The organism is Actinoallomurus purpureus, from assembly GCF_024055795.1.
GTDB lineage: Bacteria > Actinomycetota > Actinomycetes > Streptosporangiales > Streptosporangiaceae > Actinoallomurus > Actinoallomurus purpureus.
The window spans coordinates 284816-334421 of the sequence record NZ_JAMXMY010000008.1; the positions used below are offsets into that span (position 1 = coordinate 284816).

Here is a 49606-nt window from a genome sequence, read left to right on the forward strand (position 1 = left end):
ATCAGCTTGTACGCCGACCCGTGCCAGGTCTGGATGTAGGTGGTCTGCGGGCGCTTGGTGGCGCCGCGCGGGAAGCCCTGGTTGTCGACCCAGTACTGGGCGCGTGCCAGCGCCCGGTAGTAGGCCCACGAGCCCCGGCGGACCAGCTTCGCGTCCTTGGGGAAGCCGGTCGGGCTGCCGGCGTACGCCCAGATCGCGGTGTACTTGGCACCGGACCGGCGCAGCTCCTCGTAGATGTACTTCGGGTTGTCGGAGTACTGCTTGCCGAGATGGCTCTCGAAGACGATCGTCCGGCGGCGGATCGGCAGCCGGGTGAACACCTTCGAGTAGAAGTTGACCTTCGTCTTGGGGCTCTGGAAGGAGTCCCGCATGCCCTTCTCCGCCCGCAGCAGCGTCTGCCACCAGCGCCGGCCGTACGGCGTCTTGGCGAGCGCGCTCAGGACGGCGAGGGTCCACCGCGCGGCGAGTTGGCGGGCGACGATGCGGAGGGCCAGTTCGCCGGACTCCGGGACGTAGGCCTGCAGGTGATCACCGGCCAGCCGGGTGAGCCGGGGCCGGACCGGGACCTCCAGGTGGTTGTGCACGGCCTCGTCGGCGGTCAGCCGGATCACCAGTTGGTCGTCGCCGACATGGAGGCGCAGCCGCAGGCTCCAGGTCTGGTCGACGAACCCGAGCGGCCGCAGCTGCCGGATCGGCTGGCTGTCGGCGCGCCAGCGGATCCGGCCGCCGGCGTGCTCGACCTTGGCCGGGATGCCGAAGACGCGGCGAGACCGCCGCCGGTCGCGGAACTCCAGTTCGGCGCGGAGCTTCGTGGCGGAGTCGATGCGACCCAGTGGGTTGACGACGTCACCGGCGACGTGGAGCGTGCTTCCCTTCAGGTCCATCTCGGTGACCCGCCCGGCGAGCGTCAGGCTCTTCAGCGGCATCGAGTGGAACCCGAGATCGGTCACGTCGAGGACGGAGCGGGCGCGTTCGTCGTCGAGGTAGTCCGCGGACCAGAAGACCCGGCCGTCGCGCTCGACGAGCTCTGTCGCGAGCCGCGCCTTGCCGCCCTTCTTGGGCACGTACTCGATCGCCGAGACCGCGCCCTCATAGTCGCCCTTGGCGACCATGAAGCCGATGATCGCCTTGATCTGCTTCGCCTCTTCATAGGCGCGCGGGTCGAGCTCGTTCAGGTAGCCGGCGGCCAGTTCCAGGAACTTGGCGCGGTACTCCGGCTCGCGGCTGCGGAGGGTCCGCACGTAGAGCGGAAGGTCGTAGTTGAGGAACTTGACGTCCCGGCTCAGCTTGAGGTCGTCGGCGCCGTACCGGTCGTACACCTCGCCGATGCGGCGGAAGATCTCCAGCCGGTCGGCGAAGTTGCGCAGGCGGGCCCGCTGGTTGGTGACGGACGGCCGGTCGGAGTTCTCGTAGACCATCCAGTTGTAGACGCGGTGCGGGATCACCGCGATCATCCGCGCCGCGAGGTAGATCTCGGTGCAGAACAGCAGGTCCTCGTAGAACAGCCCGGAGGGGAATCGCAGCTGTTCGCGGTCGAGGAAGTCCCGGCGGTAGAGCTTGTTGGTGCACAGCGTGTCGTACATCAGGTCCGGGCACTCCCGGACCGAGGAGTAGACCGCCCGCTCCCGGTACAGCCGCCGGAACCAGGGGTGCTCCTCCTTCCTCTCCGGGAAGACCCGCCAGCAGCACCCGGACACGAGTTCGGCGCCGGTCTCCTCCGCCGTCGCGACGAGGTTCCGGCAGGCGTGCCGGTCCAGGGTGTCGTCGCTGTCGAGGAACATCAGGTACGTGCTGCGCGTCGCCTCGATGCCGTCGTTGCGCGGCTGTCCCCCGGCACCGGAGTTCTCCGTGCGGTGGATGACCCGCACGCGATCGGGATTCTCCGCGGCCAGCGCGTCGGCGACCTGACGGGTACCGTCGGTGCTCGCGTCATTGACGATGATCACTTCGACGCTTCGATGAGACTGATCGAGCGCGGAGCGCACCGCGTCTGGCAGGCGATCGGCGTCGTTGTAGACGATGACGATCACACTGACGTCTGTCATGCTGCAGAACCCCTCGGGCTTACGGGCGAACGAAACGACTTCTTTGCGTCAACCGACGATCAACTTGGGAGGTTCCTTAGGATCAGAGGTGTGACGCGGGAACGCATCCTGGTGGTGGAGGACGACGCCATCATCGGATCTGAATTGCTGAAGGCATTGTCCGCTGGTGGATACGAGGCGGGTCTGGCTACGAGCGGCGCGGCCGCGTTGGCAGACGTACGCGCGCATCCACCGGATCTTATCCTGCTTGATCTTGGCTTGCCGGACATGGAAGGAGTGGAGCTGTGCCGCCGTCTCCGGGCGGTGCTCCCCCAGACCGTCATCGTCGTGCTGACGGCGCGGACCGAGGAGTTCGAGGTGGTCGTCGCGCTGGACGCCGGTGCCGACGACTACCTGACCAAGCCCTTCCGGCTGACCGAGCTCGTCGCTCGGATCCGCGCCCACCTGCGCCGCCGGGCCATCGAGCCGGGCGACCGGGTGATCAGCGTGGGCCGGCTGCGCCTGGACCTGCCGGCGCGGCGCGCGCACATCGACGGCACCGAGGTGCTGCTGCGCCCGAAGGAGTTCGATCTGCTGGCCGCGCTCGTGACGCGGGCCGGCGAGGTCGTGACCCGCGAGCAGCTCATGGACGAGGTCTGGGACGAGAACTGGTTCGGCCCGACCAAGACCCTCGACGTGCACGTGTCGACGCTGCGCCGCAAGCTGGGGTCGTACGGGCAGATCACGACGCTGCGCGGGCGCGGGTATCGCTACGAGCGCGACGCAGTCGTGGAGGCGTGAGTGAGTCGGCATGGGAATCAACCGGCGCCACGATAGTCACTCGTAGGCAAAAGGAGGCTGAACACCGGGGGTGAGTGCCGCCGCAGTATCAGGCGGCCGCCCTCGGCCTCGGCCAGCGAGCGTGCGAGGACGAGCCCGATTCCGTGCCCGTCCGCGGGACCGCGGAAGACGTCGGCGTCGTCGGGGATCCCGGGCCCCTGGTCGCTGACCTCGATCGCCAGGCCTTGGCCGACGTCGACCGCGGACACCGTGATGGGCATGTTGCCGTGGGTGACCGCGTTGTCGACCAGGACGTTGACGATCTGACGCACGGCCGAGAGCGACGCGCGTACCTCCGGCAGGCTCGGCTCGATCTCCACGGTGACGTCCGTGCGGGCACGGATCTCCGCGAGCAGCGTCGGCATGTCGAGCACCCCCCGGTCGGCCGTGCTGCCGCGCGAGAGGCGCACGAGGTCGTCGATGATCTCCTGGAGGTGTTCGCCCCGTTCGATCGCCGTACGGATGACCGCCCTCGGGTCGTCGCCGGCCAGGCCCGACTCCAGGCCGAGGAGCAGTCCGGTCAGGGGCGTGCGCAGTTGGTGGGACACGTGGGCGCTGAACGCTCGCTCACGATCGAGCACGTCGCCGAGACGCCGGGCGGTCGCCTCCAGGGCACGGCTCGCGGCGTCGGCCTCGCGAACGCCGACGGACCGCGCCCGGATGCTGAAGTCACCGCTGCCGAGCGCCTGGGCGTCCCGCGTCAGGCCTTCGAGGGGGGCGGCCAGCCGGCCCGCCTGCCGCCTGGCCACGACGGCGGCGAGCCCCACGACGAGGATCGCGAGCGCGACCATCAGCAGCCAGGCCCGCTGGACGCGTCCGCTGATGTGCTTGTACGGGGTCGCGACCCGGACGACCGCGACGATGTTCTCGTCCGAGGGCACCGGCGCGGACACGGCCAGCAGGCCGCTCTCCACGGCCTCGTGCACCCGTCCGTCTCCGGCCGCCCCCGCCACCCGCGAGTTCCGGGGCCCGCGCCCGGTGACCCGGGTCCCGTCGAGCTTGTAGATGCCCACGCTCAGGTGCCGCGACATGCCGGTGGGCAGCGGCACCGGCTTCGGACGCCGCGCGATGTTGTCGGGCACCGCCGCCGAGATCCGGGTCGCGTCGCGTTCGAGGGAGACGATCGCCTCATCCCGGTACAACCGCTGCAACGCGATCGCCAGCGGGATCGCGAACAGCACGACCGCGAGAGCGGCCACGCCGACGATCGCCACCAGCACGCGCCGGCGCAGCGGGGGGATACGGCTCATCAGCACATTCTGCCTCGACAACCGCGATGGCCTGGACGGTCACCGGGCTCCCGGCCGGCGGGCCGGGACCGGTTCAGCCGCAGACGTTCTTCAGGGACACCGACCCGTTGGACGCGGTCGCACCGGGCGTCGCACTGGTGCCGGCCGTCGGCGTCTTCTTCTTGTGCTTCTTCGGCGTCGCGCTCGGCGTCCGCGTGGGCGTCGCCGGGTGCCCGCTGTTCGCGATGGCCTTGGCCACCACGTTGCGCATCAGCCTGACGTTCGGCTCGTACGGCTCGAAGCCGGGAATCTTGTCCGGGTTGAACGGCAGGCTCTGGATGTCGGCGCCGTGCTTGACGGTGCTGGACAGCTTGATCAGGGCCGGCAACAACGCCGACGGGATGTTGGTGGCGACCGTGTTCTGCGCCGCCTTGGCCAGCTTCTGGAAGTGGGTGACGACCTGCTCCGGGTTGGCCTGGTCCGCGATGTCCTTCAGCAGGCACTTCTGCCGGTCCATACGGTGGAAGTCGTTGTCGCCGTCACGGGACCGGCCGTACCACAGGGCCTTCTCACCGTTCAGATGGTGCTTGCCGGTTGGGAGATAGCCGGTCGGTGGTTTTACCTGGCGACCATTGACGATCTCACCGCCGATCGGGATCGGCTTCTTCTCGGTGATGTTCACCGTCACGCCGCCGACGGCGTTCACGATGTCCTTGAAGCCGCCGAGGTTGACCAGCACGTAGTAATTGATCTTCAGGCCGGTGAGGTACTCGATCACGCTCTCGATCACGTGCGGGCCGCCCCGGCCCTTCTTGTAACCCGGCGCCAGTTCGGCGTGCTGCTGACCTTGGAGGTAGAGCTCGTTCAGCAGGCCTTCGCTGCCCGGGTGCATCGGGTCCAGAGCGTCGCCGGTGTAGCCGTACGGCCACTTCTTCCGCAGCGGCCCCGCCGGCAGCTGGAACTTCTGCAGGCTGCGGGGCAGGCTGATCAGCACCGAGGTGCCGGTCTTGGTGTCGATGCTGGCCACCGTCATGCTGTCGGTACGGATGCCCTTGCGGTCCTTGCCGCCGTCACCGCCCAGCAGCAGCACGTTCACCCGAGGCATGTTCTTCCACGGGTTCGCCGCGTCCACCTGCTGACCGGAGTGGTCGTCCCCGGGGAAGATCTTCGACAGCGTGTCCTTCAGCACATACGTCGTGTTGGCCGCGTACACGAACGGCGTGCAGATCAACAACGACATCACCACGACCAACGTCGTCGACGCCACCCGCATCGCCGTCGGCAACCCCGGCGGCCGCACCACCTGATACGACCGGATCACGATCGACGCCCACGCCAACGCCAACACCAAGATCCCCACCGTGATGACGTTCAACCACACGCCCTGCACGGCGATCTGCTTCAACTTCTCCTGGAATCCCAGCACTGCCGTCGCGGCCCCCGCGATCAGCAACCCCAAGATACCCATCAGCGTGAACCCCGAGGCCCGCCGGCCGGCCGCCACATGAGCCACACCCCACACGACCGCGGACGCGGCCGTCAGCCCCAGCGCCCGCCACAGACCGGCGACCGGATTGGGCCGGTGCCCTCCCGCCTGACCCCATGCCATGCAGTCTCCTGATGCTCTGGTCGCGGACGCCGCTCGTCCAGGCGTCCGCTCCGCGGCCCCGCGCGGGGGTCGGCGGATTGACGGTGCCGCGTCCGAGCCGAGGCGCACGCCGATCCAGGACCGGTGGCGGGCGTCGGCTCAGCCGCAGACGTTCTTCAGCGAGACCGCACCGCCTGAACCGGTGGGCGTGGCCGTCCCACTGGGTTTGACGCCGACCACCCTCTTTTTGTTCTTCTTCTTGGCGGTGGCGCTGGCGGTCGGGCTGGGGGCGGTCTTCGGGGGGTTGTCGCTCTCGGCGATCGCCTTGGCCGCCGTGCTCCGCATGATCTGGATGTTCGGCTCGTAGACGTGCAAGCCGGGGATCTTGTCCGGGTTGTAGGCGAGGCTGTGGATGTCCGCGCCCTTCTTGACGGTGCCGGACAACTTCACGAGCGCCGGGAGCAGGGCCGACGGGATGTTCGTGGAGATCGTGTTGGTCGCTGCCTTGGCCAGCTTCTCGAAGTGGGTGACGACCTGCTGCGGGTTGGCCTGGTCCGCGATGTCCTTCAGCAGGCACTTCTGCCGGTCCATGCGGTGGAAGTCGTCGTCGGCGTGCCGGCTCCGGCCGTACCAGAGCGCCTTCTCCCCGTCGAGATGGTGAGTGCCGGGGTAGAGGTAGCCGGTCGGCGGTTTGATGACCCGGCCGTCGGGGGTGACATCGCCACCGATCGGCAGCTTCTTCTCGATGTGGACCGTCACGCCGCCCATGGCGTTGACGATGTCCTTGAAGCCGCCGAGGTTGACCAGCACGTAGTAATTGATCTTCAGGCCGGTGAGGTACTCGATCACGCTCTGGATCACGTGCGGGCCGCCCCGGCCCTTCTTGTAACCCGGCGCCAGTTCGGCGTGCTGCTGACCTTGGAGGTAGAGCTCGTTCAGCAGGCCTTCGCTGCCCGGGTGCATGGGGTCCGGAGCGTCGCCGGTGTAGCCGTAGGGCCACTTCCTGCGCAGCGGCCCCGCCGGCAGCTGGAACTTCTGGAGCTGCCGGGGAAGGCTCAGCAGGACCGTGTCGCCGGTCTTCGTGTTGATACTGGCGACCGTAATGCTGTCGGTACGGATGCCGGTGCGGTCCTTGCCGCCGTCACCGCCCAGCAGTAGGACGTTGACCCGCGGCATGTTCTTCCACGGGTTCGCCGCGTCCACCTGCTGACCGGAGTGGTCGTCCCCGGGGAAGATCTTCGACAGAGTGTCCCGCAAGACGTACGTCGTGTTGGCCGCATAGACGAACGGCGTGCAGATCAACAACGACATCACCACGACCAGCGCCGTCGACGCCACCCGCATCGCCGTCGGCAACCCCGGCGGCCGCACCACCTGATACGACCGGATCACGATCGACGCCCACGCCAACGCCAACACCAAGATCCCCACCGTGATGACGTTCAACCACACGCCCTGCACGGCGATCTGCTTCAACTTCTCCTGAAACGCAAGGGCCATCGTCGCCGCGCCACCCAAGAGCAGCGCCAGCACACCCATCAGCGTGAACCCCGCGGCCCGCCGACCGGCCGCCACATGAGCCACACCCCACACGACCGCAGACGCGGCCGTCAGCCCCAGCGCCCGCCACAGACCGGCGACCGGATTGGGCCGGTGCCCTGCGCCCTGACGCCGTGCCATGAAGTCTCCTGATCCTCTGCTCGCGAGCGCAGCTCACTCCTGGCGCATCCCCTTCGGGGACGTGCGGCTGCGTCGACCGGTTTGCAAAGTGATTGAATGGACGCGGTCAGTAACCATTGGCAATGACTGCTGGATCCTACCCGACCGATGAGCCCACCTGGCCCGATAGCACGGTAAGGCACAGGGGCCTCGCTTATCACGGCAATTGGAAGAAGCTCACGAAGGTCGGCGTGAATGGCGTATATCCGTAACGGCTAACCTCCGCAGGCGGCCGACAGCGAGACGGCCTTGTCCTTGGACCGGGTGGAGGGCGACGGGCTGCCGGACGCGTGGCGGCCGGTACGTGGGGTCGCCGAGTCGCCCGGAGACGCCGCGGGTGAGCCGGCGGGAGAGGCCATCGGCCCTCCGGAGGCCGAGCCCGCCGAGGACGCCCCCGCACTCGGCGTCGCCGAGGGGCTGCCGCTCGGCGCGGCGGCCGAGGCACCCGTACCACCGGAGGGTGCGGCGGAGACGCTCGCGCCGCCGGACGCCTCCGGCGAGGCGGTGGCCGAGCGTTCGTCGCTGGCCTCGATCGCGCCTGCCGCCGCACGCCGCATGACGCCGAGGTCCGGCCGGTAGACGTGGAACTCCGGGGGGACGAACATCAGGCTGCTGATCTGCGCTCCGCCCTTCATCGTCTCCGACAGCTTGATGAGGGCGGGCAGCAGTTCGGCCGGGATGTTGGCCGAGATGGTCTTCTTAGCGGCCGCGGCGAGCTGCTGGAAACGGGTCAGCACCCGCTGCGGGTCGGCCTGCTCGGCGATCGCCTTCATCAGGCACTTCTGCCGCCCCATGCGCATGAAGTCGCTGCTGGCGGTGCGCGACCGCCCGTACCAGAGTGCCTCCTTGCCGCTCAGATCCCGGTCACCGGCCTTGAGCACCCCGGTGGGCGCGCTGCCGTCCTCCGGGCCGCCGAACGGAATGTCCTGGGCGATGTGCACCTTGACTCCGCCCATCGCGTCGACGATGTCGGCGAAGCCGAACAGGTTGACCAGGATGTAGTAGTCGATGGGCCGGCCGATGAGGTAGGAGATCTCCTCCCGTACCAGCTCGGGTCCACGACGTCCCTTGTCGAAGCCGGGTACGAGCGAGGGGTCGTCCTCGGCGTCCTGGAACAGCTCGTTGAGCAGTCCCTGGTCGCCCGGCGCGCCGACACCGGTGAACCCGTCGGGCCAGCGGGAACGCAGCCGGGGGATCATCGGGAAGTGCTGCAGGTTCCGGGGCAGGCTGATCAGCACCGTGTCCCCGGTCTTGGTGTCGATGCTCGCGACCGTCATGCTGTCCGTACGGACGCCGACGCGGTCACCGGCCCCGTCCCCGCCGAGCAGGAGGACGTTGACCCGAGGCGTGTCCTTCCACGGGTCCGCCACGTTGACCGGCTGCGGCCGCGCCTGGTCCCCGTGGAAGATCGTGCCGATCGTGTCCCGCAGGGTGTAGGTGCTGCGCGCGGCCCAGACGAGCGGCGAGCAGACCCCGACGGCGAGCACCAGGACCAGGCCGCCGGCGAGGATCCGCGCGGTCCGGGCCATCCCGGTGGGACGGACGACCTGGTAGGAGCGGACGACGATGCCGGCCCAGAACAGCGCGAGGGCCAGGATGCCGCCGGTGATGCCGGCGAGCCAGTCGCGCCGCACCGCGATCTGCTTCAGGTCGTGCTGGTACAGGAGCGCGGCGGCCACTCCCCCGCCGACGAGGAGCGCGAACAGGCCCATCAGGAGGATCCCGACGATACGGCGCCCGGCCCAGATGTGGGCGATGCCCCAGACCACGGCGGAGGCGACCGTCAGCCCGAGAGCGTGCGGCAGACCGCTCCGTGACCTGCCGGTGTCGCCGGACGCCGCCCCACCGTCGCCGTCCCGCTCCTCGCCCTTCGACGCGTCCTCGAGGGCACCGTCATCGGGCGGGGTGGTGTTCTCCGCGCCGGCGTCACCCTCCGCGTCGCCCGCAGGGTCGACGGTCGCCGTGGCGTCGGCCCCGGTGACGCCCGCGCCGGACCGATCGGCGTCCGTACCGTCACCGGCCACGGCATCGGATTCGGCGGCAGCCGCGGCGTGCTTCGGTGCTGCCGCGGCCTGCACGACGGAGACGCCGTCACGGGCCAGCGCGCCGCCCGGCACCCTCTCGCGTTCTGGCGTCACATCCGTCTCGGCGACGGTTCCGTCGTCGTCACTCCCGCCGACGTCGTCGGCAGCCTCGCCCCCAGTAGCGGAACCGCCCTCCGCCCCGGAGCCGCTTCCATCGGCATGACCGCCTGCTCCGGCGGCAGAGCCGCCCCCGCGACCGGCGGCGTCGCCGTCTTCGGCCGGACCGTCACCCCCCGCGTCACCGGCGGCGGCGTCCTCGCTGCCATTCGAGGCGCCATCGCCCGCGCGTCGTCCCATATGCACTCCCGTATCCCAGTTGCCAGCCTAGATCTTTTACCAGGGAGACCCACTGGGCACCCACTCGGTCCGCCGTACGGCCGGTGGATCACGAACGACCGCACGAACGCGGTGCGCACGGTCGCCATCCCGGCAACGAACAACACTGCCAAAGGATCCCTTAATGCCCGAAATATCCCTAATAAAGACGCGGGGCCTTGATGAGAAGTTCACGGGGGTTGCGGATCGCGCGACGAGAGCCCAAGGATCCCAGCGCCGAAGACGCCCGGCGAGCGTCGCCGGACGATCGCCGGTCAGTGTCGCACCAAGGCTCCCCCTGTCACTCACCCGCTCGGCGTCGGGTGGCGCGTCGGCGAGCGTGTACGAGAACGGCGTACGGCCAGGCGGGAACCGATGCTTGCGCAACCCGGTCGGCGGTCACGGCCCTGGCGATCGCGTTCGCCCCGCGCGGTCAGAAGGTCGGCGCACTGAAAGACCGCGTCTCCGCCGCGCCGAGATCACTAATGTGCTGCGTGTCATAGACGATCTTGAAGGAGGTCGGATGAACGATCCTTGGCGATCGCCGCCTGACGGAACGCCGCGATCGCCAACGGACCAGTACGCCGCCTCAGGAGTTCCACGCCTTGGTGAACTCCGCGAGATTGATACGCCCGTCCCCGTCGTCATCGGCATGGGCGAAGATCGAGTCGATCTCGTCGCCACTGACCGCCTCGTGGCGGGCCGTCATGGCGAGCTTGAACTCCATCGCCGTGATGTACCCGTCGCCGTCGTAGTCGATCTCCTTGAAGGTCCGCGCGACCTCGTCGTCCGCCATCCCCAGTACCTCCTGTCGAGCCGTACGTCTTCGGTGTCGGCGACGATCACGTTAACGCCCGGCCCCCGAGTCACGCGAGGCGACCGGCACCGTACGACCGCGCCCTCGGCGACCGGAGAATCGCATCTTTCGTGACCGGCCCGCGGCCGTGCCGCGCGGCTGCGTCGCCGGACCTGACTTCTTGATCAGCGGTTCGCCCCCGAGAAGCCGTCCAGTGCCCGACCCGCCCGCCGAGCCTGGGGATTAGATTGGCTGTTGGGGGGAGGGGGCTGCCATGGCAGGTGCCCACTCGGTGTGCTCGGCGGGGAATCTTCCAGCTGATGTGACCAGTTTCGTGGGTCGCGGGCACGAGATCAGCGCGGTGAAGCGGCTGATCCGGCGTCATCGGCTGGTGACCGTGACCGGTGGGCCGGGGGTCGGCAAGACACGGCTGTCGCAGCGGGTGGCGGGACAGCTGGGGAGCTCGTTCGCCGACGGTGTACGGCTGGTGGAGCTGGCCGCGCTGAAGGACGCGCGGTTCTTGGCCCAGACGGTCGGGGACGCGGTCGGGGTGCCCGGGGAGTCGAGGTCTGCCGCGTGGGAGGTCCTGGCGCGGTTCCTGGCGGAGAAGAATCTTCTGCTGGTGCTGGACAACTGCGAGCACCTGGTGGACTCCTGCGCGCTCCTGGTGGCCGACCTGCTGCAGGCCGCTCCCGAATTGCGGATCTTGGCGACCAGCAGGCAGGCGCTGCACGTGGCCGGCGAGTGGCTGATGGAGCTTCCGCCGTTGCCGGTGCCGCAGGACGAGCAGGCTGCGCCGGCGTGCAGCGAGGCGATGCGGCTGTTCGCCGAGCGTGCGGCGACCGCCCTCCCGGGCTTCGCCATCACCGACGCGAACCGTGCGAGTGTGGCCGAGGTCTGCCGGCGCCTGGACGGTATCCCACTGGCGATCGAGTTGGCCGCCGTACGGGTGCGGGCCATGCCCGTCGAGACGATCATGGCCCGCCTGGGGGAACACTCTTTGCAGGCCCTGGGCGCGGGCGCACAGGTGACCATGCCACGGCTGCAGACGATGCGGTCGGCGATCGACTGGAGCTTCCACCTGTGTTCGAAGGCGGAGCAGCGGTTGTGGGCGCGGGCGTCGGTGTTCAACGGAGGGTTCGACATCGGGGACGCTGAGCAGGTCTGCTCAGGAACCGGGATCGAGGACGCGGAGGTCCTCACGCTCCTGGCCGGTCTGGTCGACAAGTCCGTGCTGACCTCTTCGCTGGTCGGGGAGGCCGCCCGGTACCGGATGCTCGAGCCGATCCGTGAGTACGGCGCCGAGCGCCTGGCTCGTTCCGGTCAGGCCAGGGCGGTGCGGACCCGTCACCGGGACCACTTCGCCGACGTCGCCCGGCAGTCGGAAGGCCACTTCCTGACCTCCGAAGAGCTGCAGGTGTTCAACCGGTTGGGGCGCGACTACGCCAATGTGCGGTCCGCACTGGAGTTCTGCGTCAGCGAACCCGGTCAGGCAGGCGCCGGGCTGCGGATCGCCGGTTCCCTGTGGCACTACTGGACCACGGCGGTCCGCCACCGGGAGGGGCGGTACTGGCTCGATCGGGTCCTGTCCCTCAACCCTGAGCCGAGCCCGGCACGGGCCAAGGCCCTCTGGGTGAACGGATGGCTGGCTCTCCTGCTGGCCGACTGGGAGGTGGCGCGGTCGCTGATCGACCAGTGCGCCGCCCTGGCCGAACGCCTGGGCGACGAGTCGGCCCGGGCCCATGCCACCCTGCTCCGCGGCATGCATGCGTTCTTCTGCGGTGATCTGCGCCGCGCCGTGGCGTTCCTGGAGGACGCCCTCGCCCGGCTGCGGGCGCTCGACGACCGCGGGGGCGTGTGGATGACCCTGCGTCTCCTGACGTACGGCACCGCGCTCCTCGGTGAAGCCGACCGTTCCCGGGTCTTCGGCGAGCAGTGCATCGAGATGGCGGATCGGGCCGGTGCGTCGTTGACGTACGCACGGGCCCTGGGGCTGTGCGGGGTCGCCCGGTGGTTGATCGGTGACCACGAGCGGGCGACCTGCCTGGCCCGGGAAAGGCTCAGGGTCTCCCCCTGCATCGACGGGTGGGGCATCGCTCACTGCTTGGAAGTCCTCGCCTGGGACGCCGCCGGTCATGATCCGGAACGCGCCGCCCGGCTACTCGGCTGCGCCCACGCGATCTGGCGGTTCACCGGGGCGCCCCTGGCCCAGCGGCATCTGGCCGCCGACCACAGGCTCTCTGAGCAGCGCACCCGGGCGGCGCTGGGCGAGGAGACGTTCGGCAAGCTCTCCGACGAGGGCGCCAGGCTCCCCATCGACCAGGCCATCGCCTACGCGCTCGACGACGCGTCGTGGAGCGAAGCCGCTGTCAGGCACCGACTCCGGTAAGCCGCTCGAGCGGCTCGGCGGTGGATCGGGCGGCGGGGAGTCGCTCGCCTCACGGTGAGGATCCGCACACGGCTCCCGCAAACCGGGAAACGCTAGCGGACACCGCACTAGAGACGCACGAGGCCCCGCGTTGCCGGCGGGGCCTCTTGGTCGCTCGTTGATCTATGAGGTTGCTTCGTCTCCCTCGACTACGGCGACTTCTACGCAGTCGCCTCCGTTCGAGGAGTAGGTACTTTTCGTCCAGGTGGCCACTGGTCCTCCAGGGTGGTGCTCGGAGGCAAGAAAGTCCCGCTGGCTCCCCGCAGGAAGTACGGGTCAACGGGCAAGGTGTGGCCAGGCCCGGCCAGCGGGACTGATCGCAGAGTACCCGCCGACGTCCCCATTGTCACAGGGTGGGTAGGTCAGACAATCGGTCCGTAATTAGACGAAACGACTCATAGCGTGGTGGCGCGAGCGATGCCAGGCGCGCGAAACGGGCTTCGGCGTCCCGCACCTCCCGCTCCCGCTCCAGCCACGTGAACCCGGCGCCCGCTTCGACGTATGCGATCGGATCGAAGTCAGTGAACGCGAAGATCCCGAATGCTGCGGTCATCGCGTCGTACGCGCCAGCGCTGAACGGGATGACCCGGACTGTCACTCCCTGCTCGGCGTCCATGACATCGAGGATGTGCTGGAGCTGCTCGGCGAGGATCTGGCGACTGCCGATCTCCCGGTACAGCACGGCCTCGTCGATGATCGCATGGAAGTCCAGACGGCCGAGGGCGTGCTCCTGCCGGGCGAGGCGGAGCGCGACGCGCCGGTCGATGTCCTCGGCGCTGTGCTGGATCGGGTTGCTCGGGTCGGCGATGATCGCGCGGGCGTAGTCGGCGGTCTCCAGCAGCGCCGGGACGTGCACGAGCGCGGTCTGCCGGTAGAGGGTCGCGGATGCTTCCAGCTCGAGGTACGTCGCGTAGTCGCGGCCTGGCCAGGGCGCTCCGCGCAGCAGCGGAGCGAACGGGCCGAGCCACTCATGCTCGGACGCTTCGGCAGCGAGTTGCTCGATCTCGTGGCGTTTGTCGCCGGTCAGGCGGTAGTAGGCCAGCAGGTCCGCCAGGTCGGCGTCTGAGACGGAGAGCTGCGCTGTCTCTATTCGACTGACTTTCGACGTCGACCAGTCGAGTGCGGCGGCTATCTCGCTGTTCTGGATGTGGTGGCGTTCACGCAGGTCGCGGAGTGCATTGCCGAGTCGCCGACGGCTAAGGCTACGCGGCTGAGGTGTATTCATATCTGGGCTTCCCTGCTTTTCGGTCGCGCCCTATCAGGCTTGCAGCCTTCTCTGCACTTGCAGACCCCCGAGCCGGGAGCATCGCACCGCCCAGACGCCACGTGACGCCCCGGTCACAGATTAAGGGGCCGGGAACGCGCGAGGAGGGCGAAGGATGGGCGCCACCAAGACGTATCGGCAGAAACGGTACAGGCTGACCATCGGACCAAAAGGCAGCGCCGGACCGACCAGCCGCCACGCCCTGAAGATCCGGCTTGCTGCACCAACCTGAAGCCGGCTCAGCCGGTGGGGCGAAGTGCTGCCAGGTGTGAGGTGCGCGTGGAGGCGAGGGGCGTATCGGTAAGCCAGGCGTCGATACGCACGAAGTTCATCGCGGCAGCGGTGAGCAGATGCTGCAGGTGCCGGCCCCATCAAGATCGAAGCCCAGGTTGGGGACCGCGTCCCTGGCCTGGGCTTGCATCGTGTTGATCGACGACGTTAGTGCGTGGCCGTACTTCGCTGCTGTACGAGATCGGAAACGGCCGGTTCCTTGATCGGAACCAGTCGGTTGACCCCGATTGGCCCTGGCTCGAACGCCGGCCCACACCGGGGGCGTGGGGGCAGAGCCCCCACATCGGGGGGTCCGGGGGGTCGCCCCCCCGGGTAAACATGACGAAGGACCAGCGGGAGGAAGCTTCGCTTCCGACCACACTGGCCCTAGGTCCGAGGTGGAGCTGAGGGGATTCGAACCCCTGACCCCCTCGATGCGAACGAGGTGCGCTACCGGACTGCGCTACAGCCCCAAGGACGCTGTAAGGCTAGCAAACATTGGGCACTGCTCGCGCATCGGTTACCTGGTGTTGCGGATCACAGCAGGTCATGCTGCGGAGGACCCCCGCTTGGCCGGAGTCAGTCGCCGACGGCGCGCTGGTCGGTGTACTGGTCGTAGACCTCTTCCTCGAGGCGCGCGGGCATGGCGATGACCTCGGCGGACCGCTGGGCCTCGCGGGCCAGGCGTGCCTCCTCCTCCGCGCGGACGCGGCGGTCGGCCTCGATGGCGCGGAGGCGGACCAGGTGGCGTGCGCGGCGGCGTTCGGCGTCCATCTTGACGGCGCTGCGCAGCAGGGTGAGGTGGCCGACGAGCAGGACGGCCGGCGGCAGCGTGAACCACCACGGCGTGACGCCGCTGACGACGGTGGCGACCGATGTCAGCCCCAGGAGAATGAGGCCGACGGTGCGGCGCCGGCGGCGGGCGATGACGGCGGCGCGGCTCGCCCGCCGGCGGGCGGCTCGGCGGGTCTCCCGTGCCGGGACGACGTCGTCCTCGGGCGACGCCTCGTCAGCGCCCTCGGCGGACTCGACGCCCTCGGCGGGCTCGGAAGCCTCGGCGGGCGACTCCGCCAGCGTGTCGGCGTCCTCGTCGACGCGGCGCTGCCGGGTCCGGGAGCCGTCACGGCGGAGCCACATGGGGACCAGAACGATGCCCCAGACGGCTACGATCGCGAGATAGAGGAGTGCGCTGCTCATCAGCCCTCCCCATAGACGCGTCCAGGCCGCAGGCTGACCTCGCAGACGCGCACGCTCACGTCCCGCACGCTAAGACCCACCGTCAGTGGTTGACGAGCATTAGGGGCGGTGTGTCGCGAGATCGGATCGTTCCTGAACCTTTCCTGACCAAAAGTTTCCGGGCAACACGATCATGACGTGCGGCACCCGCATCCCTCGGTATCCGGAGTGGGGCTCCGAAAGAATCGCATTCCGGCATCCGCTGCGCCCTCGCCCGGCTCCGGCGATCGGCCCGTACGGCGTCAGCGGGGGAACGCCTGGCGGGTGCTGGCGCGCCACCGGGCCATCAGGCCGCCGGGGACGTCCTCGGTCGTCAGCGCGTAGCAGATGTGGTCGCGCCAGGCCCCGTCGATGTGCAGGTGACGCCGGCGCACGCCCTCCTCGCGGAAGCCGAGCTTGTCGACGACGCGGCGGCTGGCGGTGTTCTCGGGGCGGATGTTCGCCTCGACGCGGTGCAGGCCGACGTTGAAGAAGGCGTGGTCGACCGCCAGGGCGACGGCGGTCGGCATGACGCCCCGGCCGGCGACGGCCTTGTCGACCCAGTAGCCGATCTGCGCGGACCGCGCGGAGCCCCACACGATGGCGCCGATGGTGAGCTGGCCGGCGAACGCCCCGTCGTACGTGACGACCCACGGCAGGGCCAGGCCGTGCCGTGCCTCGCGGCGCATGGTCTGCACCATGCTGAGGTAGGGGCCCAGGCCGCTGCGGAACAGCGGGGTCTCGGGGTTGGTGGGCTCCCAGGGCCGCAGCCATTCGGCGTTGCGGATCCGTACCTCTCGCCAGGTCGACGCGTCGCGTAGCCGCAAGGGCCGCAGCCCGACCGGCCCCTCGTTCAGGTTGGCCGGCCAACCCCGCATGCGTTCCACACTCCCATGATTCCCCGGCGACGGGTCGAACGCCATCCTCGTTCAGGGGGTGCGTGGATGGTCGCCGCCGCCGATCTGGTCGATGGCGTGTCCGAGCACCTCGCCGAGCACCAGCATGCCGTCGCGCACCCCGCCCGTCGAGCCGGGCAGGTTGACGATGAGAGTACGTCCGGCGACGCCCGCCAGGCCACGGGAGAGGATCGCGGCCGGGACCTTGTCGCGGCCGGTGAGCCGGATGGCCTCGGCGATGCCGGGGATCTCGCGTTCGATGACGCGCCGGGTCATCTCGGGAGTCTGGTCGGTCGGGGTGAGACCGGTGCCGCCGCTGGTGACGACGGCGTCGTAGCCCTGGGCGACGGCGTCGCGCAGGACCTCCTCCACCGGTTCGCCGTCGGGGACGACGACCGGGCCGTCGACCTGGCAGCCCGCCTCTTGCAGCAGGGCGACGAGCACCGGCCCCGAGGTGTCCTCGTAGACGCCGGCGAAGGCGCGGTTCGAGACGGTCACTGCCATGGCCCTGACCATCCTCATGATCTCCGCCAGACGCCGGTCTTGCCACCGGTCTTCTCCTCGACGCGCACGTCGGTGATGACGGCGGCGGGGTCGACCGCCTTGACCATGTCGATGAGGGCGAGGCCGGCGACGGACACGCAGGTCAGCGCCTCCATCTCCACGCCCGTACGGTCCGCGGTGCGCACCTGCGCGGAGATGGCCACGCCGTCGTCGTGGACGGCGAGGTCGACGGTGACGCCGTGGATGGCGATGGGGTGGCACAGCGGGACGAGGTCGGGGGTGCGCTTGGCCGCCTGGATGCCGGCGATGCGGGCGACGGCGAGCGCGTCGCCCTTGGGGACGTTCCCCGCGCGCAGGGCGGCGACGCACTCCGCCGACAGGCGCACGAAGCCGGTGGCGGTGGCCGTACGCGCGGAGACCTCCTTGGCGGAGACGTCCACCATGCGGGCGGCACCGGACTCGTCGAGGTGGGAGAAGCCGCTCACGATAGCTCCAGTACGTCGACGGGGTCGCCCGCCGCGCGTTCGGTGACGTCTTCGGGGACCACGATGAGGGCGTTCGACGACGCGAGCGCGAACACCTGGTGGGAGCCCTGTGCCCCCGCCGGTGTCACCGTGTACTCCCCCTCGTCGAGCGAGACGGCGGCGCGCAGGTAGTGGCGCAGTCCCGCCGGGGAGGTGATCGGCGCGGTGAGGCGGGCCCGTACGGTCCTCGGCGGCGCGGGCGGCAGTCCCTGCAGCGCGCGCAGCGCCGGGCGCACGAAGACCTGGAAGGAGACGTACGCGCTGACCGGGTTGCCGGGCAGCGTGAACACGGGGACGCGGTCGTCGAGCAGGCCGAAGCCCTGCGGTTTGCCGGGCCGCATCGCGACCTTCTCGAACCGCATGGTCCCCACGCCCGACAGCACCTCCTTGACGACGTCGCGGGCGCCCATGCTGACGCCGCCCGAGGTGATGATCAGGTCGGCGTAGGCGAGCTGATCCTCGATGGTGGCGAGCACCTGACGAGGATCGTCGCCGACGGTGCCCTGCCGGAAGCCGACGCCGCCGGCCTCGGTCACCGCGGCGGTCAGCGCGAAGCTGTTGGAGTCCCAGATCTGGCCGGGTCCGACCGGGCGGCCGGGCTCGACGAGCTCGCTGCCGGTCGACAGCACGGCGACACGGGGCCGGGGGCGCACGAGGGCGCGGGCCCGGCCGACCGCGGCGAGCATCCCGATCTGGGCCGGGCCGAGCCGGGTGCCGGCCGGCAGGACCGTCTGCCCGGCGGTGACGTCCTCTCCGGCGCGGCGGATGTAGTGGCCGGGGGCGGCGGACCGGCGGATCGTCACCTTGGCGGTGCCGCCGTCGGTCCACTCGACCGGGACGATGGCGTCCGCGCCGCCGGGCAGCGGTGCACCGGTCATGATGCGGGCGCACAGCCCCGTCGCGATGCCGTACGCGCCCTGGTCGCCGGCGGCGATGTCGCCGACGACCGACAGCGTCACGGGTGATGTCTCGGTCGCGGCCGCGACGTCCGCGGCCAGCACCGCGTATCCGTCCATGGCGGAGTTGTCGAACGGCGGCAGGTCGACGGGCGCGGTGACCGGCTCGACGAGGACGCCGCCGTACGACTCTGGCAGGGCCAGCTCCAGGGGCGGAAGCTCCCGTATCGCCCCCAGGATGTCCGCCAGATGCTCATCTACCGGCTTCATCATGCTTCGCCACGAACTCACGGAGCCAGGGCAGGAACTCGTCGCTCAGCTCGGACCGCTCGGCCGCGAACTGCACCACGGTGCGCAGGTAGTCGAGTTTGTTGCCGGTGTCGTAGCGGCGGCCGCGGAAGAGCACGCCGTGCACCGGGCCGCCCTCGGAGGGGTCCCGCTGGGCCAGGGTGAGCAGCGCGTCGGTGAGCTGGATCTCGCCGCCGCGGCCCGGCGGGGTCTTCTCCAGCACGTCGAACACGGCCGGGTCGCAGACGTAGCGGCCGATGACGATCCACCGGCTCGGGGCCTCGCCCGGCACCGGCTTCTCGACGAGGTCGGTCACGCGGACCACGTCCTCCTCGTCGGTCGGCTGGATCGCGGCGCAGCCGTACAGCGACACCTGCTCGGGCTCGACCTCCATCAGCGCCACGACGCTGCCACCGTACGTCTCCCGGACCTCGAGCATCCGCTGCAGGAGCGGGTCACGCTCGTCGATGAGGTCGTCGCCGAGCAGCACGGCGAACGGCTCGTTACCGACGTGCCGGCGGGCGCAGTGCACGGCGTGCCCGAGCCCCTTGGGCTCGCCCTGGCGGACGTAGTGCACGTCGGCGAGCTCGCTGGACTCCCGGACGGCGGCCAGCCGCTCGGGGTCGTCCTTGGCGCGCAGCGCCTCCTCCAGCTCGTACGCACGGTCGAAATGGTCCTCGATCGGCCGCTTCCCCCGGCCGGTGATCAACAGGATGTCGTCGAGGCCGGCCGTGACGGCCTCCTCGACGACGTACTGGATCGCCGGCTTGTCGACGATGGGAAGCATTTCCTTGGGTGTCGCCTTGGTGGCGGGCAGGAAGCGCGTGCCAAGGCCGGCAGCGGGAACGACCGCCTTGGTTACGGATGCGTGGTCGGCCATGACACGACCCTAACCGCCGATCGCCGCCATTCAGCGGACGGTCCCCCCTGCGGCGCGCATCCTCACGGGAATCTCACACCGTTTTCACGGGACAATGGAGACGTGCGTGACATCACCGAGGACAAGACGGCCCTGCGTTCGGACCTTCTGGCGGCCCGCGCCCGCCTCACCCCGGACGAACGCACCGCCGCCGGGCGGCTGTTGCGCGACACCGTGCTGACGCTGCCCGAGGCGGAGATGGCCGGCACGGTCGCCGCGTACGTCTCGATCGGCGCCGAGCCGGCCACCCAGAGCCTGCTGTTCGCGCTGTGGAAGCGCGGCACGTACGTCCTCGTCCCCCGGCTGCTGGCCGGCGGCGACCTCGACTGGGCCTCCTACGAGGGCCCCGAGTCGCTGCGCCCCGGCCGGTACGACCTGCTGGAGCCCACCGAGCCCGCGCGGGGCCCGGAGGCGGTCCGCAGCGCCGACCTGGTGATCGTCCCCGCGCTGGCGGTGTCGTCCACCGGCGTGCGCCTCGGGCGCGGCGGCGGCTCGTACGACCGGGTTCTGGCCCGCGTCGCACCGCAGATCCTGACGATCGCGCCGGTGTACGACACCGAGCTGGTCGCGTCCCTGCCCGCCGAGCCGCACGACCGGCCCGTACGAGCGGCGGTCACGCCGTCGGGCGGCCTCGTCAGGTTCGCCGTCGCCGGAGCCGGCGCATGAGTGAGCGGAGCGAGCGAATCATAAGCATGGCGCGCCCGGTCACTCCTCCGACGAAGGAGGCCGCATGAGCGGCCGCCGGCGGCTGCTCGCCCTGCCGCCCCTCGGCGCGGACCTGATCCATCACGTCTTCGACCCGCTGGGCGCCGACGTCATCGTGCCCGCCGAGCGGAGCCGTGACGCCCTGCACGCGGAGCTGGCCGACGCGGACCTGGTCATCGGCGACTTCACCGGTGAGCTGGCGATCGACGCCGCCGCCGTGGCCGCCGCCCCGCACCTGGCGTTCGTGCAGATGCCGTCGGTCGGGGTGGACACCGTCGACGTCGACGCGCTGACCGCCGCCGGGGTGCCCGTGGCCAACACCGCCGGCGCGAACGCCCGGTCGGTGGCCGAGTGGGCGCTGGGCGCCGCGCTGGACCTGTCCCGGCAGCTGTCGTGGGCCGACCGGCGCATGCGTGAGGGCGGCTGGCCGCAGCTGGAGACGGCCGCGCGCGGCTCGGACGAGCTGGCGAACCGGCGCGTCGGCGTGCTCGGCATGGGCGCGATCGGCGCCGAGGTGACACGGCTGTTCGAGGCCTTCGGCTGCCAGGTCGCGTACTGGTCGCGACGGCGCCGGGACACCGGTGTCTACCGGGAGCTCGACGATCTGCTGGCCGGCTCCGACATCCTCGTGGTCTGCCTGCCGCGCACGCCGGAGACCGTCGGGCTGCTGGACTCCCCGCGGCTCGCGCTGCTGCCGGAGGGCGCGTTCCTCGTCAACGTCGCACGCGGCGGCATCGCGCCGGACGACGCCGTGCTCGCCGCGCTGGAGAGCGGCCGGCTGGGCGGGGCGGCGCTCGACGTGTACGAGCGGGAGCCGTTGCCCGCCGACCATCCGCTCCGGCGGCACGAGAGCGTCCTGCTGTCCCCGCACGCCGCCGGTTCGACCCGGCAGTCGCAGCTGAACATCATCACGGCCGTCATCGACAACATCCGGGCCGCCGTCGAGGGCCGCCCGGTGGCGAACGTCGTCAACGGCCTCGGCCCGCTGATCCGCCGCCGCTAGTCGCGTCCTCCCGAGACGCCGCCCGGCCCCCCGGGCGGCGGTGCCGTGCTCACCGTACGTGACAGCTTGTGAGAAAGTCCTGATCAAGGGGGTGTGGGTGAAACTCGACCTGTGGCTGCTGCTCGGCTCGGCCGTGGTCATCGCCGCGATCGTGGCGGTACGCCTGGCGCATCGGAGCGGGCTGCCGAGCCTGCTCCTGTACCTCGCGCTCGGCCTGCTGCTCGGCGAGTCGGGATTCGGCATCCGCTTCGACGACATGCTGGTCGCCGAGACGCTGGGCCTGGCGGCGCTGGTCCTCATCCTGGCCGAAGGCGGGCTCACCACCCGCTGGTCGGCCGTACGGGGGTCCGTACCGGCGGCACTCTCGCTGTCCATCGCCGGCACCGCGGTCAGCATCGTGGTGGTCGCGGCGGCGGCGCACTGGCTCGTCGGCATCGACTGGCGCCTGGCCCTGCTGCTGGGCGCGGTCCTCGCCCCGACGGACGCGGCCGCGGTCTTCTCCGTGCTGCGGCGGCTCCCGCTGCCCGAACGCCTGACCGGTGTCCTGGAGGCCGAGTCGGGGTTCAACGACGCGCCGGTCGTCATCCTCGTCGTCGTCCTCAGCGCCGGGCACGCCGCGACGCCGCTGCTCATCGCGGGTCAGCTGGTCTACGAGCTGGCCGTCGGAGCGATGATCGGCCTGGTCGTCGGCAGGTTCGGGGCGTACGCCCTGCGCCGGGCGGCGCTGCCCTCGTCGGGCCTGTACCCGATCGCGGTGCTGTCGCTCACCGTCGGCGCGTACGGCGCGGCGTCGATGGCGCACGCCAGCGGGTTCCTCGCGACGTACCTGTCGGCGCTCGTGCTCGGCAACAGCCCGCTGCCGCACCGCCCGGCCACGCGGGGGTTCGCCGAGGGGCTCGCGTGGCTCGCCCAGATCGGGCTGTTCATCGTGCTCGGCCTGCTGGCCTCGCCGCGGGAGCTGCCCGCGCAGATCGGAGCGGCGTTGATCTCCGGGTTCGTGCTGGTGCTGGTGGCCCGGCCGCTGTCGGTGCTGGTCGCCACGCCGTTCTTCGGGATCGACTGGCGGGAGAAGGCGTTCCTGTCGTGGGCCGGGCTGCGCGGCGCGGTGCCGATCGTGCTGGCCACCATCCCGGTGACGGCGGGGGTGACCGGGGCGCGGGCGCTGTTCGCGCAGGTGTTCATCATCGTGGTCGTCTTCACGCTGCTGCAGGGCCCGACGCTGGCGTCGTTCGCCCGGATCCTCAAGGTGACCATCCCCGAGCGCGCCCGGGAGATCGACATCGAGGCCGCACCGCTGGAGGAGCTGCACGCCGACCTGCTGGAGATCCGGATCCCGCCGGACTCCCGCCTCAACGGCGTGGAGATCTTCGAGCTGCGGCTGCCCGAGGGAGCGGTGATCACCCTCGTCGTACGGGAGGGCGAGAGCTTCGTACCGGGCCCCGACACGGCCCTGCGCGCCGGCGACGAGCTGCTGGTCGTGGCCACGAGCGCCGCCCGCCCGGCGGCCGAACGCCGGTTGCGCGCCGTCAGCAGGCGCGGGAAGCTGGCCGGCTGGTACGGCGAGCGAGGCGATCAGTGAACGTGTGCGGCGGGAATGATTGGACGCCCGGTAGCATTAGCAGTCACTGAGTGAGAGTGCCAGTCCCCGAGGGCTGTGTACAGCTAGGAGGAACTCGTGCCGACGTATCAGTACGCGTGCACCGAATGCGGTGAGCCGCTGGAGGTCGTGCAGAAGTTCAGCGACGACTCGCTGACCGAATGCCCCGCATGCGGCGGGCGTCTGCGCAAGGTGTTCTCCCCGGCCGCGATCGTCTTCCGGGGTTCGGGCTTCTACCGCACCGACAGCCGCAGCGGTTCGACCGCCTCGGCCGGCGGCTCCGCGAAGAAGAGCGAGCCCGCCACGGCCGAGGCGAAGACGGAGTCGACGTCCTCGTCCTCCTCCGACTCGTCATCCGGCTCGTCATCTGGCTCGTCATCTGGCTCGTCGTCCGGCTCCTCATCCGGCTCTTCGAGCGGGTCGTCCGGCGAGAAGGTCGCCTGACCGGGGCGCCGTCGAGCACGTCCTGCGACAGGACGTGCGTGACGGGCTCCCCGCCCGGTCCGCGGGGGGCCCATCCGATGTGATCAGCGAACGGCCCGGGACAACGGCCGTTCGCCCGGCTCGGGCGCCTCGTACCAGGCCAGGCGGCCCGGCCACCAGACCCGCCTGCCGATGTCGTACGTCAGCGTCGGGACCAGCAGCGACCGGATCGGCAGGCTGTCGAGCAGCACACCCGCAGGCGGTCGGCTGGGAGTTGTCCACAGGGTCGGGGGCGGTCTCGCGGCGGGTCGCTACGGCCGACTAGGGTCCGGCTCATGCATGCAGAGATCGGCGTGATCGGCGGGTCCGGCTTCTACTCCCTCCTCGACGACGTCGAGGAGATCGAGGTGGCCACCCCCTACGGCCCGCCCAGCGACTCCATCGCCCTGACGACGGTGGCCGGGCGCCGGGTCGCGTTCCTCCCCCGGCACGGCCGCGACCACCGCTACCCGCCGCACAAGATCCCCTATCGGGCGAACCTCTGGGCACTGCGATCCCTCGGAGTCCGGCAGGTCGTGGCCCCGAGCGCGGTGGGCTCACTGGTCGCCGAGCACGGCCCCGGCACGCTCGCCGTCCCCGACCAGCTCGTCGACCGCACCAGCGGCCGCGCGCAGACCTACTACGACGACGGCGCCGTGCACGTCTCCTTCGCCGACCCCTACTGCCCACGCGGGCGCCGCACCGCGCTGGACACCGCCCGGGAGGCGGGCTGGCGGCCGGTCGACGGCGGCACGCTCGTCATCATCGAGGGGCCGCGCTTCTCGACGCGCGCCGAGTCCCGCTGGTTCGCCGGGCAGGGCTGGACCCTCGTCGGCATGACCGGCCACCCCGAGGCGATCCTCGCCCGCGAGCTCGCCCTCTGCTACGTCCCGGCCTGCCTCGTCACCGACCTCGACGCCGGGGTCGAGGAGGGAGCCGGCGTGACCCACGAGGAGGTGCTCCGCGTCTTCGCCGAGAACGTCGAGCGGCTGCGCGACCTCGTCATCGGCATCGTCGGCGCGCTGCCCGCCGAGCGCGACTGCCCCTGCCCGCACGCCCTCGACGGGCTCGAGGTCCCCATCGAGCTTCCGTGACCGCCCCCGCCCTGCGGCCCGGCCGCCCCCGCGCCGCCGTGAGCCTTCCACCGACCCGCCTCTCCCATGGAGCCGCCGCGGTCCTGGCCTGCGCCCGGTCGGGGAGGCGGCGCCCAGCGGACCTGCGGGCCGGGGCATGCGCGCCGCGACGCCGATGAGGGCGTTGCTGAGCCGGCATCGCCGCCTGCTCGCCGCCGTGCTCGCGGCCGGGGCGGCGGCGTTCGGCCTGGCCGCCGCACGGCCCCACCCGCGCGGATCGCCGGTCCTCGTCGCCGCCCGCGACCTGCCCGGCGGGGCGACGCTGCGCGCCGCCGACGTCGGCACGCGCACCCTGCCCGCCCGCGCCGTGCCCGACGGCGCCGTCCGCCGGGCGGCCGGGCGCACCCTGGCCGGGCCGGTCCGCCGGGGCGAGCCGCTGACCGACGTACGGCTGCGCGGCCGCACACTGCTGGACGACGCGGACCCCGGCACGGTGGCCACCCCGGTGCGGCTCGCCGACGCCGCCGTCGTGCGGCTGCTGCACGCGGGCGACCGCGTCGACGTCCTCGCCGCCCGCGCCGAGGGCCCGGTGCCGGCGCGCACGGTCGCGGCCGGAGTGCCCGTCGTGGCGGTGCCCCGGCCCGGCCCCGAGACCGACGACGGCGCGCTGGTCGTACTGCGCACGGACCGCACCCAGGCGGCGGCCATCGCCCGCGCCGCCGTCGACTCCCGCCTGTCGGTCGCGATCGTCGGTTGACACGAGAATTCGCGACCGCCGGCTCGACGGTTGATCTCGTCAGATGGCGGCGGCCGCCGACAGTGACCTTGCCGCCGGCCTTGACGCGCAAAGGCAGATAAAACAGGCATCGCCCCGTCCACGGCGACGGCAAAGCGGCAACACCGACTCAGTCGCTGGCGTCGGGGGTGTTCTCCTTGGTGTACTCCCAGTGCCAGGGCTCGAAGGGGCTGCTGTAGGCCCACGACGGGTGGAAGAACTCGTACTTCTTCGAGTTGGCCTGGAGCCAGTTGAACTGCGCGGAGCCCTGGCTCTGCACGCCGCCGCACAGGTCGACGGCGGTGCCCCAGCCGTGGTTGCTGTGCCCCGGCACGGCCGCCATGCCGGGCCGGTTGGCGTAGATCCGCTGCTGCTCGGCCAGCGGGCGGTAGGAGTCGGTGAGGCACATCTGGGCACCGAACCGCTGCTTGTAGGCGGTGTTCAGCTTGTAGAAGGCCAGGGCGGCGTCGGCACGGAGCATCCGGCCGCTCTGCGGCAGGGGGCAGAGGTACCGCGCGGGGATGAGCCCGTTGGGGTACTTCCGCGCCTCGGGGACCAGGGTCTTCAGACAGGTGAGCTGCAGGCGGGTGCTGGGGTCCAGCTTCTTGAGGGTGGCGGTCAGCTGGGCGGTGATGCGCGCGGCGCGGTCCTTGAGCGCGTTCATCTCCTGCTGCAGCTTCGCCTCCTCGACGGCGTTGTTCGACTGCAGTTCCTGCGCCGACGCGGCCAGCTGCTCGCGCTCCTTCTGCAGGCGGCCCGCCTTGTCGATGAGGGCCTTCTGGTCGTTGGTGAGCATCGTCAGGTCGGTCGCCGCCGCCAGCGCCTGATCGGGGTCGCTGCCGCCGATCAGGGAGGGCACGCCGGTGATGCCGGGCTGCTTGTACGCGCTTGCGGCCAGCTGGGCCAGCGGCTCACGGATCTTGTTCAGTTCGGCGTTGGCGGCGCCGAGGTCGGCGAGGGTGGCCTTGAGCTTGGCCTCGGAGGCATCGAGCTGCTTCTTGCGGGCCTCCCAGGCCTTGGTGGCCTTGGACAGCTCGTTCTTGGCCTTGTCGGCCTGTTTGCGAAGGGCCTTGACGTTGTCGGCCGACGGTGACTGGGCGGCTGATGACTGATTCGCGGCGCCGGACGTCAGGGAGAGCACGACCGCCGTGATCGCCGCGATCAGAGCCGCTGACCGAGTGCTTGGCACGCGGAGATCCTCCGGGGGACTGGCGAACTATGTGCGGCGGGTCGACGGTACTACAGGTGACGAGGTGCTCCGTGCTGTCATCGTGACCTCAGGGGCGTCCGTGGCCGCCGTGCCGATGTTTGCACAGGTCCCACATCCACGGCCATTTCTTCAGTTCCGGCGGGCACTTGGTGCCCGAGGAGGACGGGATGGGGGTCCGGCGGGGTCGAGAGCTCGTGCTCGGCGTCGCACGGGGGGACGCGGACGCCGTGGCGCCGGACTTCGGGGTGGCCTGGGCACTGTGGGACGCGACGATCTTGCCCCAGGTCCGCTCCGCCCGCTCGACGGTGCCCGAGTCGTGGTCCCGTACCGACGGTGTCGCGGCGACCGCCTGGCTGCGCGGCGGGTCGCCGTTCCCACCACCGCGGACGATGAGGAGACCGCCGACGAGGAGGGCCGGCACGACGATGAGGAGGGCGAGGAGCGTCACACCACGACGGAACGGCAACAGCTCGAACCAACCCCACAGACGGCTGACGACGGTCGCCCGGGGGGTGTCCGTTGCGTCCGCGTTTAGGCCATTCACGGGAGCAGAGTAGCGACACGGGGCGCTCCGAGTAGCCGTAACCGAAGGACCCGCCTCATCCGAGTCCGGATCAGGTCTCTGGCAGACTGACCGGGTGGCAGAGCGCGTGGCCTTCCCCGATCCGGACCGCCTGCTGGGATGCCTGCCGGGGGCGCCATCGGCGACGCGCTCGGCGCGCCGATCGAGGGCCGGCCGACCGCGGAGACCGGTGACGTGCCGATGAGCCGGCACGCCCGCGGCGCCTGGCGACGGGCTTCAGTAATACGGGTTCGGGTCGCACGTGAGGAGTACGCAGTGGGACGGCGACGGTGAGACTCCGGGCGGTCTCGTGACGGGGGCGTGTGTCGACGGCGGCCGCCTGGTCACCGGGGAACCGGGCCGTGTCGACGTCCTCCGGACGTCCGGTGGCCGGTTTCGGTCATTCCGGGGCGGCTTGGCCCGTGGCGCCTTGCTCGACACGGGCGACACGGACGGCGCGGGCGACGCGGACGGGTCGGATGACATGGACGACATCGCGGACGGCGCCGCCCCCGCCCCATCGCCTTTCGGGCCGCCGTCATGACGGAAGAGAATGACCGCACCCGCGATGACCAGGGTAAGAGCGACGAGAAGCCCGCCGCCGAGGAGGATCCCACCGAGATGTGCGCGCGACGCCGATGCCGGCGCTTGCCCAGCGCCGGCCGTACGCGATTTGCGCGCCCCATCCCGATGTCGACCACTCACGCGGGCAGAGTAGCGGGGTTCGGCCCCCCACAAGATCGAATCGGCACATCCCCGGCAGGAACGCCGCCGACGCGTCCGGGGCCCGAAGAGCGCCCCGGCCGTGGCCGTCTCCGCGAGGTTCCCTGCGCCGAGGAGCGGCACGACCGTGCCGCGGAAAAAGTGCACCCCGCGCATAACGGGAGGCACCCGGCATGGCAGTCTTGCCCCGATTCCCTATGAAGAAGGGTCGCGCGATGGCGGAGACGACGCAGAGCCGGACCCCGCAGCCGATGCTGAGTCCGCTGACGACCGCTGCCGTCTTCCTCGTGATCACGGTCGACCCGGGCGGCGAGCCCGTCGCCCGCGAGCTGCTGGCCGACCTGGCGGGGCTGACGCGTTCGGTCGGCTTCCGGGTGCCGGACGGCAGGCTGAGCTGTGTCGCCGGCATCGGGTCGGACGCCTGGGACCGGCTGTTCGGCGGACCGCGCCCGGCCGAACTGCACCCGTTCCGTGAGGTTTCCGGGGCCGTCCACCGCGCGGTGGCCACCCCAGGCGACCTGCTCTTCCACATCCGCGCCGGGAAGCTCGACCTGTGCTTCGAACTGGCCACCCAGATCATGAACCGACTGCGCGGGGCCGTCACGGTGCGGGACGAGGTGCAGGGGTTCATGTACTTCGACCTCCGCGACCTGCTCGGTTTCGTCGACGGCACCGAGAACCCGGTGGGCCCGGCGGCGAGCGCGGCGGTCCTCATCGGGGACGAGGACCCGGACTTCGCCGGCGGCAGCTACGTGATCGTGCAGAAGTACCTGCACGACATGGAGGCGTGGAACGCTCTGCCGGTGGACGCCCAGGAACGGATCGTCGGCCGTACGAAGCTGGAGAACATCGAGCTGGACGACGCCGTCAAGCCGAGCAACTCCCACGTCGCGCTGACGACGATCACCGACCCGGACGGCACCGAGCGCCAGATCCTGCGCGACAACATGCCCTTCGGCAACGTCGGCCGCGGCGAGTTCGGCACCTACTTCATCGGCTACGCCCGGACGCCGGCGGTCACCGAGAAGATGCTGGAGAACATGTTCGTCGGCGACCCGCCGGGCAACCACGACCGGATCCTCGACTTCTCGACGCCGGTGACCGGAACGCTCTTCTTCGTGCCGACCGCCGACTTCCTCGAAGACTCTCCCGCCACCGAACCCGCCGCCGCGACGGACGTCCTCGGGATCGACACCGCCGTGATCGCGGCGGGCACGGCGTCCGACAGAACCACCGCCAAGCCGGAGACCCCGTCCGACGGTTCCCTGGGGATCGGCGGCCTGAACAGGAGCACGCGTTGAACAACCTGCACCGTGAACTCGCGCCCATCTCCGCCGCCGCGTGGGCCGACCTGGAGGACGAGGCGCGGCGGACGTTCGAGCGCCACGTGGCCGGCCGCCGCGTCGTCGACGTCCCGGAGCCCGGCGGGCTCGAGCTGTCCTCGGTCGCGACCGGGCGCCTGGACCCGATCTCCGCCCCCGCCGACGGCATCGTCGCGCACACCCGGCGGTCACAGCCGATCGTCGAGCTGCGGGTGCCGTTCACCGTGGACCGGCGGCAGGTCGACGACGTCGAACGCGGGGCCAGGGACGCCGACTGGCAGCCGGTGAAGGACGCGGCCCGGCGAATGGCGTTCGCCGAGGACCACGCGATCTTCGAGGGCTACACCGCGGGCGGCATCGCCGGCATCCGCGCGAACTCCTCCAACCCGGCGCTGTCCCTGCCGGCCGACGTGCGCGACTATCCCAACGCCGTCAGCCAGGCCGTGACCGCCCTGCGTCTCGCGGGCGTCGGTGGCCCGTACGCGCTGGTGCTGAGCGCCGACGCCTACACCGCCGTGAACGAGACCGCCGACCACGGCTACCCGATCCACGAGCACATCGCCCGCGTGCTGGACGGTGAGATCATCTGGGCCCCGGCGATCGACGGGGCGTTCCTGCTGTCGACCCGCGGCGGCGACTTCGAGCTGCGCATCGGCCAGGATCTGTCCATCGGCTACCTGTCCCACGACGCGGACACGATCCAGCTGTACTTCCAGGAGACCCTCACCTTCCTCGCCTACACCGGCGAGGCGGCGGTGGCGCTGACGGCGTAGGCCGTAGGCGCAGAGGTTCCACGGCCGGCGGCGGGGAGAGGCGTCGAGCCGCCTCCTCGCCGGCGTTCAGCGACGCATGCGCGTCTTGCACTTCTCCGGCGATTTGCGAAGCCCCGGCGGGCAGTCGGAACCGGGCGACGACACGGAGGCGGTGGCCGGCGTCCCGCCGGGGGCGGTGCGCGCCGAGGACGGCTGCCCGCTCGCCGAGGGACCGGCCGCTGTCCGAACGGCCGGAACCGGGGTCTGCTCGCGCAATGAGGACCTGACCCTCGGCGATCCGCTGGAGGCGTATGGTGCGGACGGCTCTCCACCGGCCGCCCGCCCGTTCGACCCGCCGCCCAGGAGGAGGGTGACCGTTCCACCGATGAACAGGGCGAACGCGGCAAGAATCCCGCTGACGAGCACCATTCGCCGGCGCGGAGGGCGCGCTGTCAGCGCCCACAGTCGCCGGTCGGCGACCGTGAGTATTTTGCCCCTTTTATCCCGATGTCGACCACTCACGCGAGCAGGTTAGCGGTGTTTTAATCTCCATAAGACCGGATGAGCGAGGATGACCGGTCATGAACGAGCGACACGGCGGTCACCCCAGGACGTAGGCCACCGAATGAAACGGGTATGGCAGCCCAAGAACGGACGAAAGGAGAGGGGCGATGGGCATCGTGTCGCCGGGGTTTCACGGCCGGCGGCGAGGCGCGGGCGTGAAGCTGCCTCCCGGCCAGTACCTCACCGAGGACTTCCCCGTCCTGTCGGCCGGTCCGACGCCGAGGATCCGGCCGGAGGACTGGGAGTTCACGGTCACGACCGAGACGGGGCAGGAGCACCGCTGGAGTTGGCGGGAGCTGCTGGACCTGCCCGGCGAGACGCCGACGGTCGACATCCACTGCGTCACCAAGTGGTCCAAGCTCGGCACCTCATGGGAGGGCGTGTCGCTCGACACCCTGCTGGCCGACGTCGACACGGCGGCCGACTACGCCCTCGTCCACTCCTACGGCGGCTACACCACCAACCTGCCGCTGGAGGACCTCCTCGACGGCCAGGCGTGGATCGCCTACCGATTCGACGGTGAGGACCTGGCACCCGAGCACGGCGGCCCGGCGCGGCTGCTCGTTCCGCACCTGTACTTCTGGAAGTCCGCCAAGTGGGTGCGCGGCATCCGGCTGATGGACGAGGACGAGCCGGGCTTCTGGGAGACCGCCGGCTACCACGACTACGGAGACCCATGGCGCGAGCAGCGGTACCAGGGCGACTGAGCTGGCGGGTCGCCCGGCTCACCGACACGCGGGCGGAGACGGCGACGGCACGCACCCTGGTCTTCGACGTACCGGGGTGGCCGGGCCACCTGGCCGGTCAGCACGTCGACGTGCGGCTCACCGCCGACGACGGCTACAGCACCCAGCGCAGCTACTCGATCGCCGCGCCGGCGGACGGTGATCGCGTCGAGCTGACCGTGCAGGACGTCCCCGACGGCGAGGTCTCCTCGTACCTGACCGAGGGGCTGTCCGTCGGCGACCCCGTGGAGATCCGCGGGCCCGTCGGCGGGTGGTTCGTCTGGCGGCCCGCCGACACCGCGCCGGTGCTCCTCGTCGCGGGCGGCTCGGGCGTCGTGCCGCTGATGGCGATGGCCCGCGCCCGCCGCCAGGCCGGCAGCCGTACGCCGTTCCGCCTCGTCTACTCGGTGCGGACGCCCGCCGACCGGTACTACGCGGCGGAGCTGCGCCGCCCCGACCCGGGCCTCGACGTCGCCTACGTCTATACCCGGGCGGTGCCCGAGGGCTCGTCCCGCCCGCCCGGTCGGCTCGCCGTCGCGGACCTGAACTCCGGAGGGTGGCCCGCCGACTTCGCGCCGGACTGCTTCGTCTGCGGGCCGACCGGATTCGTCGAGACGGCCGCCGACATCCTCCTGTCCCTCGGCCATGACGCGCGAAAGATCAAGACGGAGCGGTTCGGCCCGACTGGAGGCTGATGTGATCGATGATTACGAGGACGGCAACGCGCTGGCCGGCCCGCTGAGCGAGATCTTCACCTTCGACGTCACGACAGCGGACACCCGCTGCGCGGGCTGCGGGCGTACGGGCCCGGTGGCGGGCCTGCGCGTCTACACCCACGCGCCGGGGCTGGTCGCCCGCTGCCCCGGCTGCGAGGAGGTGGTCCTGCGCGTGGTCCGCACGCCGACGGCCGCCTGGCTCGACCTGCGCGGCAGTGTCGCCCTGCGCATCCCGCTCGCCCCGGCGTGACCCCGGGCGCGGCGACACGCCGTCGCGCCCGGGGTCACCGACCGCGGGGCATGCCGCCGCTCGAAGGCACGACCTCGGGCGCGCGGCACCCTGCCCCGGCGGTGCCGGATAGAGATCACTACCTGGCGATGGCTGTCGGGGAGAACTTGACGGGCAGCGAGATCAGACCCCGGATCTGGAACGACGACCGCCAGGTCAGCTCATCGGGGTACACCGCGAGGGTCGCGTCCGGGATCCGGTCGAGGAGCACCTCCACGGCGGTACGGGCGATCACCTCCGCGAGCTCCGGCGCCGGGTACGGGCATCCGTGGCTGCCGTGCGCGAAGGACAGGTGCGCGTTGTTGGCCGGCGCGCCCGTGGCGGGCCGGACGTACGGGTCGGCGTTCGCCCCGGCCAGGCCGAGGAGGAGGGCGTCACCGGCCCGGATGTGCCGCCCGCCCAGCTCCGTGTCGCGGGTGGCCCAGCGACCGAGGCTGTTCTGCACCGGGATGTTCTCCCACATCACCTCGTTGAGCGCCTGGCTGACGCTCTGGCGGCCGCCGGAGAGGGTGAGGGAGAACCGGTCGTCGGTCAGCATCAGCTGGAGGGTGTTGCCGATCCAGTTGGCCGTCGGTTCCTGAGCCGCCAGCGTCAGGAGGATCACGTCGAACAAGAGCTCTTCGTCGGTGAGGGCCGCCGGGTGGGCCAGCATCCGGGAGGTGACGTCCGGGCCCGGATCCGCGCGCTTCGCCGCCACGAGCGCCCCCATCCTGGCGGCGACTCTCTGGTAGGCCGGAATGGCCTCCTCCCCGCCGTCGAGAGACGTGACCAGGTCCCGTGCGGTGTCCCCGACGTCGGCGATGGGGATGCCGATGATCCCGGCGATGGCCATGACCGGGATCGAGTAGACGTACTGCGTCATGAGCTCGGCCTCGCCGCTGCCGGCGAAGCCGTCGATCAGCGTGTCGGCGATCTCCTCGCACCGGGTTCGCAGCTCGAACTGGTCGACGCCGGAGAGGGCGTCGCTGATGGCGGCGACCCGGCGCTGGTGTTCGGGACCCTCGCCGAACAGCACCGATGGCTGGTAGGCGGTGTACTGGATGAGCGGCCAGTCGGGCGCGATGTTCGGCCACTGGTTCCAGATGCGCGGGTCGCGGGCGAACAGCTGGGGATCGCTGAAGAGCTGGTGCAGCTCCCGGTATCCGATCACCAGCCATGCCGGCACGTCGCCTTCCAGCAGCGCCGGCACGACGGGACCGTACGTCCGCCGCAGCTCCCGATACAGCTGGGCGGGGTTCTCCTGGTAACGCGGACCGTACAGGGGGACCGAGTCCGGAGGGATCGGAGACGGAGGCCCTGCGGGCGAGGGCGTCGCGTCGGCGGTCGGCTCGGTATGGGTCATGGGTGCCTTCCCGGGGCAATGGAGGACGGGTCATCCAGTTCCGGGCGCCGGGCCGGATTCGTCGTTCAAGGCCCGGCGCCGCGCACTGAGGATGCCACGGATCATGAACCGGCGATGGACGCCGGGGAGAACTTCACCGGCAAGGTGAGCAGTCCTCGCATCTGGAAGGACGAGCGCCAGGTCAGTTCGTCGGCAGGCACCGCGAGGGCCACGTCCGGAATGCGGTCGAGGAGCACCTCCACGGCGGTACGGGCGATCACCTCCGCGATCTCGGGGGCCGGATGTGGACACCCGTGACTGCCGTGGGCGAAGGACATGTGCGCGTTGTTGACCGGCGCGCCCGATGCGGGCCGCACGTACGGGTCGGCGTTCGCACCGGCCAGGCCGAGGAGGAGCGCGTCACCGGCCTGGATGCGCCGGCCGCCGAGCTGCGTGTCCCGGGTGGCCCAGCGGCCGAGGCCGGCCTGCACCGGCGCGTTCTCCCACAGCACCTCGTTGAGCGCCTGCCCGACACTGCGGCGTCCGCCGGAGAGGGTGAGGGAGAACCGGTCGTCGGTCAGCATCAGGTGCAGCGTGTTGCCGATCCAGTGCGCCGTCGGTTCCTGTCCGCCCATCGCCACGAGGAGCAGGTCCGCGGCGAGTTCCTCGTCGGTGAGGGCCGCCGGGTGGGCCAGCATCCGGGAGGTGACGTCCGGGCCCGGCTCCGCGCGCTTGGCCGCCAGCAGATTCTGCATCGTGGCGGCGAGCCGCCCGTAGGCCGCCGCGGCTCCCTCGCCGCCATCGAGCGCGGCGACGGCGTCCCGGGCGACGCCATCGATCTCCGACGTCGAGATGCCCATCATCCAGGCGACGGTCATCACCGGGATCGAGTAGACGTACTGCGTCATGAGCTCGGCCGCGCCGCTGCCGGCGAAGCCGTCGATCAGCGCGTCGGCGATCTCCTCGCACCGGGCGCGCAACTCGAACTGGTCCACTTCGGAGAGGGCGCCGCTCATCGCGTCGACCCGGCGCTGATGGTCGGGGCCCTCACCGAACAGGATCGACGGCTGGTAGGCGACGAACGTCATGAGCGGCCAGTCGGGCGGGATGTTGGGCCACTGGTTCCAGATGCGCGAGTCCCGGGCGAACAGCTGCGAATCGCTCATGAGCTCGTGCAGCTCCCGGTATCCGATCACCAGCCACGCGAAAACGTCGCCTTCGAGCAGCACCGGCACGACGGGACCGTGCGTCCGCCGCAACTCACGGAAGATCTCGGCCGGGTTCTCCCGGTAGCGCGGGCCGTACAGCGGGACGGCGTCCGGATGCTCGGCGAGCACCGGCGGCACGGGTTCGGGGTGTTGCTGAGTCATCGGATGCCTTCTCGCGCCGCAGGCGGAAGACACGGGCCGGGAACGCTCCAGAGCGACGCCTGGAACGACGACGGCCCGGTCATCGGGCGCCTTCCTGCGCGGTGGACAGGGAGTACAGGTGGTTCACGAGCGTGATCAGCACCTTCTTGCTCGAATCGCGCTCGCGGGCGTCGCACTCGATCAGCGGGATGTCCTCGGACAGGTCCAGCGCCTGCCGGATGTCCTCGAGGCTGTGCGCCGGACCGCCGAAGTCGTTACGGGCGACGATGAACGGCATCCCGTGGTGCTCGAGACGGTCGATGGCGTACCAGGAGTCCTGAACGCGCCGGGTGTCCACGAGCACGACCGCTCCGAGGGTGCCGGCGAAAAGCCGGTCCCACAGGAACCAGAACCGCTGCTGACCCGGGGCACCGAACAGGTACAGCACCATCTGGTCGTTCAGGCTGATCCGGCCGAAGTCGAAGGCCACCGTCGTGGTGGTCTTGTCCTGCACGCCGCCCGCGTCGTCGATCCCGACGCCGGCCCGCGTCATCACCTCTTCGGTGCTGAGCGGGCGGATCTCGCTGACCGACCGGACCATGGTCGTCTTGCCCACGCCGAAGCCACCGACGATGACGATCTTGAGTCCGTTGCTGGCGGTGCTCCGCAGCGGCGTACTGGTGACCCGGTCAGAGCTTTTCAAGTCCAAGGAGCACCTGCTTCAGGATGGCGGGATCGGGGAGTTTGGTCTTGGCGGGAGCCGCGGACGGGTGACGTGCGGTGATTCGGCCGGTGTCGAGCAGGTCGCAGAGCAGGATCTTCACGACGCTGACCGGCAGCCCGAGCTCCGCGGAGATCTCCACGACCGCCATCGGGTTCGTGCACATGCGGAGGATCTTCACGTGCTCGGACTGCATGCCCGGCGTAGGGTCGCACTCGCTGACGATCAGTGAGACGAGGTCGATCGAGCTCTCATCGACCCGGCTGCGTCCGCCGGTGACGATGTACAGCCGGTCCGGGTCCTCTCTGTCGACTGACCGGGACGTCATCGTGCGACGCTGCCCTTCTGCGGCAGGCGGGGCTGGGCGACCAGGTACTCGCCGAGCTGCTCGACCAGCTCGTGCATGTTGTGGCCGATCACGCCGACGTCGGCGTCCTCGCTCGCGATGAGGGCCAGGTGGGCGCCCTCCCCGGCCTCGACGATGAACAGCAGCCCGCCGTGGAACTCGGTCATGGACTGGCGGAGGCCACCGGAGCCGTCGCCGAACTCCGCGGAGGCGCCGTAGGACAGGCTCTGGATGCCCGAGGCGATGGCGGACAGCTGGTCGGCCTGGTCGACGCTCAGCCCGTACGTGTGGCAGAGCTTCAGGCCGTCCTTGGACAGGACGATGGCGTGCCGGCTGTCCGGCGTCCTCTCGAGGAGGTTCTCCAGCAGCCAGTCGAGGTCGCGATCTGTGGTCTTCATAGGTTGTGCGGGGCGGTGATCCGGGCGCGGGCGCCGGAGATTCGTCCCCTGCCTCCAATCTCTTGTCGTGTCATTCCGGCTTGGCAGGGCGAGCCGAACATTCAGCTCTCATCGATCTCGGGTGCGGGTGCCTCATCGCTCGTGCGCTTGCGGCGACCGGCCTCATGGAAGGCGCTGAACCTCGCTCCAGGGTCTGACGCGGGCTTCACGGATCGGGGCTTCGGCGCCTCCGGCGTGCCGGGCGCGGAGGACGACGACGCCGCCGCGAGCGTCTGGCCTCTGCGGCGCTTGGGCATTCCGGCGATCATGTCGTCGCGGGTCGTGTTGTTCTCTCCCTCGCTCTCGACCTCGGGGGCGGCGAACGGTCCCGTCGGCGGGTCGGTGTCCCGGTCGGCCACCACGCTCTCGTCGGGCGCCACGGCCGGGGCGGAGACGTCCGCCGGCGTGGCGACGGCGGCGACCGGCTCGGACAGCACGAAGCCGCCCGTGGCGGTCGCGGTGTCGGCTCCGGCGCGGGTGGCCACGGCCCCGATACGGCGGGCTCCCCCGGCGAGCATCCGCGACGCGCTGTCGGCGATCGACGGCGCCACCTGCGTGATGAGCTGCCGCGGGATCATGACCACCACTCCGGTGCCGCCGCGGGAGGACGGCCGGAAGGAGACGGTGAGGCCGTGTTTACGCGCGAGGGCGCCCACCACCGCGAGGCCGAGACGGGTGCCGGACAGCGACGTCAGGTCCAGTGACTCCGACGACACGGCCCGCTCCGCGCGCTCCAGCGCGGCGGCGCTCATGGCCAGGCCGCCGTCCTCGATCGTGACCACGACGCCCGCGTACACCTCTTCGACGTACACGTGCACCTCTTCCGAGGGCGGGGAGAAACTCGTCGCGTTGTCCATCAGTTCGGCCAGGGCGTGCATGACCCCTTCGGCCGCGTAGCCCGCGACCGCGTCGGTGCTGGTGGAGTGGACGCGGACCCGCTGGTAGGCGCTGATCCGGCCGACGGCACCGCGCAGGATGCTCTCCATCACGATCGGCTTGGTCCAGCGTCGGCCGGAGCGGGCGCCGGTCAGCACGGCGATGCTGTCGGCGAGGCGGCCCGCCTGGGCGGTGGCGTGGTCGAGCTTGAGCAGGTCGCCGAGGACCTCCTCGTCGTGGCGGTTCTCCATCTCGCGCAGGTCGGCGAGCATGCTCGTGGTCAGGGCCTGGACGCGTCCCGCCGCGTTCGCGCAGGCGGACATCGCGGCCGCGCGCATGCGCTCTCCCCGGGCGACCTCGTCGACGAGGATGCGGAGGATCCGCCGGTGCACGGCGTCGGCGGGCTGCTCGACCGATGACATGGCCGTGTCGGCGGACGCGCCGTCGCGCAGCCGCTTCACCACGGCGGGCAGCGTCGCGTCGGCGAGCCGGGCGATCTCCGATTCCATCGTGGCGATGCGCTCGCGGAGGACGCGCGCGGCCTGGAATCCGTAGGCGGCGAGGGCCAGCGCGGCGCACAGGGCGAGCCCCGCGACGCCGGTGCAGGCGGCGACGAACCCTCGATCCGCGGCGGGGACCGCGGCCGTCGCCCACAGGCAGGCGCCGCCGGTGACGATCACCGCGGCCAGCAGGACGAGTAGGGCCCGGTCCATCGGCGGGCGCTCCGCCCGCTGGTGGGTAGGAACGTGTGCTGACATCTATCAGGTCCTCGTCGGCGGTTGGATCAGGAACGGAGTCATCCGGGAGGCGTGGACCGCTCCTTCCCCGCAGGCGGGAGAGCCGACCACACTCAGGAAATAGCGGATAAATCGGCGTGAGAGCGCCGTTCGGCACGGAGGGCGGCTATGTCCTCGGCCGGGCATCGCACGAAGAGGCGCCGAGAGCGACAGAAAGTGAAAGCCATTCGCTTTCGCCGATCCGCGCGTTCGTACGTCTCTATCTCGATCCCTCGCCTCAGCCGCGATGTCCGTCCTGACCCCGGACAGGGGCCAGGCTGCGTACGGGCGGAAATAGTACTGCTTCAGTAGTTCCCATGCGACGGTTTGTCACTTTTCGGTGGCATTTCGTACTTTGCCGGAGGGGAGCCCCCTCATCCGGCGTGGCCCCGTACGGGCGCCGGGGTGAATCGCACCGGCAACGCGATCAGACCTCTCATCCACACGGACGGACGCCACACGAGGTCGTCGGCGGCGACGGCCAGCGTCACGTCGGGGAGCCGGTCGAGGAGCACCTCGACACCGGTCTCGGCGATCACCTCGGCGACCTCACGCGCCGCCTGGGGGCAGCCGTGTTCGCCGTGGCTGAACGACATGTGCGCCTGGTTGCCGAGCGCCTCGGGGTCGGTCTGCGGCCGCACCTGCGGGTCGGTGTTGGCCGCCGCCAGCCCGAGAACGACCATGTCACCCTTCCGGATCCGCCGCCCGCCGAGCTCGGTGTCGCGCGTGGCCCAACGGCCGACGAAGTTCTGGGTCGGGGTGTCCTCCCACAGGACCTCATTGAGGGCCTGGCCGATGCTGCGGCGGCCTCCGGACAGGTTCAGCGCGAAGCGGTCGTCGGTGAGCATGAGCCGCAGCGTGTTGCCCAGCCAGTCGGCCGTGGTCAGCTGACCGGCCCCCATGATGAGGAACAGATCGGTCGGGATCTCGTCGTGGGGAAGCCCCGCCGGATGCGCCAGCAGCCGAGAGGGGACGTCGTCGCCGGGACCCTCGCGCTTCTCGGCGACGAGGCGCTGCATCCGGGCGACCACACGCTGGTGCGCGCGGACGGCCTCCTCCCCCTCATCGGCGGAGGCTGCGATGTCACGGGCCAGGGCGGGCGCGTCGGACTCGGGCAGTCCGAGCAACCCGGCGATGACGAGCACGGGCAGCCGGAGCGCGTACTGGGCGATGAGGTCGGCCTCACCACGGCCGGCGAACTCGTCGATCAGCCCGTCGGCGATCCGCTCGACCTCGGACCGCAGCTGGAACTGGTCGACGGCGGCGAGGGCGTCACCGGTGGCCCCGGCCCGCCGCTGGTGCTCCTCGCCCTCGACGTGAAAGGAGCAGGGCTGATGTTCGGCGTACGGCCGGAGGGACCAGTCGGCCGCGACGCGGTCCCAACTGTGCCAGCGGCGGGAGTCGCGGCCGAAAAGCTGGGGGTTGCTCGTGACCTGCCAGACCTCGCGATAGCCCAGGACCAGCCACGCGGGCGCGTCACCCTCGAGAACGACCGGGGCGACCTGACCGTGCTCCTGCCGGATCCGCCGGTACACCTCGGCGGGCTCCCGCTGGAACCTCGACCCGTACAGCGCGAAGCCCGTCGCGTCGTCCGGGCCTTCCGCCGTCGGGGCCGCCGGCGGCGAGGGATGGGGGTTCGTCACAGCGCCTCCCGGTGAAAATACGGGCATCTGACCACAGACTGGGTCAGAGCACCGAATGAGGCAGCAAAAATAGCGCCTTACCCGCTATCTCCACACGAGTACGGAGCGTTTCCTTCACCCCCGGAAGCACGCGATCCTCACGGACACGCCCGGTCTCCGTGGGACGCGCCCACGGAGACCGGCGTGTTCGGGTGATCGTCAGCCGGTGACGGGCAGGTTGCTGGGCACCGGGGTGGGCTTGGGCGCCTGGCTCGGGGGTGTGGTCGGGCCGGTCGGCGACGGGGTCGGCTTACCGGTGGGCTGGCCGGGCGGAGTGGTGCCGCCCGGCGGCTGGGTGGGCATGTCGGCTGCGTTGCAGGTGGCCGAGGAGATGCTGATGGTCTGGGCGTTTGCGAGGCGGACTTCGATGGCGGTGACGGTGAGGCTGCCGTCGGGGTTGTTGACCTGTTTGTTGAGGGTGACGGCGACGGCGCCCAGGCCTTGGACGGGGACGCTGATCGCGCTGTTGGGTGCGGCGTCGACGGCGAGGCGGTGGCCGGCGATCTGGGCGTCAGCCAGGTGGGAGACGCCGTTGCCGTTCTTGCAGGTGGCGGTGACGAGGTGGGCGGTGAGGGCGGCCTTGGCGACGCTCAGGTCGGTGACGCTGGCGCGGGCGTAGGCGGGTTTGGCGGTGACGTGCAGGATCTTGACGTCGATGAGGGGGTTGGCCGGCAGGTGGATCAGGCTCTTGTCGGCGGTGGCGGTGACGGCCGGCGTCTGGGGGATGGCGACCAGGCCCTGGGCGGCCAGGCCGTAGGCCGAACCGGTCCCGGTGGTGGCCGAGGCCGTACCGGCCAGGGCCAGCGGCACGGCCAGCGCACCGGCGGCCACCGCGCAGGCGGCAAGACGGGTCGAAAGCATTGCGACTCCTTGGGGGGATGAGCGAAAAAGGCGTGCCACGGTGCCCGGATGGGCCGTGGCGGGACTGGGCGGTGGCCCGTGGGGGGACTGGGCGGTGGCCCGTGGCGGGACTGGGCGCGGGTGGCCCGTGATCGCGGGCGTGACCATCGACCGGCCGGATCGTCGACCGGGCGGCATCGACCGCTGTGCGCCCTACCGGGATCCCCTTCGGACCTGCACCGAAGGGTGTATCTAGGCCGTGACGACGACCGGTGTGCCGAGGGGGACCTCGGACAGCTTCTTGAGCGCGTCGGCGGGTACACGGACGCAGCCGTGCGTGACCGCCTTGCCGAACACCGACACACTCGGCCAGCCGTGGAAGGCCACCGTGCCGGGGCCGCCGCCGAACGTGTCGAGCGTCTCGGAGTGCGCGCCGACCGGCAGGATGAGCGGGCTGAAGGTCTTCTTGGCCGGGGCCAGGGAGGCCAGCAGGAACGTGCGCCCGATGGGGGTCGGCGTCTTGGCGGCCCCGACCGCGACGGTCCAGCTGCCGACCCGGTGGCCGGACCGGGTGAGCGTCAGCGTGCGCGCCGAGTCGTCCACCTTGATCTGGTACGGGCTGTGGGCGGTCTCCAGACCGACCTTCCCGGTGGGGATCCAGCCGGTGGAACGGTTCGGCCGGCTGGGCAGCAGGACGCGCTCCCATCCCGGCTTCGTCTCGACGACCGGGACCCAGGTCGGGCCGCCGAGCTGTGTGCTGGGCAGCACGGCCACGGGCGGCCCCCCGGCGGTGGCGGACACGGGCACGGCGGCCTTCGGATGGGCCACCGTGCCGTCGGCCGCGGCGTCGGCGGCGTCCTGCCCGAGACCTTTCAGCGTGGTGTAGGTCGTCGCCTGTGGCAGCTTTCCGGTGGACGGTGCCGCCTTGTCACCGGACGGCGCCGGGGAGTGGCTCTTGCCGCAGCCCGTCGCCAGCATCGCGACGGCCGCCGTGGCTGCGGCGGCCGTCGTCAGACTGCGCGCCCGCACCGGCGCGTGCGGCAGCGCCGCACGGCCACGGGGAGCACGGATGGAACGATCGGTCACGAATACTCCAGGAGATCGTGATTCAGGGGGAGGCGAGCGGGGATCTCGCGAGACCGTTATCTCGGAGGGAAGCCACATAACTACCACAAGTAACGGCGGGTCCGTCAGTCACTCCATGAAATCAGTTGACAACAGATGCCCACCTGGGGAGATAACGCTAGATATCGCCACCGTCACCGTACGGTGACAAAGACCTCACCTCGACGGGTCGGCCCGAAATGCCGCACTCTGGGCAGCGGCTCCCGGGACACGCCCATGCGGCCCGCCTCACCGCGAGCACGGCCGTTCGCCGTCCGCATAGCAGCACTAGCTAAAAACCGATGAGCTGGAATGATTCGGGCTATGAGCATTCCGATCCTGATGACGGTCGACGATGATCCGTCGGTGTCCCGCGCCGTCGCCCGTGACCTGCGGCGACGTTACGGAGGCGACTACCGCGTCGTACGGGCCGACTCAGGTGCCGACGCGCTGGAGGCGTTGCGGGAGATCAAGCTGCGCGGTGACGCGGTCGCCGCCATCCTCGCCGACTACCGAATGCCCCACATGAACGGAATCGCCTTCCTCGAGCAGGCGATGGACCTCTTCCCGCACGCCCGGCGCGCGCTGCTCACGGCGTACGCCGACACCGACGCGGCGATCCAGGCGATCAACGTCGTCGACGTCGACCACTACCTGCTCAAGCCCTGGGACCCTCCGGAGGAGAAGCTCTATCCGGTGGTGGACGCGCTCGTGGAGACCTGGCGCGCCGTCGGGGACCGGCCGGTCGAGGAGACCAAGCTCATCGGGCACCGCTGGTCGCGCCCGTCGTACGAGGTCCGCCAGTTCCTGGCCCGCAACTCGGTCCCCTACCGGTGGTACTCCGTCGACGAACCCGAGGCGGTCCGGCTGCTGGAGGCGGCCGGCGCGACCGAGGACGAGATCCCGGTGGTGATCACCCCGGACGGCAAGACGCTGCGCACCCCGACCGGCGCGGAGATCGCCTCCGCCGTCGGGCTGTCGACCGAGCCGGCCGCCGAGTTCTACGACCTAGTGGTGATCGGCGGCGGGCCGGCCGGGCTGGGAGCAGCGGTGTACGGCGCGTCGGAGGGGTTGCGGACCGTCCTGGTGGAGAAGAAGGCCACCGGCGGCCAGGCCGGGCAGAGCTCCCGGATCGAGAACTACCTCGGCTTCCCCGACGGCGTCTCCGGCGCGCAGCTCACCGGCCGCGCGCGGCGCCAGGCGCAGAAGTTCGGCGCCGAGGTTCTCACCGCCCGGGACGTCGTCGGGCTGGCCGTCCGCGGCTCGGCCCGGGTGATCACGTTCGGCGACGGTTCGGAGATCGCCGCGCACTCGGTGGTGCTGGCGACGGGCGTGTCCTACCGGGCTCTGGAGGCCGACGGCGCGGAGCGGCTCACCGGGCGGGGCGTGTACTACGGCTCGGCGTCGACAGAGGCCCAGTCCTGCAGCGGCGAGGACGTCTACATCGTCGGCGGGGCGAACTCCGCAGGTCAGGCCGCGGTGTTCTTCTCCCGCTACGCCCGCACGGTGACCCTTCTCGTACGGGGGCCGTCGCTGGAGCGGTCGATGTCGCACTATCTGATCGAGCAGCTGCGGGCGATCGACAACGTTCAGGTCCGGGTGTGCACGACGGTCACGGCGGTCGACGGCGACGAGCACCTGGAGCGGGTGACGCTGCACGACGCGAGCACCGGCGCCACCGAGACGCTGCCGACCGACCACCTGTTCGTGTTCATCGGCGCGGCGCCCCGCACGGAGTGGCTCGGCGACACGGTCTTCCGGGACTCCCACGGTTTCGTGTGCACCGGCCCGGACCTGTTGCGCGAGGGGCGCCGCCCGAAGGGCTGGACCCTCGACCGCGATCCGCTGTACCTGGAGTCGTCCGTGCCGGGTGTCTTCGTCGCCGGTGACGTACGCTCGCAGTCGGTCAAGCGGGTCGCCTCCGCCGTCGGCGAGGGCGCGATGGCGGTCGCGCTCGTCCATCGGTACCTGGAGGAGCGTTGAGCATCGAATCTCTCACCCCGGACGAACTCCGCACCCTGTTCCTGTTCGAGAAGCTCTCGGACGAGCAGGTCGCCTGGATCGCCGAGCACGCGGTCGTCGAGGAGTACGCCGCCGGAGCGCAGGTGATCGCGGAGGGCGACCCCGCGACCTGCTTCTACGTGCTGCTGTCCGGCACGTTGCGGATGTGCCGGACGGTCCACGGCGACGAAGTGGAGATCGTCCGCACCGAACAGCGCGGGGTGTACTGCGGCGCCACCCAGCTCCTCATGGGCCAGCGGGGCGACCAGCGCTACTCCGCCTCCGTGTACGCCGTCACCGACCTGACCTTCCTGGCGCTGCCGGCCGAGCAGTTCGGCGAGCGGTTCATGAAGTGGTTCCCGATGGCCGCGCACCTGCTGGAGGGCATGTTCCTCGGGCGGCGCACCAGCGACGCCATCGTGGGGCAGCGGGAGCGGCTGCTCGCGCTCGGTGCGCTGTCGGCCGGCCTGACCCACGAGCTGAACAACCCGGCCGCCGCCGCCGTACGCGCGACGTCCTCGCTGCGTGAGCGGGTCGCGGGGATGCGCCACAAGCTGGCGCTCCTGGCCCGCGCCGACATCGACCCGAACCTCCTCGAACGCCTCATCGACGTCCAGGAACAGCTGGTCAAGCAGGTCGCCGACGCGCCGGAGCTGAGCGCGATCCAGACCGCCGACCGGGAGGACGAGCTGACCGACTGGTTCGACGAGCACGACGTCGCCGACGGGTGGAACCTCGCCGCGGTCTTCGTACCCGCCGGCATCACCACGGAGCGTCTGGACGAGGTGCGGGAGGCGGTCGGCGGCGACAACCTGAACACGGCGCTGCGCTGGCTCGGCTACGCGGTGGAGACCGAGACGCTCATGGGCGAGATCGAGGACGCCACCACCCGGATCTCCACCCTCGTCGGGGCCGCCAAGCAGTACTCCCAGATGGACCGCGCCCCGTTCCAGTGGGTCGACGTGCACGACGGCCTGGTGTCCACGCTCATCATGCTGTCGGGGAAGATCGGGAAGAACGTCCGGGTCGTGAAGGAGTTCGACCGGTCGCTCCCGGAGATCCCGGCGTACGCCGGCGAGCTCAACCAGGTCTGGACCAACCTGGTGGACAACGCGCTCGCCGCGATGAACGGCGAGGGCACGCTCACGATCCGCACCAGCCGGCAGAACGACCGGGTGCTGGTCGAGATCGGCGACACGGGACCGGGCGTCCCGGCCGACCTGCGGGAGCGGATCTTCGAGCCTTTCTTCACGACGAAGGCGGTGGGCGAAGGCACCGGGCTCGGGTTGGACATCTCCTGGCGGATCGTGGTCAACCGTCACCACGGTGACCTGCGGGTCACGTCCGAGCCCGGCGACACCTGGTTCCAGGTGGGGCTTCCGCTGACGGAACAGCCGGAGGCCTGAAAGGTCCGTTTCGTACCGAGACTGCCCCGCGACGTCCGTGCGGCGCGACCTCCCTGTGTCCGTCCGCACATTCGGCCGCCCGCCCGGAATAGGTCACTTCGGGCGGTGGCGGCGGGGATAATGCCTGCGATGAGTGGCTTCCGTAAGTTCATACTGCGCGGCAACCTGGTCGACCTCGCCGTCGCGGTCGTCATCGGCACGCAGTTCAGTAACCTTGTCAAACAGTTCGTCGACTCCTTCATCAGCCCCCTGCTGGCCCTCGTCGGAGGACAGCCCGACTTCACCGGCCTCGTGCTCAAGGTCGGCAAGGCGAAGTTCACCTATGGGGCGTTCCTCACCGAGGCACTGTCCTTCCTGATCTCCGCGGCCGTCGTCTACTTCGTGATCGTGCTGCCGGTCGCCCGCCTGCTGCAGCTGTTCGACCGGAAAAACGCGGAGACCGAGCGCGAGTGCCCCGAGTGCACCATGAAGATCCCCCTGGCGGCGCGGCGCTGCCCGGAGTGCACGGCCGTCATCAGGCCGGCGACCGAGCGACCCCAGCCGGCGTTCTGACGGGAGAAGAGGACGAGCGACGCAGCCCCCCGGCGGCGGAATCGGCCGCCGGGCGTACCAGACCAACGCCCCGGGCCCCAGCGAGGGGTGCCCAGGGCGTGTGCTGTCGGACACAACGGCGGTGCCGGTCCGGTACTCCTCGTTATCCGAACTGGCCGATCTGGTAGTCGCCGGCGGGCTGCTGGACGATGACGTTGATGCGGTTGTAGGCGTTGATGAGGGCGATGAGGGACACCAGGGCGGCGAGCTGGTCCTCGTCGTAGTACTTGGCGGCGTTCGCCCATGCCTCGTCGGTGACACCACCGGCGGCGTCGGCGATGCGGGTGGCCTGTTCGGTCAGTTCCAGGGCGGCCCGCTCGGCGTCGGTGAAGACCTTGGCCTCCCGCCAGGCCGCGATCAGGTTGAGGCGCTGCTGGGACTCCCCTGCGTGCGTGGCCTCTTTGGTGTGCATGTCGGTGCAGAAGCCGCAGCCGTTGATCTGGCTGGCGCGGATCTCCACCAGTGCCGCCGTCGCGGCGGGCAGCGTCGAGTCCGACAGGGCCTTGGAGGCCGAGTTGATGTACTTCAGGAACTTCCCTGCGGCCGGGTTACCGTAGTAGTTGAGACGGGCGTCCACGCTGATCTCCTTGCCGTGTTGGTTGTTACACCTCTCTGACAGAACAGCTCGGCACGATGTGACACGAACGGATGTGACCCCCGTCTCCCCTGCCGCAGGGGACCACCTACGACACCGCAGCTTCACCGGGTCTTCTGTACGCCACCGACCGGCACGCGCCGCCTCTCGGCGAGATCCAGTCCGCCGACTTTCGGAGAAATCTCGCTCGATGGGAACATCGGCCGCGCTTGTGCCGTTCATCCCAACGTGGCCGATGTGCCTGGTGTCCCCGGGCCTCAACTATCGCCTTCGCGGAATACCGTTCGGCTGGAGCCGCGTTGTGCCTTTCGCCGAGAGGCGACCCGCACATCGGTACACATGCGTCGACGGCCCTGCCGGGATTCCCGGCAGGGCCGTTCGATTTGCGGGTGATCCGGGAAGGCATCGCGGAGGAGAACGCCCCGAAACGCCTGCGCGCTCGGGTCGCCGGCCGAGAGCCGCCGTCCGCGTCCTCGGCTCCGTACTTCGGATCCTCTCCCTGGCCGACGAGGACGGCGAGGACGAGGTGATCCCCGACCCGGACGAGGGCGTGGCCGCGCTGCGCGAGATCGCCTGGGAATGAGAAGCCGTTGGCTTACCTCGCGCGGCGCCCCCGGGCAACGTCACCCGCCGGCGCGCTCCTCGGCGTGGCCGGGGTAACGGGTCACCGGGTCCGCCGACGCGCCGCGCCGGTCCCGAGGGCGAGGACCAGAAGGCCATCGACGCGATGAACAACACGCCTGAGCTTGATCGTCGAGGTTCTTCGCATGAGGAACGACGAAGAACCTCGACGATCACGGTCGGCTCAGTCGGCGACGAGGCGACTCCGCGGGCCTTCCTGCTCACGCTGCCGCCGGACGACGTACGTGCCGGACACGCAGCCGGTGGCTCCGTGCTCCGGGTGCAGCAGGTAGACGGGAGCCGAGTGTCTGCGACCGGCCAGAGCGGCGCAACGTTCTCCGAGCCCTATGCACGCCCCTCACCGGCAGACGACACCGGGACACCATCGCGACCGCGGGCAGGAGCCAGGCCGCGCACCCTCTGGCCCACCTCGCCGCGCCGCGTGCAGAAGTCTCGGGAAAAGCCCCCACCGGTCGCCGGTTCGCCACACCTTGCTCTCATTTGGGAGGCGGGCCGCGCGGCCTTCACCGAGCGTTCCGCCCGCCCCTCGACACCGGGCCACCACCGCGACCCCGCACCGGAGACGCCGCCGCGCCCTGGCCCCGGCGGGCGCCGACGGCACTGGCCTTGCCGCCGCCGTTGACGGGACGAATCCGGCGACCCGGACGTTCGACCGGCCACGACGGCGGCAAAGAGTCAACGGTGACGGCGATCTGACGCGTCGGCGGCGTCGAGGTCGGCGCAGTGTCCGACGATGCGCTCGACCACGTCCACCCGGTCATGCGACGGGTGACGCACGGTGCCCAGGCCCGGCGCGCGGTAGGTGATCGAGCCGTTCCGCACCCAGACGTGCATGCCGGCGCGTACGCAGATGACCGCCATGCCGTAGCCGATGGACAGTTGCAGCGGGCCGAGGCCTCGGGCGGCGAGGAGGGCGTGGATCTCCTCCGCCGTCCGCCGCGCGGTGCTCCCGCACGGCGTGAGGAGCCCGGCCGGTACGGGGACGGTGAAGGACACCGCCTTCCCCGGGACCGGCCCGGCGCCCAGCCGCGACCGCGTCCGGTGCACGCCCCACTCGCCGCCGTACTCGACGGTCAGCGCGTCCACCACCTCGAAGCCGCGCCCGCCCTCGGCGTCCGGTGGCGGCCGCAGCCGCCCGTTCGGTACGGGTCCGTGCCAGGGCGCGGAGTCGTACACGGCGAAGACGACCTCCGGCCGGGCGCGCCACCGGATGTACGCCCACAGCTCCGGCAGCCCGGCCATCGGCGGGTACGCGGGGACCTGGCGGCCGTACGCGTGGACGTGCACGTTGGTCGCCAGCTCCGACAGGGCGACGGCGGCGTCGTACGTCGTGACGTCGGGCATCCGCAGTTCGGCGAACACCGCCTTGAGCACACCTCGCGCGAATCCCGCCCCCGTCGGCCCCGGAGGCAGGGGCCAAGCGGCACACCCGCCGGCCGGTACGACCTTCGGGTCGACGACGCCGATCACTGTTCCCATGCCTACCCCGTCACCCGTCTGCCGGAATCTCCGTCAACAGCCTCCCCAATCGCGTGACTTTCAGTAATGATTTGTTCTACACAGTGTTACTTCCCGGCCAACCGGCCCCCGCCGGTTGCCAACACCGGCCAACGGAGGTGGCGAAATGCCGCGCCGACCCAACCCCCTCGACCCGTCTTCCTCTCCCCTCGCCCTCTTCGGCTCGGAGCTGCGCTTCCTGCGCGAGCGCGCCGCTCTGTCCCAGGACCAGGTCGGGGCGAAGGCCAACTACAGCGGCTCGCACATCGGCTCGATCGAGCGTGCCGAGGACATGCCGCTGCGCGACTTCGCCGTGAAGATGGACAAGGTCCTCAACGGGAACGGCATCCTCCCCCGCCTCTGGGACGGCCTCCTCAAGCGCAGCGTCCACCCACCGTGGTTCGACTGGCCGATCCACGAGGCCGCCGCCGACCTGCTGCGCAGCTTCCATCTCGCCGTGGTCGACGGCCTGCTACAGACCGAGGCATATGCTCGCGTGCTGCTGCACGGCGACGAGCAGGCGGTGCGGGCACGGATGGCACGTCAGGAGCTCCTCCGGCGGACCGAGCCCGACCCGCCCTACCTCGTCTCCGTGCTCGATGAGAGCGTGCTCTGGCGCGATATCGGCGGCCCGGAGGTGATGCGCGAGCAGCTCCAGCACCTGGTCTCGGTGGTCTCCGAGCGGATCAGCGTGCATGTGCTCCCGTGCGGCCTGCACCGTGGCATCAACGGATCATTCATCCTGGCCACACTGGAGGATCGGAGGGAGGTAGCGTACGAGGAGGCGGCGGCGCGCGGGATCACGACGGGCGAACCGAAGGTCTTGGCGACACTGACCGAGCGGTTCGAGTCGATCCGGTCGCGGGCGCTTCCAGTCGATCAGTCCCTCGACCTGATCATGAGGACGGCGAAGCAACGATGGAGTTGACCACCCCCGAGTGGCGCAAGTCCACCCGCAGCGGCGACAACGGCGGAGCTTGCGTCGAGGTCGCGGTCTGGCGCAAGGCGAGCCGCAGCGGCGACAACGGCGGCGACTGCTTCGAGGTCGCGGTGCTGTCGGTCGCGGGCGGCGACGACCGCGCCTGACCCGCGATCACACCGGACGATCACCCGGCCGGGCGACACCGGTCCGCGTGGCCGCGAAC

At 70.7% G+C, this 49606-nt stretch carries 47 protein-coding genes and 1 tRNA gene (1 of these 48 only partly in view); 18 read left to right on the forward strand and 30 right to left on the reverse strand.

The genetic code is table 11. The annotated features are described in order from the left end of the window. Positions 1 to 2045 carry the 5' portion of a bifunctional glycosyltransferase/CDP-glycerol:glycerophosphate glycerophosphotransferase gene (locus NE236_RS17575; protein WP_252843075.1) on the reverse strand. Its footprint begins 766 nt before the window's first position, so only the first 2045 of its 2811 coding nucleotides appear in the window; it begins with the start codon at positions 2043 to 2045; its stop codon lies off the left edge, out of view. A 90-nt stretch (positions 2046 to 2135) separates the two neighbouring features. On the opposite strand from NE236_RS17575, the gene NE236_RS17580 reads away from it, so the two are divergent. Beyond that, positions 2136 to 2825: a response regulator transcription factor gene (locus tag NE236_RS17580; RefSeq protein WP_252843076.1), complete on the forward strand. Its 690-nt coding sequence runs from the start codon at positions 2136 to 2138 to the stop codon at positions 2823 to 2825. Between the two features lie 17 nt (positions 2826 to 2842). On the opposite strand, the gene NE236_RS17585 is transcribed toward NE236_RS17580, so the two are convergent. From NE236_RS17585 to NE236_RS17605, 5 genes are all read right to left on the reverse strand, one after another. After that, positions 2843 to 4114, reverse strand: a complete 1272-nt coding sequence (locus NE236_RS17585; protein WP_252843077.1) for a sensor histidine kinase — start codon at positions 4112 to 4114, stop codon at positions 2843 to 2845. A gap of 73 nt (positions 4115 to 4187) precedes the next feature. Continuing rightward, positions 4188 to 5702 carry an LCP family protein gene (locus NE236_RS17590; RefSeq protein WP_252843078.1) on the reverse strand — a complete coding sequence of 505 codons (1515 nt, stop codon included), beginning with the start codon at positions 5700 to 5702 and terminating at the stop codon, positions 4188 to 4190. Between the two features lie 138 nt (positions 5703 to 5840). Continuing rightward, entirely contained in the window at positions 5841 to 7361 is a 1521-nt protein-coding gene (locus NE236_RS17595; RefSeq protein WP_252843079.1) for an LCP family protein, read from the reverse strand. A gap of 254 nt (positions 7362 to 7615) precedes the next feature. Next, positions 7616 to 9781: an LCP family glycopolymer transferase gene (locus NE236_RS17600; RefSeq protein ID WP_252843080.1), complete on the reverse strand. Its 2166-nt coding sequence runs from the start codon at positions 9779 to 9781 to the stop codon at positions 7616 to 7618. A 607-nt stretch (positions 9782 to 10388) separates the two neighbouring features. Then, complete coding sequence (locus NE236_RS17605) at positions 10389 to 10595, reverse strand: EF-hand domain-containing protein (RefSeq protein ID WP_252843081.1); 207 nt, start codon at positions 10593 to 10595, stop codon at positions 10389 to 10391. A gap of 322 nt (positions 10596 to 10917) precedes the next feature. Here NE236_RS17605 and NE236_RS17610 point away from each other — a divergent pair, with 322 nt between their 5' ends. Continuing rightward, positions 10918 to 12984: an ATP-binding protein gene (locus NE236_RS17610; RefSeq protein WP_252843082.1), complete on the forward strand. Its 2067-nt coding sequence runs from the start codon at positions 10918 to 10920 to the stop codon at positions 12982 to 12984. A gap of 162 nt (positions 12985 to 13146) precedes the next feature. Here NE236_RS17610 and NE236_RS17615 read toward each other — a convergent pair whose 3' ends face one another. The 9 genes from NE236_RS17615 to galU all read right to left on the reverse strand — a co-directional run bounded on the left by NE236_RS17615 (position 13147) and on the right by galU (position 19760). Continuing rightward, the gene (locus tag NE236_RS17615; protein ID WP_252843083.1) at positions 13147 to 13236 is read right to left on the reverse strand and encodes a DUF397 domain-containing protein; all 90 of its coding nucleotides are present in this window, start codon (positions 13234 to 13236) and stop codon (positions 13147 to 13149) included. Positions 13237 to 13369: 133 nt separating this feature from the next. Next, a complete protein-coding gene (locus NE236_RS17620) occupies positions 13370 to 14248 on the reverse strand; it encodes a helix-turn-helix domain-containing protein (RefSeq protein ID WP_252843084.1) in 879 nt (292 codons plus the stop codon). Positions 14249 to 14956: 708 nt separating this feature from the next. After that, positions 14957 to 15030, reverse strand: a tRNA-Ala gene (locus tag NE236_RS17625). Between the two features lie 106 nt (positions 15031 to 15136). Further along, positions 15137 to 15754 (reverse strand): divisome protein SepX/GlpR, encoded by a 618-nt coding sequence (gene sepX / locus NE236_RS17630; protein WP_252843085.1) that lies wholly within the window; start codon positions 15752 to 15754, stop codon positions 15137 to 15139. Positions 15755 to 16035: 281 nt separating this feature from the next. After that, complete coding sequence (locus tag NE236_RS17635) at positions 16036 to 16650, reverse strand: GNAT family N-acetyltransferase (RefSeq protein WP_252843130.1); 615 nt, start codon at positions 16648 to 16650, stop codon at positions 16036 to 16038. A gap of 51 nt (positions 16651 to 16701) precedes the next feature. Continuing rightward, positions 16702 to 17184 carry a MogA/MoaB family molybdenum cofactor biosynthesis protein gene (locus NE236_RS17640; protein ID WP_372494375.1) on the reverse strand — a complete coding sequence of 161 codons (483 nt, stop codon included), beginning with the start codon at positions 17182 to 17184 and terminating at the stop codon, positions 16702 to 16704. Positions 17185 to 17186: 2 nt separating this feature from the next. Next, positions 17187 to 17657, reverse strand: coding sequence for a cyclic pyranopterin monophosphate synthase MoaC (gene moaC, locus NE236_RS17645; protein WP_308209112.1), 471 nt, complete (start codon positions 17655 to 17657; stop codon positions 17187 to 17189). Then, on the reverse strand, positions 17654 to 18862 hold the full coding sequence (gene glp, locus NE236_RS17650; RefSeq protein ID WP_252843132.1) for a molybdotransferase-like divisome protein Glp: 1209 nt from the start codon (positions 18860 to 18862) through the stop codon (positions 17654 to 17656). The genes moaC and glp overlap by 4 nt, the downstream gene beginning before the upstream one ends. Further along, entirely contained in the window at positions 18846 to 19760 is a 915-nt protein-coding gene (galU, locus tag NE236_RS17655; protein ID WP_252843087.1) for a UTP--glucose-1-phosphate uridylyltransferase GalU, read from the reverse strand. Before galU ends, glp begins: the two co-directional genes overlap by 17 nt. Positions 19761 to 19862: 102 nt before the next feature. Here galU and NE236_RS17660 point away from each other — a divergent pair, with 102 nt between their 5' ends. The 4 genes from NE236_RS17660 to NE236_RS17675 all read left to right on the forward strand — a co-directional run bounded on the left by NE236_RS17660 (position 19863) and on the right by NE236_RS17675 (position 23548). Then, a complete protein-coding gene (locus NE236_RS17660; RefSeq protein ID WP_252843088.1) occupies positions 19863 to 20465 on the forward strand; it encodes a 5-formyltetrahydrofolate cyclo-ligase in 603 nt (200 codons plus the stop codon). A 64-nt stretch (positions 20466 to 20529) separates the two neighbouring features. After that, a complete protein-coding gene (locus tag NE236_RS17665; protein WP_252843089.1) occupies positions 20530 to 21507 on the forward strand; it encodes an NAD(P)-dependent oxidoreductase in 978 nt (325 codons plus the stop codon). Between the two features lie 97 nt (positions 21508 to 21604). Then, a complete protein-coding gene (locus NE236_RS17670) occupies positions 21605 to 23086 on the forward strand; it encodes a potassium/proton antiporter (RefSeq protein ID WP_252843090.1) in 1482 nt (493 codons plus the stop codon). Between the two features lie 96 nt (positions 23087 to 23182). Then, entirely contained in the window at positions 23183 to 23548 is a 366-nt protein-coding gene (locus tag NE236_RS17675) for an FmdB family zinc ribbon protein (RefSeq protein ID WP_252843091.1), read from the forward strand. Positions 23549 to 23631: 83 nt separating this feature from the next. On the opposite strand, the gene NE236_RS17680 is transcribed toward NE236_RS17675, so the two are convergent. Next, a complete protein-coding gene (locus NE236_RS17680; protein WP_252843092.1) occupies positions 23632 to 23778 on the reverse strand; it encodes a hypothetical protein in 147 nt (48 codons plus the stop codon). Between the two features lie 84 nt (positions 23779 to 23862). Here NE236_RS17680 and NE236_RS17685 point away from each other — a divergent pair, with 84 nt between their 5' ends. Together NE236_RS17685 and NE236_RS17690 are read left to right on the forward strand one after the other, a co-directional pair. Next, positions 23863 to 24660, forward strand: a complete 798-nt coding sequence (locus tag NE236_RS17685; protein ID WP_252843093.1) for an S-methyl-5'-thioadenosine phosphorylase — start codon at positions 23863 to 23865, stop codon at positions 24658 to 24660. Positions 24661 to 24796: 136 nt separating this feature from the next. Further along, complete coding sequence (locus NE236_RS17690) at positions 24797 to 25396, forward strand: SAF domain-containing protein (protein WP_252843094.1); 600 nt, start codon at positions 24797 to 24799, stop codon at positions 25394 to 25396. Positions 25397 to 25544: 148 nt separating this feature from the next. Here NE236_RS17690 and NE236_RS44525 read toward each other — a convergent pair whose 3' ends face one another. Both NE236_RS44525 and NE236_RS17700 read right to left on the reverse strand, forming a co-directional pair. Next, positions 25545 to 26603, reverse strand: a complete 1059-nt coding sequence (locus NE236_RS44525) for a D-alanyl-D-alanine carboxypeptidase family protein (protein WP_252843095.1) — start codon at positions 26601 to 26603, stop codon at positions 25545 to 25547. Positions 26604 to 26691: 88 nt separating this feature from the next. After that, complete coding sequence (locus tag NE236_RS17700; RefSeq protein ID WP_252843096.1) at positions 26692 to 27168, reverse strand: hypothetical protein; 477 nt, start codon at positions 27166 to 27168, stop codon at positions 26692 to 26694. 956 nt (positions 27169 to 28124) lie between these two features. On the opposite strand from NE236_RS17700, the gene NE236_RS17705 reads away from it, so the two are divergent. The 5 genes from NE236_RS17705 (at position 28125) to NE236_RS17725 (ending at position 32238) form a co-directional block, all read left to right on the forward strand. Further along, complete coding sequence (locus NE236_RS17705; protein WP_252843097.1) at positions 28125 to 29210, forward strand: Dyp-type peroxidase; 1086 nt, start codon at positions 28125 to 28127, stop codon at positions 29208 to 29210. Further along, positions 29207 to 30004 (forward strand): family 1 encapsulin nanocompartment shell protein, encoded by a 798-nt coding sequence (locus tag NE236_RS17710; protein WP_252843098.1) that lies wholly within the window; start codon positions 29207 to 29209, stop codon positions 30002 to 30004. Before NE236_RS17705 ends, NE236_RS17710 begins: the two co-directional genes overlap by 4 nt. Before the next feature lie 650 nt (positions 30005 to 30654). Further along, entirely contained in the window at positions 30655 to 31254 is a 600-nt protein-coding gene (locus NE236_RS17715; RefSeq protein ID WP_252843099.1) for a sulfite oxidase-like oxidoreductase, read from the forward strand. Further along, on the forward strand, positions 31224 to 31967 hold the full coding sequence (locus NE236_RS17720) for a ferredoxin reductase (RefSeq protein WP_252843100.1): 744 nt from the start codon (positions 31224 to 31226) through the stop codon (positions 31965 to 31967). Before NE236_RS17715 ends, NE236_RS17720 begins: the two co-directional genes overlap by 31 nt. A 1-nt stretch (position 31968) precedes the next feature. Continuing rightward, positions 31969 to 32238, forward strand: coding sequence for a DUF6510 family protein (locus NE236_RS17725; protein WP_252843101.1), 270 nt, complete (start codon positions 31969 to 31971; stop codon positions 32236 to 32238). Between the two features lie 118 nt (positions 32239 to 32356). Here the strand turns inward: NE236_RS17725 and NE236_RS17730 are convergent, their stop codons facing one another. The 9 genes from NE236_RS17730 to ldt-CoaP form a co-directional block, all read right to left on the reverse strand. Beyond that, positions 32357 to 33619 carry a cytochrome P450 gene (locus tag NE236_RS17730; protein WP_252843102.1) on the reverse strand — a complete coding sequence of 421 codons (1263 nt, stop codon included), beginning with the start codon at positions 33617 to 33619 and terminating at the stop codon, positions 32357 to 32359. 101 nt (positions 33620 to 33720) lie between these two features. Beyond that, entirely contained in the window at positions 33721 to 34968 is a 1248-nt protein-coding gene (locus NE236_RS17735) for a cytochrome P450 (RefSeq protein ID WP_252843103.1), read from the reverse strand. Positions 34969 to 35047: 79 nt separating this feature from the next. Next, on the reverse strand, positions 35048 to 35650 hold the full coding sequence (locus tag NE236_RS17740; protein WP_252843104.1) for a GTP-binding protein: 603 nt from the start codon (positions 35648 to 35650) through the stop codon (positions 35048 to 35050). Next, on the reverse strand, positions 35637 to 35996 hold the full coding sequence (locus NE236_RS17745) for a DUF742 domain-containing protein (RefSeq protein ID WP_252843105.1): 360 nt from the start codon (positions 35994 to 35996) through the stop codon (positions 35637 to 35639). The genes NE236_RS17740 and NE236_RS17745 overlap by 14 nt, the downstream gene beginning before the upstream one ends. Continuing rightward, positions 35993 to 36412, reverse strand: a complete 420-nt coding sequence (locus tag NE236_RS17750) for a roadblock/LC7 domain-containing protein (protein ID WP_252843106.1) — start codon at positions 36410 to 36412, stop codon at positions 35993 to 35995. Before NE236_RS17750 ends, NE236_RS17745 begins: the two co-directional genes overlap by 4 nt. Positions 36413 to 36513: 101 nt before the next feature. Beyond that, a complete protein-coding gene (locus NE236_RS17755) occupies positions 36514 to 38085 on the reverse strand; it encodes an ATP-binding protein (RefSeq protein WP_252843107.1) in 1572 nt (523 codons plus the stop codon). 392 nt (positions 38086 to 38477) lie between these two features. Continuing rightward, positions 38478 to 39773, reverse strand: a complete 1296-nt coding sequence (locus NE236_RS17760) for a cytochrome P450 (RefSeq protein ID WP_372494373.1) — start codon at positions 39771 to 39773, stop codon at positions 38478 to 38480. A gap of 171 nt (positions 39774 to 39944) precedes the next feature. Then, positions 39945 to 40646, reverse strand: a complete 702-nt coding sequence (locus NE236_RS17765) for a choice-of-anchor P family protein (RefSeq protein ID WP_252843109.1) — start codon at positions 40644 to 40646, stop codon at positions 39945 to 39947. Positions 40647 to 40877: 231 nt separating this feature from the next. After that, complete coding sequence (gene ldt-CoaP / locus NE236_RS17770; RefSeq protein WP_252843110.1) at positions 40878 to 41711, reverse strand: L,D-transpeptidase; 834 nt, start codon at positions 41709 to 41711, stop codon at positions 40878 to 40880. A 342-nt stretch (positions 41712 to 42053) separates the two neighbouring features. Between ldt-CoaP and NE236_RS17775 the strand changes: the two genes are divergently transcribed. From NE236_RS17775 to mscL, 3 genes are all read left to right on the forward strand, one after another. Then, positions 42054 to 43712: an NAD(P)/FAD-dependent oxidoreductase gene (locus NE236_RS17775; RefSeq protein ID WP_252843111.1), complete on the forward strand. Its 1659-nt coding sequence runs from the start codon at positions 42054 to 42056 to the stop codon at positions 43710 to 43712. Next, entirely contained in the window at positions 43709 to 45136 is a 1428-nt protein-coding gene (locus NE236_RS17780; RefSeq protein ID WP_252843112.1) for an ATP-binding protein, read from the forward strand. Before NE236_RS17775 ends, NE236_RS17780 begins: the two co-directional genes overlap by 4 nt. Positions 45137 to 45265: 129 nt before the next feature. Then, positions 45266 to 45688 (forward strand): large conductance mechanosensitive channel protein MscL, encoded by a 423-nt coding sequence (mscL, locus tag NE236_RS17785; protein WP_252843113.1) that lies wholly within the window; start codon positions 45266 to 45268, stop codon positions 45686 to 45688. A gap of 142 nt (positions 45689 to 45830) precedes the next feature. On the opposite strand, the gene NE236_RS17790 is transcribed toward mscL, so the two are convergent. The 3 genes from NE236_RS17790 to NE236_RS17795 all read right to left on the reverse strand — a co-directional run bounded on the left by NE236_RS17790 (position 45831) and on the right by NE236_RS17795 (position 48443). Beyond that, positions 45831 to 46304: a carboxymuconolactone decarboxylase family protein gene (locus NE236_RS17790; RefSeq protein ID WP_252843114.1), complete on the reverse strand. Its 474-nt coding sequence runs from the start codon at positions 46302 to 46304 to the stop codon at positions 45831 to 45833. 823 nt (positions 46305 to 47127) lie between these two features. Then, on the reverse strand, positions 47128 to 47292 hold the full coding sequence (locus tag NE236_RS45540) for a DUF8820 family protein (RefSeq protein ID WP_504915081.1): 165 nt from the start codon (positions 47290 to 47292) through the stop codon (positions 47128 to 47130). A gap of 347 nt (positions 47293 to 47639) precedes the next feature. Beyond that, positions 47640 to 48443, reverse strand: a complete 804-nt coding sequence (locus tag NE236_RS17795; RefSeq protein WP_252843115.1) for an ATP-binding protein — start codon at positions 48441 to 48443, stop codon at positions 47640 to 47642. 145 nt (positions 48444 to 48588) lie between these two features. Between NE236_RS17795 and NE236_RS17800 the strand changes: the two genes are divergently transcribed. Then, a complete protein-coding gene (locus tag NE236_RS17800; protein ID WP_252843116.1) occupies positions 48589 to 49389 on the forward strand; it encodes a helix-turn-helix domain-containing protein in 801 nt (266 codons plus the stop codon). Continuing rightward, positions 49380 to 49547 (forward strand): DUF397 domain-containing protein, encoded by a 168-nt coding sequence (locus tag NE236_RS17805; RefSeq protein ID WP_252843117.1) that lies wholly within the window; start codon positions 49380 to 49382, stop codon positions 49545 to 49547. Before NE236_RS17800 ends, NE236_RS17805 begins: the two co-directional genes overlap by 10 nt. The last annotated feature ends 59 nt before the right edge of the window (positions 49548 to 49606 follow it).

Bases quoted from the DNA above. Each gene is read 5' to 3' on its own strand.
- NE236_RS17585 (WP_252843077.1), bottom strand. From the start codon at position 4,114: ATGAGCCGTATCCCCCCGCTGCGCCGGCGCGTGCTGGTGGCGATCGTC.
- NE236_RS17590 (WP_252843078.1), bottom strand. From the start codon at position 5,702: ATGGCATGGGGTCAGGCGGGAGGGCACCGGCCCAATCCGGTCGCCGGT.
- NE236_RS17595 (WP_252843079.1), bottom strand. From the start codon at position 7,361: ATGGCACGGCGTCAGGGCGCAGGGCACCGGCCCAATCCGGTCGCCGGT.
- NE236_RS17600 (WP_252843080.1), bottom strand. From the start codon at position 9,781: ATGGGACGACGCGCGGGCGATGGCGCCTCGAATGGCAGCGAGGACGCC.
- NE236_RS17605 (WP_252843081.1), bottom strand. From the start codon at position 10,595: ATGGCGGACGACGAGGTCGCGCGGACCTTCAAGGAGATCGACTACGAC.
- NE236_RS17620 (WP_252843084.1), bottom strand. From the start codon at position 14,248: ATGAATACACCTCAGCCGCGTAGCCTTAGCCGTCGGCGACTCGGCAAT.
- sepX (WP_252843085.1), bottom strand. From the start codon at position 15,754: ATGAGCAGCGCACTCCTCTATCTCGCGATCGTAGCCGTCTGGGGCATC.
- NE236_RS17635 (WP_252843130.1), bottom strand. From the start codon at position 16,650: ATGCGGGGTTGGCCGGCCAACCTGAACGAGGGGCCGGTCGGGCTGCGG.
- NE236_RS17640 (WP_372494375.1), bottom strand. From the start codon at position 17,184: ATGGTCAGGGCCATGGCAGTGACCGTCTCGAACCGCGCCTTCGCCGGC.
- glp (WP_252843132.1), bottom strand. From the start codon at position 18,862: ATGAAGCCGGTAGATGAGCATCTGGCGGACATCCTGGGGGCGATACGG.
- galU (WP_252843087.1), bottom strand. From the start codon at position 19,760: ATGGCCGACCACGCATCCGTAACCAAGGCGGTCGTTCCCGCTGCCGGC.
- NE236_RS17665 (WP_252843089.1), top strand. From the start codon at position 20,530: ATGAGCGGCCGCCGGCGGCTGCTCGCCCTGCCGCCCCTCGGCGCGGAC.
- NE236_RS17685 (WP_252843093.1), top strand. From the start codon at position 23,863: ATGCATGCAGAGATCGGCGTGATCGGCGGGTCCGGCTTCTACTCCCTC.
- NE236_RS17690 (WP_252843094.1), top strand. From the start codon at position 24,797: ATGCGCGCCGCGACGCCGATGAGGGCGTTGCTGAGCCGGCATCGCCGC.
- NE236_RS17705 (WP_252843097.1), top strand. From the start codon at position 28,125: ATGGCGGAGACGACGCAGAGCCGGACCCCGCAGCCGATGCTGAGTCCG.
- NE236_RS17715 (WP_252843099.1), top strand. From the start codon at position 30,655: ATGGGCATCGTGTCGCCGGGGTTTCACGGCCGGCGGCGAGGCGCGGGC.
- NE236_RS17720 (WP_252843100.1), top strand. From the start codon at position 31,224: ATGGCGCGAGCAGCGGTACCAGGGCGACTGAGCTGGCGGGTCGCCCGG.
- NE236_RS17730 (WP_252843102.1), bottom strand. From the start codon at position 33,619: ATGACCCATACCGAGCCGACCGCCGACGCGACGCCCTCGCCCGCAGGG.
- NE236_RS17735 (WP_252843103.1), bottom strand. From the start codon at position 34,968: ATGACTCAGCAACACCCCGAACCCGTGCCGCCGGTGCTCGCCGAGCAT.
- NE236_RS17745 (WP_252843105.1), bottom strand. From the start codon at position 35,996: ATGACGTCCCGGTCAGTCGACAGAGAGGACCCGGACCGGCTGTACATC.
- NE236_RS17750 (WP_252843106.1), bottom strand. From the start codon at position 36,412: ATGAAGACCACAGATCGCGACCTCGACTGGCTGCTGGAGAACCTCCTC.
- NE236_RS17755 (WP_252843107.1), bottom strand. From the start codon at position 38,085: ATGTCAGCACACGTTCCTACCCACCAGCGGGCGGAGCGCCCGCCGATG.
- NE236_RS17760 (WP_372494373.1), bottom strand. From the start codon at position 39,773: ATGCCCGTATTTTCACCGGGAGGCGCTGTGACGAACCCCCATCCCTCG.
- NE236_RS17765 (WP_252843109.1), bottom strand. From the start codon at position 40,646: ATGCTTTCGACCCGTCTTGCCGCCTGCGCGGTGGCCGCCGGTGCGCTG.
- NE236_RS17775 (WP_252843111.1), top strand. From the start codon at position 42,054: ATGAGCATTCCGATCCTGATGACGGTCGACGATGATCCGTCGGTGTCC.
- mscL (WP_252843113.1), top strand. From the start codon at position 45,266: ATGAGTGGCTTCCGTAAGTTCATACTGCGCGGCAACCTGGTCGACCTC.
- NE236_RS17795 (WP_252843115.1), bottom strand. From the start codon at position 48,443: ATGGGAACAGTGATCGGCGTCGTCGACCCGAAGGTCGTACCGGCCGGC.
- NE236_RS17800 (WP_252843116.1), top strand. From the start codon at position 48,589: ATGCCGCGCCGACCCAACCCCCTCGACCCGTCTTCCTCTCCCCTCGCC.
- NE236_RS17805 (WP_252843117.1), top strand. From the start codon at position 49,380: ATGGAGTTGACCACCCCCGAGTGGCGCAAGTCCACCCGCAGCGGCGAC.